This is a genomic window from Klebsiella sp. JN_Kp127, from assembly GCF_040062505.1.
In the GTDB taxonomy this organism is placed as follows: Bacteria; Pseudomonadota; Gammaproteobacteria; order Enterobacterales; family Enterobacteriaceae; genus Klebsiella; species Klebsiella quasipneumoniae.
Genome location: NZ_JBEAHS010000004.1, coordinates 113521 through 157506, shown reverse-complemented (window position 1 = coordinate 157506; position 43986 = coordinate 113521). Strand labels below are relative to the sequence as shown.

The following is a 43986-nucleotide window of genomic DNA, read 5'->3' as shown; positions in this document are numbered from 1 at the left end:
CCTGGCGGTCGGCCAGCGCTTTATCAACGGCTTTGGCGACAATGGCGTCGATCTGCTCCTGAGTAAATTCTTGCGCCATTACGGAAATTGGGCACAGCGCGGCGACAACCGCCATGGCTAAAGGCAGTTTTTTCACAGTATTCATGGTTATCTCGCTTTAATAATTAATATATTTCAGATAATAACCATCCCATTCTGGCTAAAATAAATAACCAAAATAAGCTGATTTGTTTTTTTAGGGTACAGCGACGCCGGAGAGTAATATTCTCGCTGACGTTATTCCATATTAATTAACGCTGGTACAGATGGATTAATTCTTCTGAGAACTCGCGGGCCAGCAGCGAATTCATCAGATGATCCTGGGCATGTACCATAATAAGCGTCATAGGCTGACGCGCTTCACCGGCATCCTGCTCGATGAGCTGGGTCTGCATCTGATGCGCCCGGCGGGCGTAACCGTCGGCCTCATTTAAGAGTAAACGCGCTTCGTCGATATTTCCGGTTCGGGCCGCATGCAGCGCTTCAAAACATAATGAGCGTGACTGTCCCGCATTGACGATAATTTCCATTACCGCATCTTCTAATTCAATCATGTGTATTCCTGAGGTCTTTATTATTTAATAATGCAGTGAAAGTCCTTTTTCTGCATTATGACGCTGTCATCATATTATCTCTCCGGGGCGGAGAGGAATTAGCTAACGGTTTCTGCCACCGGAACGCTATTTTTGGTTTTCTCAACTTCGGTTTTCATTAAGGAACGTTCATAGGCGCGCAGGAACGGCAGGTAAATCACCGCCGACATCACCATGCAGATAAGGCACATCACTACCGGGCTCAGCGTCCAGTTGGCCGCCCACGAGGCGCCAATCGGTGCCGGCGTGGTCCACGGAGTGAGAGACACCACCTGGCTCAGCCAGCCAAGACGCGTCGCGCCGTAAGCCAGCACCGCGTTGACCATCGGTACGCAGACGAAGGGGATAAACATCATCGGGTTCATGATGATCGGCGCCCCGAACAGGATCGGCTCGTTGATATTAAAGAAGCTCGGCACGATGCCCATCTTGCCGATGGTGCGCAGATGAGTGGCCCGGCTACGCAGCAGCAGGAAGGCCAGCGGCAGGGTCGAACCGACGCCGCCAATCAGCAGATAGTGATCCCAGAAACCCTGCAGATAGACGTGCGGCAGCACCGTGCCGGCCGCCAGCGCCGCCTGGTTTGCCGACAGGTTGGCCATCCAGAACGGGTTCATAATGCCGGTGACAATCAGCGAGCCGTGGATCCCGGCGAACCAGAAAATCTGGCACATCAGAACGGAGAGCAAAATCGCCGGCAGCGAGTCGGAGGCGGAAACCAGCGGCTCCAGCAGATGCATGATCGCCTGCGGCAGGATCATCCCGGTCTGCGCTTCGATAAACAGGTTCAGCGGATGCAAAGTACCAATCACCACCAGCACCGGGATCAGGATTTCAAATGAACGGGCGACGCCGGTCGGCACCTCTTTCGGCAGACGGATGGTGATGTTGTTTTGCTTCAGCCACGCGTAAACGCGGGTGGAGTAGATGGCGGTGATCAGGGCGGTAAAAATGCCCTGGCCGGACAGATACTGAGTGGAAATTTTACCATCGGCATAGGGCGCGGCGACCAGCAGGAAGGCCATAAACGCCAGCAGACCGGACATCACCGGATCGAGCTGAAACTGACGACCGAGGCTGGCGCCAATGCCGACCGAGATAAAGAAGGTCATTACGCCCATGCTGAGGTTAAACGGCAGCATCAGCTGTTCGCGGTAGTGCTGGGAGAAATCGAGCCAGCCGCGGGCAAAGCCGTTGGTGGTATCGGGTGAAAACGGCGGAAAGATAAATACCAGCATGAAAGAGCCGATGATCATAAACGGCAATGCGGCAGTGAAGCCATCGCGGATAGCGATAACATATTTCTGCTGCCCAAGGCGTCCTGCCAGCGGAGTAATAGATTGCTCGATCACGGCAATCATGGACTGATACAGAGAACTCATTTCAACACCTCTCAGTGCGCCGCTGGGATCAGCGACAGAGCATAATTCAGGACGTTGTCTCCCCGCTGCATGCCGTAGTCCATCGTATCGATGGGCTGAACCGGAATGTTCAGGGAAGCCGCTTTGTCAGACAGGGTTTTCAACATGTATTTCACCTGGGGGCCAAGCAACACCACCTGATACTGCGGAAACTGGATGTCAAATTCGGAAACGCCATAGGCGTCAATCTGCACCGGCAGATCACGTTCATTCGCCGCCTCCACCATCTTTCTGACCAGCAGACTGGTGGACATTCCGGCAGAACAGCACAGCATAATCTTGTACATCGACGACCATCCTCAAAATGTAAAAAGTTATTGCGTGGATGATTTGATATCAGACGGAAACCGGTTTCCATTTATAAAAAGCAGAACTGTGATAGTGGTCAAGATCTCCTGCTTATGGGGCGGATTTATTGGATTTGGCTCACATTATTCTGTCGATTTGGCGATGTTTTGCGCTGAAATGGAAAATCGGTTTCCAAACAAATGGCGAAATGGATATACTGCGCTGGTCATAATTGAAGCGATTCAGGTTTACGGGATTTTAGCGGGGCGCGGCGCCCGCGCAGGGGAAAATGATGTCGACAATCAATGATGTTTCACGACTTGCCGGGGTTTCCAAAGCCACGGTGTCGCGAGTGTTGAGCGGCTCACGTGGCGTGAAGGAGGCCAGTCGTCAGGCGGTGTTGCAGGCGGCGGAAACGCTCAATTACCGGCCAAACATGATAGCCCAGTCGTTGCTTAGCCAGTCCACCGGCTGCATCGGCGTCATCTGCGCCCAGGACAATATCAATCAAACCACCAGCTATCTCTACGCCCTGGAAAAACAGCTCAGTCAGCACCAGAAGCACCTGCTGCTGCGCTTCGCCAACACCAGCAGCGGCGTGATGAACTCGCTGGAGGAGTTGACCTGCGGGCTGTGCGATAACGTGCTGATCATCGGCGCGCGTTTTCCTCTGAATATTAACCGCCCGGACGTGGTGCTGGTGGACTGCCTCGACAGCGAGGGCGAAAACAGCATTCAGTTCGATCACGCCTTCGCCGCCGAAACCGCCTGTCACTATCTGATAAGCCAGGGCAGAAGGCAGATTGCGCTGATCCATCCCCAGAGCAGCGGCTTCGCCGATCAGGTGCTGCTGGGCTACAAGCACGCGCTGGAAAAAAACTTTTTGCCGTTTAATCGCAATCTGGTGTTTCTGGATAACACCTCGCCGTCGGTGGCGGTGCAGGAGCTGGTCAATAACGCCACGACGCTGAACTTTAATGCGCTGCTGGTGAGCGATGAACAGCAGGCGCAGCGCGTGGTGCCGCAGCTGCAGGCGTTTAACCGCGCCGTTCCGCAAAATGTGATGGTGTTTAGCCTCGCCGGATCGTTACAGCTGCCCGGTATCCCGACTATCCCGGCGATTGAATATTCCATGGACGCGATGGCGTCGCGGATCGTCAACTGGTTGACCGAGAAAACGGACAACCCGGGCGGCAGCCCGCTGCGCGGCGATTTAATTATTCCGAAGCACTAAACGCAGCACTCACCGAGATCCCCCGCCGCCTGTCCACGACAGGACGGCGGTCATGCCGAGATGGCTATTTGGCCGGACAGACGATTTTGTCGATCGCGGCCTGGTAGCTTTTCTGGTTATTGCGCTCTTTCGCCAGCGTTGCTTCGCGGACCGCGTTCTTGTTGCCGTCGGTCGCCAGCACGTTATTGGCAAAATCGTTGTCGCTGAGGTGGCTTGCTGGCGCGCATTTTTCCTTCACCGCTTTAAGCACCTGCTGCTTTTGCTGTTCGAACTGCAGGCTTTGCAGCGGTGATTCAGCCCACGCCGACGTGGCGCTCAGGGCGGTGACCAGGCATACCATCCAACATGCTTTCATCAGGCTTCTCCTTCCGTAATCGCTTCCGTCAACTATATGCGCAGGCGGGCAAACACGCAAATAGCGGTTAATTTAACTTGTTGAAAAGGCGTTTGTTATCATCGCCTCAGGCGGCTCTCACCCGCCGCCGCGAGTCGATGGCGATCAGCACCACCGAGGCCAGGATCAGCAGCGTGCCCAGCCAGTCCGGCAGCGTGAAGGTGATCCCCAGCAGCAGAAGCGACAGCAGGGCGCTGCTCAGTGGTTCGGCGCAGCTGAGGATCCCGGCTTTGGCGCCGCCAATCTTCTGCGCGCCGTTAAGATAAAGGCTGAAGGTCAGTGAAGTACCGATCACCACCAGGTAGAAAAAGGCTAACAGCAGGCTGCCGTTAACCACAAAATCGGTGCCCTGGCCGCCATAAAACGGCAGCAGCATCGCGCCGCCGAACAGCATGCTCCATCCCACGATCGGCAGCGTCCCGTAGCGGGCAATCAGCGTCGAGGGATAGGTGGTATAAAACGCGGCGGCAAACGCCGAGGCGATCCCCCAGAACAGCGCCGCCGGCGAAATCGACAGCGTCGTCGGGTTGCCGTGGGTCACCAGCAGAAAGGTGCCTGCCAGCGAGGTGCAGATAGCCCCCAGCACCAGCGGAGTGGGGCGCGCTTTACGGGCGAGGGCGAACCAGGCGACGATGATCGTCGGGGACAGGAACTGCAGCACCGTGGCCGTGGCGGCATTCGATTTTTCAATGGTCATCAGAAAGGTGAACTGCACGGTTAACGCGCCAAACAGCGAGAAAAACAGCAGGCTGACGGCGTCGCGGCGGTTTTGCAGCACGCGGAAAATGCGGTCGCCGTGAACAAAGCCGAGCATCAACAGGATCAGCCCGGCGAACAGCAGACGCGTCATGGTCAGAAACGGCGACGACATCTGGCTTTCCTGCATAATAAACTGCGCGCACACCCCGGAACTGCCCCACAGCACGGCGGCAATCAGTACGTTCAGCATCCCTTTTTTGCTGGAGCCCATCTTTTCCTCTGGCGAAATATGACAAAGGGGAATCATAGCATGCGCCCGCCCGGGGCGGCGGGGCAGGAAATGGTAGTCGGGCGCGGCGGTACAACTATTTTGCAGGCCCGGTAAGGCGAAGCCGCCGCCGGGCATTCACCGACAATCGCGTTCTAACTTAAATCGACATTTTTACTGCCGAACAGCCAGGTGAGCGCAAAGCCGCACAGGTAGGAGACCGCCAGTCCGCCGGCGTAGACCGCCATCCCGGCGTAAATCCCGCTGCCGGAGGTCATCAGCGGCAGCGCCACCAGGCCGGACGGACCAAACACCGTGTTCAGGCCGACCGGCAGCCCCAGCCAGGCGATCAGCCCGACGAAGAAGCCGCCGCAGGCGCCGCCGAGGCAGGCGGTGACAAACGGCTTCATCCGCGGCAGGGTGACGCCGTAGATTAGCGGCTCGCCAATCCCGAGGAAGCCCGGAATAATCGCCCCCTTAATCTGGGTTCGCAGCAGCGAATCGCGCTTCGCCCGCCAGAACAGCGCCAGCGCCGCCCCCACCTGCCCGGCCCCGGCCATCGCCAGGATTGGGAACAGCGAGTTAAAGCCCTGGGCATCCACCAGCGCAAAATAGACCGGGACAAACCCCTGATGGACGCCGAACATCACCGCCAGCAGGAACAGACCGGCCAGCACCGCCGAGCCAAACGGATTGCCGTTAAGATGCAGGAACAGCCACGACATGCCGGTAAACAACCAGCCGCCAATCGGCATGATCACCGTAAAGGTCACCGCGCCCATGATCAGCAGCGTCACCGCCGAGGTGAGGATCATATCGAGGTTGGCCGGCATGACCCGCCGCACCTGGCGTTCAACCCACGCCCCAAGGATGGCGGCGATCAATACGCCGATGATATTGCCGCGCGGATCGATACCGTGGCCGAAGAAGGTGGAGATCCCGGCGTAGACGCCGCTGGTCGCCTCCGGGTTGTAGCCCAGCACGAACAGCGAGGCGATAATCGCGCCGTTCACGCCGGAGCCGCCGAACGCCTTCTGGGCGTTATAGCCAATCAGGATACTCAGGAAGGTGAACATCCCTTTGCTGAATACCTTCATATAGCCAATCAGCGCCACCAGGCTGGCGTTCGGATGGGCGTTCTCCAGCACGAAAACCTGTTCCGCCAGGGTGGCGAAGCCCAGCAGCAGCCCGACGGCGATAAAGCCGGGGATCAGCGGCGTAAAAATGGTGGCGAATTTGGCGAGAAACTTCTGCACCGCGCTGGTCTGCTTGCCCTTCAGCGCCTGTTTTTTCTCCGCCGCGACGTCGGCCAGCGTCGGCGCGGCGGGCGCCTCCTCCAGCAGGCCGTTCATCATCTCGGCGGCGGTTTGCGCCTTGCCGGGGCCGAGCACCACCTGGAACTGCTCGTCGCTGACGATCACCCCCATCACGCCGTCAATCTGGCGTATGGCGGCGGTGTCGGCCAGGCCTTCATCGCGCAGGGTCAAGCGCAGGCGCGTCATGCAGTTGCCTGCCTGCGCGACGTTAGCGGCGCCGCCTGCGTGGGCGAGGATCCGCGCTATCATCTCTTTCGTTATTTTTGCCATTGCCCGTTACCTGTCTGTCGGCGCTCAGGTGTTGCTGAGCGCCTTGCGGATATAGCCGTTGTTCTTCGCCAGCAGCGACTGCGCCGCTTCGGCGCTTAAGTCCGCCAGCACCATCACGATCGCCGTTTTACAGTGGCGGCCGCAGGCCTCCAGCGCCTTCTGGGCAGTGGGACGATCGCAGTCGGTCGCCTCCATCACGATGGAAACCTGGCGCTCAATCAGCTTGGCGTTGGTCGCTTCGACGTCGACCATCAGGTTGCTGTAGACCTTGCCGACGCGGATCATCGCCCCGGTGGAGATCATGTTCAGCACCAGCTTCTGCGCGGTACCGGCTTTCAGGCGGGTCGAGCCGGTCACTACCTCCGGGCCGACCACCGGGGTGATGGCGACGTCCGCCAGCTGAGCCATTTCGCCATGCGGGTTACAGCTGACGATGGCGACAAAGGCATTCTGACGATGGGCATACTCCATGGCGCCAATGACGTACGGCGTGCGTCCGCTGGCCGCCAGCCCCACCAGTACATCGCGGTTGCTGAAGTTCAGGTTCTGCAGATCCATCGCCCCCTGCGCTTTGTTGTCTTCCACGTTTTCCACGGCGCTGAGAATCGCTTTATGTCCGCCGGCGATGATCCCCACCACCTGCTCCGGGCGGGTGCCAAAGGTCGGCGGGCATTCGCTGGCATCGAGGATCCCCAGACGCCCTGAGGTGCCAGCGCCGATATAAATCAAGCGGCCACCGGCCTGCAGCGCCGTCGCGACCTTATCCACCACCTCGGCAATCTGCGGCAGATAGGGCGTAATCGCCTGGGCCACCTGCTGGTCTTCCTGGTTTATCACCGTCAGCATCTCGAGGGTGGAAAGGGTGTCAATGTTGGCGCTGTTGGCGTTGCGTCGCTCGGTCAGCAGTTTGCTCAGGTCAATACTCATAGAAACCTCGTTATTCTCAGTCGTGCGCAGTATAAGGAATTATTTATTCCTTGCCTGTGAAGAGTATCACGATTAGTTCGAGGAGAATAATATGAGAATGGTAGAGATGGCGGGAAATAGTGCGGTAATAAATGTGGAATATTTTATTACCGCACCTGCGTTTAGCGCGCGCCGCGCGGCTGGCTGAGGCCCATCAGCAGCGCCAGCAGGTAGCAGATCGCCATCGCGAGGCTCATCTTCAGCATCGTTTCGCCGCCGAGGCCCGCCAACGGCGCGGCGATGCCGCCGAAAACAAACATCAGGGTGCCCATCAGCGCGGACGCGGTCCCGGACTGGGCGGCGTCGACGGCGCTCATCGCTTCCGCGCCGGCGACGGTACTGATGCCGCTCATCAGCGACACGGTAAAAAACAGGCCGACCAGCGCCAGAACCGGCAGCTGCAGCCAGGCAAACAGCAGCATGATCGCCGCGCAGCCCACCGCCAGCGTCAGGCCGCCGCGCAGCAGGCCTTCGGCGCTGAAGCGGCGCGCCAGACGGGAAAAGATCATCGCCGCGATAATCAGCCCGATACCGTTCAGACCAAACAGCAGGCTGAACTGCATGGCGCTCATGCCGTATTCGCTCTGCATTACGAAGGAAGAGGAGCCGATGTAGGAGAACAGCCCGGCCATCATAAACGCCTGAATCAGGCAGAAGCGCAGAAAACGACGATTCTTCAGCACCGGCTGGCCGGGCCGCTGGCGGGCGGCATGGGTCGCCGCGGCCGGGCGCGTTTCCCGCAGGATAGTCAGGCTCATGACCAGCAGCGCGCCGCCAATGGCGGCCATCGTCCAGAAGAGAATTCGCCAGTCGAAGGCGGTGATCACGTAGCCGCCCAGCACCGGGGACAGGACCGGCGCAATGCCGTTCACCGTCATCAGCAGGGCGAAAAACTGGGTCAGCAGGGTGCCCTGGTATTTATCGCGGGCGATGGAGCGCGACAGCACCGAGCCGCCGGCGCCGGCGAAGCCCTGTAAAAAGCGCCAGACAATCAGCATGTTGATATCCCGGGTCAGGGCGCACATCGCCGAAGAGAAGATAAACAACAGCAGGGACAGCACCAGCGGTTTCAGGCGGCCAATCCGGTCGCTCAGCGGGCCGAAAAACAGCTGACCCAGGCCGAGGCCAATCAGCGCGGCGGTCAGCGACAGCTGGGTCTGGGTGCTGGTGGCCTGCAGCTGCTGAGTGATCTCCGGCAGCGCCGGCAGATAAAAATCCGTGCACAGCGGCCCAATGCCCGACAGCAGGCCGAGGATCAGCGCCCAGGAGAGGGAAACACGTGGCATAACGATTCCTTACAGAAGCCGGGCGCGGTCGCCCGGCGGGTGAAATTAACTGGCGCCGCCGCCCAGCGACTGCCAGAGGGTGATCCGGTTATTGAGGTCGGTCTGCTGCAGGGACAGCAGCGTCGTCTTCGCCGACCACAGCGTGCGCTGGGCGGTGAGCACCGACAGATAATCGCCGACCCCAGCCTGATAGCTCTTCATGGCGATATCCAGCGAGGTCTGCTCGGCGGCGACATACTGTTGCTGGGCATCGAGCTCTTCATTTAGCGTTTCCCGGCGCGCCAGCGCATCGGCAACGTCCTTAAAGGCGCTCTGAATCGATTTCTCGTAGGTGGCGATCAGCCCCTTCTTCTCCGCTTCCGCATAGCGCAACTGCGCCAGGTTGCTGCCGCCGGTGAACAGCGGCAGGCTGATGGAGGGGGCGAACGACCACACCTGCATCCCGTGGCTGAACAGCGACGACAGCGAGTCGCTGCCGACGCCGGCGCTGGCGGTCAGGGAAATCGACGGGAAGAAGTTCGCCCGCGCCGCGCCGATATCGGCATTGGCGCTCTTCAGATTATGCTCCGCTTCCTGAATATCCGGCCGGCGCAGCAGCACCGACGATGACACCCCCGCCGGCGCCAGGGCGATGCAGTTATCCCCGAGACTGTCGAGGGTGCCGGGCAGCAGGCTCTCCGGCACGGTTTCCCCCGCCAGCAGGTTAATAGCGTTTTTATCCTGCGCCACCAGCGTGCGGTAGCTGGCGACGCTGGCGCGCGCCTGCTGATAGACGCTTTCCGCCGAGCTTAAATCGCCGGCGGAGGCGGTGCCCACCGCCATCTGACGGGCGACGATGTTGCGCGAGTTTGCTGCGCTGTCCATGGTCTGCTGCGCCAGCGCCAGATTGCTGTTATCCGTCGCCAGCGTCACCCAGGCGGTGGTCAAATCGGCAATCATCGTCAGCCGGGTATTCTGCGCGGTGAATTCGCTGGCAAGCCAGGTTTCGCGCGCTGCGCGCGACAGGCTCTGGTTCTTGCCAAACAGATCCAGCTCGAAGCTGGAGACCGCCCCGTCGGCCTGCGAAGCGGAGCTCAGGCCGCTGGCCACCGTTTTGCTGCGGGTATGGCTCAGCTCGGCATCGACGGTGGGGAACAGCGACGCCCGCGTCTCGCCGTACTGGGCGCGCGCGGCCTCGATATCGGCCAGCGCCTTTTGCACATCGCGGTTGCTGTTCAGCGCGATACTGACCACTTTTTTCAGCCGCGCGTCATTGACCACTTTCTGCCAGTCGCCGACCACCGCCGTCGATTCGCCGTGCGCCCCGGGGAGGGTAGCCGGCACCGGCGCGGCCGGGCGATCATAATGCGGGTCAAGCGAGACGCAGCCCGCGGTCAGGAGCGCGATAAACATAAAACTCAAACGAAACATACCTTACTCCTGAGAAGAACGTTGGCGGGTGAAGAAGCGTTTCACCAGCACGAAGAACAGCGGTACGAAGAACACCGCCAGCAGGGTGGCCGTCAGGGTGCCGCCGATGATGCCGGTGCCGATCGCCACGCGGCTGTTGGCCCCGGCGCCGGTGGCGATGGCCAGCGGCAGCACCCCGGCGATAAACGCCAGCGAGGTCATGACAATTGGGCGCAGACGGGTCTGCGCGGCGCGGATAGCCGCCCGGGAGAGCGAATAACCCTCATCCACTGCGGATTCAGCGAACTCCACGATCAGGATGGCGTTCTTCGACGACAGGCCGATGGTGGTCAGCAGCGCCACCTGGAAGTAGACGTCGTTGCTTAAGCCTCGCAGCGTCGCCGCCAGCGCCGCGCCGAGCAGGCCGAGCGGGATGACCATGATCACCGAGAACGGCACCGACCAGCTCTCATACAGCGCCGCCAGGCACAGGAACACCACCAGAATCGAGATGGCGTACAGGCTCATCGCCTGGCCGCTGGCCAGCTTTTCCTGCAGCGAAATGCCGCTCCACGCCCAGGTGGAGCCCGCCGGCAGGCTGTCGGCCAGCTTTTCCATCTTGTCCATCGCCGCGCCGGAGCTGAAGCCGGCGGCGTTTTCGCCTTGGATCTCAAAGGCGGCGGAGCCGTTGTAGCGCACCAGGCTTTCCGGACCGTATTGCCAGTGGGTGGTGGCGAAGGCGGAGAAGGGCGTCATGCTGTTATCGCTGCCGCGAACGAACCATTTGCCGAGGTCGGAGGGCACGGCGCGCGCGTCGCTCTCGCCCTGGATGTACACCTTCTTCACCCGGCCGCGGTCGATAAAGTCATTCACGTAGGTACCGCCCCAGGCGCTGGAGAGGGTATCGGTCACGTCGCTCAGCGACAGCCCCAGCGAGACCGCTTTGTTGTTATCGATATCCACCTGCAGCTGCGGCATCTGCGGCAGGTCGTTGGCGCGCACCGACTGCAGCTCGCCGCTCTGGTTGGCCGCCGCCAGCAGCTGACTGCGCAGCTTCATCAGGCTGTCGCGGTCGGTACCGCCGCTGGCCATCAGCTCGAAGGTGAAGCCGTTGCTCTGTCCGAGACCGTCCACCGACGGCGGGGTCATGGCGAACAGGGTGGCGTCGCGGATCGTCCCCAGCTCTTTATTGGCGCGCAGGGCGATGGCCTGGGCGGTATTGTCGTCGCCTTTGCGCTGCGACCAGTTGTTCAGCGACACGAAGGCCATCCCGGCGTTCTGACCGCTGCCGCTAAAGCTGAAGCCGTCGACGGTGAAAATGACGTTGGTATTGGCTTTCTCTTTGGTCAGGAACCAGTCGGTGACCTGGCGACGCACCTCGGCGGTACGCACCGCGGTGGCCCCGGCGGGCAGGGTGTACTGGACCATGATCTCGCCCTGGTCCTCCACCGGCAGAAAGCTGCCCGGCAGTTTCCACATCGCCAGCGCCATCGCCCCGCAAATCAGGACGTAAGCGCCCATCATCACCGCGCCACGGCGCAGGCCGCCGAGCACGCGGCTCTGGTAGCCCGCTTCCGTGCGCCCCCACAGGCGGTTAAACGCGCCGAAGAACCCTTTGGTATGAGGCCTGGAGTGGCTGAGCAGCGCGCCGCACAGCGCCGGGGTGAGGGTCAGGGCCACCACCACCGACAGCATCATCGCCGAGATAATGGTCACCGAGAACTGGCGATAAATGACCCCGGTCGAGCCGCCGAAGAAGGCCATCGGCAGAAAGACCGCCGACAGCACCAGGGCGATCGCCACCAGCGCGCCGGAGATTTCGCCCATCGATTTTTCGGTGGCTTCCCGGGCGGGCAGCCCTTCGTCGCGCATAATGCGCTCGACGTTCTCCACCACCACAATGGCGTCGTCCACCAGCAGGCCGATCGCCAGCACCATGGCGAACAGCGTCAGGGTGTTAATCGAGTAGCCGAACAGCGCCAGCACGCCGAAGGTGCCGAGCAGCACCACCGGGACCGCTACCGCCGGGATCAGCGTGGCGCGGAAGTTCTGCAGGAACAGATACATCACGCAGACCACGAGGATAATCGCTTCGAAAAGGGTCTGAATCACGTCTTCGACCGAGATTTTGATGAACTCGGTGCTGTCCTTTGGATAGGCGATATCGTAGCCCTGCGGCATCTGACGCTGGAATTCGGCGATTTTGCTTTTCACCAGGGTCGCGGTGTCCAGCGCGTTGGCGCCGGGGGCCATCATCACCGCGATCCCGGCGGCCGGGTGGCCGTTGAGATTGGCGGTAGCGGTGTAATCCTCGCTGCCCATCTCCACCCGCGCGACATCGCTCAGGCGCACCACCGAGCCGTCGGCCTGGCTTTTCACGATGATCGCTTTGAACTGGTCAGGGGTTTGCAGCCGCGACTGCGCGCGCACGGTGGCGGTCAGCTGCTGGGCGCTGGACGATGGCAGGGCGCCGATTTTACCGGCGGAGACCTGCACGTTCTGCGCCTCAATCGCCGACTGGACGTCGGAAGGCATCAGCGAGTAGGAGGCGAGTTTAGTCGGGTCCATCCAGACGCGCATCGCGTATTCGGCGCCGAACACCTGCAGGCTGCCGACGCCCTCTACGCGCGCCAGCGGGTCCTGCAGGTTGCTGACCAGCCAGTCGGAGATATCGGAGCTGGTGGCGCGGTCGGTTTTGTCATACACCGCGAGGATCAGCAGGAAGCTGCTCTGCGATTTTTCCACCGTCACGCCGGACTGCTGGACTTCGCTCGGCAGCCGCGATTCCGCCTGCTGGACTTTGTTCTGCACCTGCACCTGGGCGGTGTCCGGGTCGGTCCCCTGCTCAAAGGTGACGGTGATGCTGACCGAGCCGTCGGAGCTGCTGGTGGAGCTGAAGTAGAGCAGATGGTCGAGGCCGGTAAGCTGCTGCTCGATCACCTGGGTGACGCTGTTCTCCAGGGTTTCGGCAGAGGCGCCGGTGTAGGTGGCGGAGATTTTCACCGCCGGCGGGGCGACGTCCGGGTACTGGCCTACCGGCAGAGTGCGGATCGCCAGCACGCCGGCGAGCATAATCAGAATGGCGATCACCCAGGCAAAGACCGGGCGACGCACGAAGAAACGGGAGAACATCAGGCGTTGCCTCCGTTATTGTTGACGGCAACGGCCTTCACCGTCTGGCCAGGGGCCACTTTACCCGTGCCTTCGACGATCAGCTTGTCGCCCGCTTTCAGGCCGCTCAGCACCAGCCATTTATCGCCGTAGGTGTCGCCGGTTTCCACGGCGCGCTGCGCAACTTTGTTGTCGGCATCGACCACCAGCGCCGTGGCGTCGCCTTTGGCATCGCGGGTAATCCCCTGCTGCGGGGCGAGGATCGCGTCGTTCATGATGCCTTCATCGATGCGCGCGCGGACAAACATCCCCGGCAGCAGGACGTGCTGCGGGTTGGGGAAGATGGCGCGCAGGGTTACCGAGCCGGTGGATTCATCGACGGCGACTTCGGTGAGCGCCAGACGCCCTTTTTCGCTGTAGGTGCTGCCATCTTCAAGGATTAACGTCACGCTGAGGGTATCGCTGTTGCTGGCCAGGCTTTGTTTGCGTAAACGCAGGAGATCGACGCTGGATCGCGTCAGATCGACATACATGGTGTCGAGCCCGCGGATCGTCGCCAGCGCGGTATCCTGATCGGCGGAGACCAGCGCCCCCGGCGTGACCGACGAGATGCCGATGCGTCCGGCAATCGGCGCGGTGACGGTGGTCCAGTTCAGGTTGATGCGCGCGCTCTCCAGCGCCGCTTTCTTCGATGCCACGCTGGCCTTGTCCTGGGCGCAGGTGGAGGCGGCGTCGTCGGCATCCTGGCGGGAGACGCCGTTATCCCGGACCAGCGACGCGTAGCGCTGAGCCTTCTGGCAATCGGAGACCACCAGCGCCTGGGCCTGTTTCAGCGCCGCCGCCGCTTCATTCCAGGTCGCGCGATAGCTGGAGGGATCGATCTGGTAAAGGGCCTGCCCGGCCTTCACCATATCGCCTTCGGTAAACAGGCGCTTCTGGATGATGCCGCCCACCTGCGGGCGTACTTCGGCGCTGAGCGAGGCGGTGGTGCGGCCGGTGAGCTGGCTGACTACCGGAACCGGCTGGCTTTGCAGACTGACCACGCCCACTTCCGGCGTGGGTTGCTGCGGGGCAGATGTCTGCGCATTATCGCATCCGCTGAGGAGAAATAATGCTGTCGCGATGGGAGCTATGATGTATTTCATTATATTTTCTCAAGATATAAGACGTCCGCCCCGTTTATTTAAAAACGAGGGAATAGGTTGGGCGCTGAGGCATTTTCGGCTAAGCGAAAATGACAAAAAAGGAACACAGATGTTCCTGAACGTGATTGTTATTGTGTCTCCGCTGAAGCCAACCTCTTCGGCCTTCAGGAGGTGAAAAGCGCATCTCCTCTGGTTTTGTAGTGAGAATGATCATTCTCATTTTTTCCCATTATACGATCCGCCGCGATAATGGAAAGGTTTTTTTGCTTACTTTTAGAACGCAAAAAATTAAGGCAAATAATCATGGAGAAAATAAGAATTTTTTGTGAAAGTGGAGAGGAAAAATAACCTTTCGGCACTGCGATACTGGAGATAGTTAATGGCGTTAATCATTACAAAAAGCATTAATCCCGACGACCAACAAGAATTGTTTGCCGGTTTGCGGCACTATAATCAGCAGTATCTTGATGCGGCGCAGTTTGGCGATCTGGGCGTTTACTCCCGCGATGCGCAAGGGGTGATGCAGGGCGGGCTGATTGCCAAACGTAAGGGTAACTGGCTGTGCATTGAGTATCTGTGGGTCAGCGAAGCGACGCGCGGTCGCGGACTGGGGAGCGAGCTGATGCAGGAGGCGGAGCGGCAGGCGCAGGCGCTGGGCTGCAGCCATCTTCTGGTGGATACCTTTAGCTTCCAGGCGCTGCCGTTTTATCAGAAATTAGGCTATCAGCTGCAGATGTCGCTGCCCGACTTCCCGCATGCGGGGATGCAGCGTCACTATTTGTCGAAGGCGCTGTAACGGTCCTGATATCGCCGGGCGGTCAGGTACCGTACCTGTGATTGTGCCGGATGGCGGCATAAATGCCTTACCCGGCCTACACAGTTCTCCCGTCGTTTCGCCCCACCCAGGACCGGCAAGCGCAGCGCCGCCGGGCAGGATATCAGGCACGGCACCTGTATTCTTGCCGGGTGGCGGCTGCGCCTTACCCGGCCTACGGTTCGTGCTGTGCCCGCCATGATGCCGAGCGGCCTGTTGTTGATATACCCACTTGCGCGACTGAAACTGCCGGTGCTGGCGGCGACTGGCCGCCCCCTGTGCGCTCCCTGCGCCATGCCAGGCATAACGCTGAAGAAATATCGGGAGCGCAATCTGCCCGGACATAACACGGGAGTGCTGGCCCTGCTAAGCGCAGTGCGAGCAGGGAAATTTACGGTTGTGCCGTTATTTCTGTAGCCCTGCTAAGCGTAGCGCGAGCAGGGAAAATCCCGGATGGCGGCGCGTGGCGCCTTATCCGGGCTACAAAAGCGTCAAAACCACGCCTTAACCCCCGACGCCATGGCCCATTAACGCCAGCGCGTGGCTGACGATGGTCTGGCGGTCGACCGCCTGTAAACGCGGATCGCTGTGGATGCGCGAAAACGGCACCAGCACCAGGCTAATCACCGTGGTAAACAGCAGCTCCGGCGACAGCGCCGGGTTAATCTTGCCCTCCCGCTGCCAGCGGCGCACCGCCTCCAGCATCACCTGAAAACGCTCCTCGCCGAAGCGGGCGTCCATATGCTGACGCAGGATCGGCATCTCGCCGATGATCTCCTGCATCCACAGCGGCGCGAACCAGGCGTTTTTCTCCGCCATGTGCGCCAGCGTCTCGACCATCATCGTCAGCGCCAGCACCGGGTCCTGCGGATGGTCGACAAAGATGCGGCTGATGTGGTTGCGCAGCGGCATAAAGCGCTCTTCGATCAGCTGCGTCACCAGCGCATCCCGCGAACTGAAATAGTAATGCAGCATCGCTGGCGTCACCCCGGCCTCTTTGGCGATGGCGTTCAACGACACGCGGGCCGCGCCGTCGCGGGCAAACAGCGTCAGGGCGATGTCCATCAGCTGTTCGCGGTTGGCGGTACCCGGTTTTTTGCCGCGCGGCCGCCCCGGGCGGCGGGGGGCATCCTGATCCTTTTGTGCTGTCATGATATGGCGATCTCTTGACCCGACTCATTCTTTCACTAAATATTAATTATGCATTTAATTAATTTCAAGCGAGTGTTGTGATGACTTCTCAAGTCGCGAACCCACCGGTGCAGTCGATACGCCTGCTGTTTAGCGCCTTGCTGCTGGTGATGCTCCTCTCCGCGCTGGATCAGACCATTGTCTCCACCGCGCTGCCGACGATTGTCGGCGAACTGGGCGGGCTGGACAAGCTTTCCTGGGTGGTTACCGCCTATATCCTCAGCTCCACCATCGCGGTGCCGCTGTACGGTAAATTCGGCGATCTGTTCGGCCGCAAAATCGTGCTGCAGGTGGCGATTGGGCTGTTTCTTGTCGGCTCCGCCCTCTGCGGGCTGGCGCAGAACATGACCCAGCTGGTGCTAATGCGCGGCCTGCAGGGGCTCGGCGGCGGCGGCCTGATGGTTATCAGCATGGCGGCGGTGGCCGACGTCATCCCGCCCGCCAGCCGTGGCCGCTATCAGGGGCTGTTCGGCGGCGTTTTTGGCCTGGCGACGGTGATCGGCCCGCTGATCGGCGGCTTTTTGGTGCAGCACGCCTCCTGGCGCTGGATCTTCTACATCAACCTGCCGCTGGGTCTCTTCGCGCTGCTGGTGATCGGCGCGGTATTCCACAGCAGCAATAAACGCAGCCAGCATGAGATTGACTGGCTGGGGGCGATTTACCTCAGCATGGCGCTGCTGTGCATCATCCTGTTTACCTCGGAAGGGGGCAGCGTTCATGCGTGGAATGACCCGCAGCTGTGGTGCATTCTGGCCTTCGGTATCGTGGGGGTCATCGGCTTTATCTACGAAGAGCGAATGGCCGCCGAGCCGATTATTCCGCTGTCGCTGTTCCGCAACCGCAGCTTCCTGCTGTGCAGTCTGATCGGCTTCGTCATCGGCATGTCGCTGTTTGGATCAGTCACCTTCCTGCCGCTCTATCTGCAGGTGGTGAAGGAGGCGACCCCCACCGAGGCCGGGCTGCAGCTGATCCCCCTGATGGGCGGCCTGCTGCTGACCTCGATTATCAGCGGGCGGATTATCAGCCGTACCGGTAAATATCGCCTGTTTCCGATCCTCGGTACCCTGCTTGGCGTGACCGGCATGGTGCTGCTGACCCGGATCACCATTCACTCACCGCTGTGGCAGCTGTACCTGTTTACCGGCGTGCTGGGGGCCGGTCTGGGGCTGGTGATGCAGGTGCTGGTGCTGGCGGTACAGAACGCGATGCCGGCGAAGCTTTACGGCGTCGCCACCTCCGGCGTGACCCTGTTCCGTTCGATCGGCGGCTCCATCGGCGTGGCGCTGTTTGGCGCGGTTTTCACGCACGTGCTGCAGAGCAACCTGCAAAAGCTGTTGCCGGAAGGCGCGGTACTGCCGCCGGGAATGAATCCGGTGGCGGTGCAGCACCTGCCCGCGGATATCCGCCTCGACTATCTCGACGCCTTCGGCGCGGCGATCCATGCGGCGTTCCTCATGGCGGCCTGCATTATGGCGGTGGCGTTTGTCCTCTCCTGGCTGTTAAAGGAGGCGCCGCTGAAGACCGCGACGCACTAAGCGGCCCCGGCGATGCGCAGCAGCGCCTGACGCAGCGCCGGCGCGGCAAAATCGATAAATTTTCGCAGCTTAAGCGGCGCCAGGTCCCGGGCGGTATACAGCAAATGGACCGGCGCCGGCTCCGGCTCGACGCGCTCCAGCAGCAGACGGAGCTCACCCTGTCGCAGGCCGTCCAGCGCCTGATAGTGCAGTAAGCGAGCTACGCCCACCCCCAGCCGCGCGGCATCGGCAGCGCTCTCCGGCGTGGTGACCGATAACGCCGGCGGCAGGTTAATCAACTGGTCCTCGCGCTCAGCGGCGCGAAAGCGCCAGCCGCGATAGGGCATCGGCGATTCAATGCGGATGATCGGCAGCGCCGCCAGATCGCGCGGCCGCTGCGGCTCGCCGTATTTCGCCAGCAGCGCCGGATGGGCGCAGGCCACAATGCGCATCCTGCCGAGGCGGGTGGCCACCATGCTGCTGTCCGCCAGGTCGCCTATCCTCACCGCCAGATCGATATGGTCGCCCACCAGGTCGGCGTTACGATCGCTGAGCAGCAAACGGACGTGAATCTGCGGGTAACGGGCGATAAATTCAGCGATCACCGGGAGAACGTGCTGGCGTCCAAACATTGTCGGCGCAGAGATCACCAGCTCGCCTTTCGGTTCCTGATACTCGCCCGTCGCCTGGCGTTCGGCGTTTTCCACCTCCTCAAGGATCCGCCGCGCGGCAGCGACATAATCGACCCCGGCGTCGGTGAGCGTCAGTTTGCGGGTGGTCCGCGCCAGCAGGCGCACCCCCAGCGCGTTCTCCAGCTCGCCGATATGGCGGCTGACGGTGGTCAACGGCATATTCAGCGCCCGCGCAGCCGCCGACATACTCCCCAGCTCGGTCACTTTCACCAGCAGCGCCATCGCGCTTAATCGATCCATTATTCTCCCGATTTTTGGAAAGATGATTGCCACTAAACCAGTATTATCATTTTTCGCAGTACAGTCCATGATGGCGCCAGACAACAGGAGGCGCTATGGCAGCAACCTTTCTCGATATCGCCATCACCCCGGACGTGATGGATGTGCAGCATGAAATGGGCAGCGACCAGCTGTGGCAAACGCCGCACAGCCGCCGCCAGGCCGACCGCTTCGGCGACAGCGAAGCGGGGATGATCGCCACCCGCGACAGCTTTTATCTGGCGACGGTGTCGCAGAGCGGCTGGCCCTACATTCAGCATCGCGGCGGCCCGCCGGGGTTTCTACATCTGCTGGATGATACCACCCTGGCGATGGCGGATTTCGGCGGCAATCGTCAGTACATTACCACCGGCAACCTGCGCGGCAGCGACCGGGCCTGCCTGTTTTTGATGGATTATCCGCGCCGTGCCAGGCTGAAAATCTACGCCACCGTCGAGGTCGTGGCGGCAGAGAACCACCCGCAGCTGCTGGCGCAGGTGGCGCCGGCCAACTATCGCGCCCGCATCGAGCGCCTGTTTCTTTTTCATCTGCAGGCGTTTGACTGGAACTGCCCGCAGCACATTACGCCGCGCTACAGCGCGCAGCAGGTGACGGAGTACAGCCAGAACCTGCAGCAACGTATTCATGACCTGGAGCAGGAGAATCAGCGCCTGCAGCAGCAATTAGCCCGCAGAGGAGAGTCAGCATGACCGAACAACGTCCCCCGTTACCGCCGTTTACCCGCGACAGCGCTATTCAGAAGGTCCGCGCCGCGGAAGATGGCTGGAACAGCCGCGATGCCGAAAAGGTCGCTCTGGCCTACACCATGGACAGCGAATGGCGCAACCGCAGCGAGTTTGTCCACGGCAGGGGGCAAATTGTCGAATTCCTGCAGCGAAAATGGCGTAAGGAGCAGCAATATCGGCTGATTAAGGAGCTGTGGGCATGGCAGGAAAATCGCATCGCCGTGCGCTTCGCCTATGAGTGGTGCGACGACAGCGGCAACTGGTTTCGCTCGTACGGCAATGAAAACTGGGAGTTTGATCAGAACGGGCTGATGCAGATGCGCTACGCCTGCATCAACGACCTGCCGATCGCCGAAAGCGAGCGCCTGTTCCACTGGCCCCAGGGGCGTCGCCCGGACGATCATCCGGGGCTCAGCGACCTGGGGCTGTAAAACCGGCGCTGCGCGACGGATTAATCGGCTTTCGGGAAGTCGACCACCGTGTCGTTAACCCGGTTCACCATATTGGTGAACAGGATCGCGCTGATGGCGCTGATAATCTCAATCACCTGCTGGTCGCTAAAACCGGCGTTGCGCAGCGCGGCGACGTCGGCTTCCGGCAGCGTGCCGGTGGTGGTCACCAGCGTCTGCGCAAATTTCACCAGCGCATCAAGCTGTGCCTCTTCCGCATACTCCCCGCGGCGCAGGGCGTGGATCTGTTCGCTGCTGAAGCCGGCTTTTTTCGCCATCAGCGTATGTGCGGCCAGGCAGTAGTCACAGCCGGTGGCTTCGCTGACCGACAGGTTAATGGCTTCCAGCTGTTGGGCGCTGAGGCTGCCTTTATGTAGCATCGCATTGTGCGCCAGCGCCTGCTGCAGCGCGGCCGGCGAGTGGCCGCCGATGGTCAGGTAGGCATTCGGCACTTTGCCCATCGCTTTTTTGATCCCGGCGAAAATATCGGCGGCTTTGCCGGTGGCGTCTTGTTCACGGATATCAGCTAAACGGCTCATGGTTAACTCCTGTTGTTTTCGAGGGTGTGTGTTGGCATTGGGGTCATCTTAGGCGGTTGCCGCATGCTAGACTGGCGGTCTTCGTCTCACCTTTTTGTCTTATCGTCTCAGGAGAAGCATGGACAGTCTCAGTCATCTGCTGGCGCTGCTGGCGCCGCGCTGCGAAGTGAACCTGCACTGTCGCTTCGGCGGCCGCTGGCAGGCCGGGCACCAGCAAATGCGCACCGGCGTGGTGCCATGGCACGTGGTGCTGCGCGGCGAGGGGCGGCTCAACGTCGGCGGCCAGACCCATCACCTGCGCGCGGGAGATGTGGTCCTCCTGCCGCACGGTTCGCCGCACCTGATGGAGAGCCTGGTGGAGTGGGGCCAGGTGCTGCCGGTGGCGCATCGCTTTAACGGCACGGTGACGGAAATGCGCGCCGGCCCGGCGGAGGGGGCGCTGGAGATGCTGTGCGGCGAATTCTATTTTGGTCCGCACGTCAGCTGGCTGTTCACTGAGGCATCGACGCTGATCCATCTCCATACCGATGCGCGCGAAGACTGCCCGGAGCTGCAGCCGTTGCTTAACATACTGGTCCGCGAAAGTCTGGCGCAGCGTCCCGGCGGCAGCGCTATCGTGCGCAGCCTCGGCGATACGCTGCTGGTGCTGCTGCTGCGCATGCTGCTTGGCGAGCAGCAGCCGCCAGGCGGGCTGCTGCGTCTGATGAGCGATGAGCGCCTGATGCCGGCGGTGCTGGCGGTGATGGCGACCCCGGAGCAGCCGTGGACGCTGGAAACCATGGCCGCCCGCGCCTTTCTGTCGCGGGCCACCTTTGCCCGCCATTTTGCCCGCGTTTATCACCTGACGCCGCAGGCGTGGCTGTCGCAGCTGCGAATGGCGCTGGCCGCCCGGCTGCTGCGCCTGGAGCGTCAGACCAACCTCGAGGTCATTGCCGAACGCTGCGGCTTTCAGTCGCTGGCGTCCTTCTCGAAGCGCTTCAAAATGCGCTATGGCGTGACGCCGGGCGAGTGGCGACGGGGCTAGCGCTTCGCGCCTGGCGAAGATGATTTTATTTCCGGTTGCGTGGTTTGCTGTTTATTACCCCACCCGAAAGTCGCTATAGTTTTGCACGAAAAAAACAATGACAGTCAGGACGGACAGGGTGAAGAGGATGAGATTACGTTTACGTGCCGCCGCCGCGGTAATGCTGGCGGGTCTGGCGCTGGTCGGCTGCGACCAAAAGGGTAATGAAGCGAAGCACATTAAGGTCGGCGTGATTAACGGCGCTGAACAGGATGTGGCGGAAGTGGCGAAGAAAGTGGCCAAAGAGAAGTATGGTCTGGAGGTTGAGCTGGTGGGGTTCAGCGGCTCGCTGTTGCCTAACGAATCGACCAACGCCGGGGATCTGGACGCCAACGTCTTCCAGCATCGGCCTTTCCTTGAGCAGGACAACAAAGCGCATAACTACCATCTGGTGGCGGTAGGCAATACCTTCGTCTTCCCGATGGCCGGCTATTCGCGCAAGATAAAGTCAGTCGCCGAACTGAAAGACGGCGCGACGATCGCTATCCCCAACGATCCGACCAACCTCGGGCGGGCGCTGCTGCTGCTGCAAAAAGAGAAGCTGATAACCCTCAAAGCCGGTACCGGCCTGCTGCCGACGGCGGTGGATATCACCGACAACCCGCATCATCTGAAAATTATGGAGCTGGAAGGGGCGCAACTGCCGCGCGTACTCGACGATCCTAAAGTCGACGTGGCCATCATCAGCACCACCTACCTGCAGCAAACCGGGCTGTCGCCGGTTCGCGATGGCATCTTTATCGAAGATAAAAACTCGCCCTACGTGAACATCATCGTGACCCGTGAAGACAATAAAGACGCGGAAAACGTGAAAGAGTTTATGCAGTCGTACCAGTCGCCGGAGGTGGCGAAGGCGGCAGAGACTATTTTCAACGGCGGCGCGGTGCCGGGCTGGTAAGCCAACTTACAGGGAGAGGCGCGTATGGTACGCCAACGGCAGGCCGATCTGCTGCTGATTGCCGCGACGGTGATTGCCGCCTGCGGCTGGATTTTTTCCCGCGAGGCGATCGCCGGCATGCCGGTATTCGCGTTCCTTGGGCTGCGCTTTTTCTTCGCCGCGCTGCTGTTGCTGCCGTTTTGCCGCGGGTTTCGCCCGCAAAAGCAGCACTGGCCAAAGCTCATCATCAGCGGGCTATGGTTTGCGCTCAACCTCTGCCTGTGGATCTACTCGGTCTCCACGACGGCGTCGCTCGGCGAAGGGGCGTTTATCATGAGCCTGTCGATGATGTTCGTCCCGCTGACCGCGTGGGTGATGATGAAGGTGCGTCCGCCGCGGGCCTGGTGGGAGTGCCTGCCGATCGCGGTGGTGGGCCTGGGCCTGCTCAGCCTGCACATGCCGATAGTCTTCCATCCCAGCCAGGGCTGGTTTTTGCTGACGGCGCTGGTGCAGTCCATCTGGTTCTGTTACACCAGCCGCTGCGCGCGCGAAGTACCGCTGATCCCCCTGACCACCGTCCAGCTGGCGATCACTGGTATCGTCGGGTTGACCCTCTCCGCTGCCGTTGAACGCTGGGACCAGCCGATGACCCTGCCGACCTTCGGCTGGCTGGTGGCCAGCATTGTCATCGCCACCAGCCTGCGCTTCGGTCTGCAGATGAAGGGGCAGAAGTACGCGGCGGTGGCCAGCGCGGCGATCATTATGGTGCTCGAACCGCTGCTGACGGTCATTGCCGCCGCGCTGTGGTATGGCGAACAGCTGCCGCTGCAGAAGATTATCGGCGGCGTGCTGATCCTGGTTGCCCAGCTGTGGTTCCGCTGGCGGATGCTTAAGCCGTAGCCTGCCCGGTGCGCGGCTGCGCCATCAATTGCAGCAGCGGCACCAGCGACAGCCCGTCCGGCATTTCGCCGCGGGCGATCAGCTGGTTTATCTCCTCAAAGGTAAACCAGCCGGTTTCCATCACTTCATCCTGATCCGCATCCATCCCCACCCAGCGTAAACCGGTGGCCAGCCAGGTGATAAACAGCTGGTCGCTGCTGCCGTAGGAGGGGTTGAAGCGAATGATCTCCTCGACGCGTTGCGCCTGCCAGCCGGTCTCTTCCCGCAGCTCGCGCAGCGCGGCCGCCGCCGGATCTTCCCCTTCGTCAACGCCGCCTGACGGAATGGCCCACACCACCTTGTCGATCAGGTAGCGGTAGTGGCGAATCAGCAGCACTTTGTCATCCTGGATAGCCACAATCCCCACCGCCGGGCGCGGATAGTGAATGGCGTAAAAGTCGCGGCGCTCGCCGGGGGCGATATCAATACCCACCTTGCGCATGCTGAACCACGGCGTCTCGGCGATGACCTGCGGGTCGTGCATATCGGCGGCGGTCAGTTTTTTCTTCATCCTGCCACTCCTGTCAAAAATGGAGCCTTCAGAACAACATAGCCGGAGGCGGATAGCAATCGCCGCAGGTTGGCCCGATTTCATCGATCCTTGCCCAAATGCCCCTATTGCGCCAGGCTGGTACTCAGTACGATGTTCGTCAAATCACCCCCCCTGAGGAACGCCAACATGAACATCACCCATATCCGTAACGCGACCCAGATTATTGAATACGCCGGGAAAAAGTTTCTGATCGATCCGATGCTGGCGGACAAGGGCGCCTGGCCGGGTTTTCCTGGCACCGCGCGCAGCGAGCTGCGCAACCCGCTGGTGGCGCTGCCTTTTTCCCGCGATAAAATCATCGACGTTGACGCGGTGATCGTCACCCATACCCATGACGATCACTGGGACGAGGCGGCGATCGCCGCGATCCCGAAAACCCTGCCGGTGTTCGTCCAGCATGAAGCCGACGGCGCGTTGCTGCGCAGCCAGGGTTTCCAGGATATCCGCCTGCTGACGGCAGACAGCGAATTTGCCGGCGTGCGCCTGCTGAAAACCACCTCCGGCCAGCACGGCAGCGATCGCACCTACGCGGTGCCGGCGATGGCCGAACGCCTGGGCGAGGCCTGCGGCGTGCTGTTTCGCCATCCGCAGGAGAAGACGCTGTGGCTGGTGGGGGATACCATCTGGCGTGATGAAATTGCAGCCGACCTGCTGAAGCTGCGCCCAGACGTGGTGGTCCTCAACGCCGGCTACGCCCACGTCATCGGCTTTGGCCCGATTATCATGGGCAAAGAGGATCTCCTGAACGTACACTTCACCCTGCCGGAAGCGAAAATCATGGCGATTCACCTGGAAGCGGTCAACCACTGCCTGGTGAGCCGGGAAGAGATGCGCCAGTATGCGCTGGATAATCAGATATCCGAGGTAGTGTGTATCCCGCAGGATGGGGAAACCGTGGTTTATTAACGTGCGCAAGGGGAAGGAACGATGAAACTCACCGACGTGGCGATTGTTGCCGTAGAGGGCTTTAGCCCGTTTCATTACGCCGTTCCCTGCATGCTGTTTGGCGATTCGGTCTCTGAAAGCAAACGCTTTAACCTGCACATTTGCGCCGAGCGGCCGGGGCTGCTGCGCGCCCGCGACGGCTTTGTGCTGTACGCCAGCGGCGATTACGCCGTGCTGGAACAGGCGGATATCGTGGTGGTGCCTTACTGGGGCGAGGTTGACCGCCGCCCGCCGCAGGCGCTGCTTGATAGCCTGGTGCGGGCCCGGAATAACGGCGCGGAAATCGTCGGTCTGTGCCTCGGCGCGTTCGTCCTGGGCTACGCCGAGCTGCTGGACGGGAAACGCGCGGCGACCCACTGGGAGTTTGAGCAGGATTTTCAGCGCCGGTTTCCGCAGGTGCGGCTGGATATCAACGCCCTGTATGTCGACGACCAGCGGATCATTACTTCGGCGGGCACCGCGGCGGCGCTGGACTGTTGCCTCTACATCATCCGCCAGCGTTTCGGCAGCCTCGCGGCCAACCAGATCGCCCGGCGGCTGATTGTTTCACCGCACCGCGAGGGCGGCCAGGCGCAGTTCATCGCCCAGCCGGTGCCGAAAAACACCCGCGATGCGCGAATCAACTGCCTGCTGGATTATCTGCAGCAGCATATTGCCGAGCCGCATAATCTCGATTCGCTGGCCCGGGTGGTGGCGATGAGCCGCCGCAGCCTGACCCGCCACTTCGCCCGGGCGACCGGGATGAGCATTACCGACTGGCTGACCGCCGAACGCCTGCGCCGCAGCCAGAGCCTGCTTGAGGCGGGCGATCTGCCGGTGGAGCAGGTGGCGGAGGCGGTGGGTTATCTCTCTGCCGTCACCTGGCGTCAGCAGTTTAAGGCGCGCTTTGGCGTCAGTCCGACCGAATGGCGGCGCACCTTTCGCCGCGGCGCTTAGCCGGCGAGGGTCGCGCTGTCGATCACGAAGCGGTATTTCACGTCGCCCTTGACCATTCTTTCCCAGGCTTCGTTGATCTCATCGCCGCGGATCAGTTCGATATCGGCGACGATGCCGTGTTCAGCGCAGAAGTCGAGCATCTCCTGAGTTTCCGCGATCCCGCCAATCATCGACCCGGCAATCGACCGGCGGCGGATGATCAGATTGAACACTTCCGGCGACGGATGCGGCGTGGCCGGAGCGCCCACCAGCGTCATGGTGCCATCGCGCTTCAGCAGCGTGGTGAAGGCATCGAGATTATGCGGCGCCGCCACGGTGTTGAGGATGAAATCGAAGCTTTTGACGTGGGCCGCCATTTCGTCTTCGTTACGCGACACCACCACCTCATCGGCGCCCAGCGCTCTGGCCGCATTACGCTTGGATTCGGAGGTGGTAAAGGCCACCACGTGAGCCCCCATGGCGTGGGCCAACTTGATTCCCATATGCCCAAGGCCGCCGATGCCGACCACGCCGACTTTTTTACCCGGCCCGGCGTGCCAGTGGCGCAGCGGCGAGTAGGTCGTGATCCCGGCGCACAGCAGCGGCGCGACGGCGGCCAGCTGCGCTTCGGGATGGGTTATCCGCAGCACGTAGTGTTCTTTAACCACGATCTGCTGTGAATAGCCGCCCAGGGTGTGGCCCGGCGCGTCCTGGGTCGGTCCGTTGTAGGTCAGCACCATATGGTCGCAGTAGTTCTCCAGCCCCTCAGCGCACTCCTCGCACTGTTGACAGCTATCGACCATGCAGCCGACGCCCACCAGATCGCCGACGGCGTAGCGCGAGACAGCGTCGCCGACCGCGGTGACCCGGCCCACAATTTCATGCCCCGGCACGCAGGGATAGAGCGTTCCCGCCCATTCCGATCGCGCCTGGTGGAGATCGGAGTGGCAGACGCCGCAGTAGGCGATGGCGATCTGCACGTCCTGCGGCCCCGGTTCGCGGCGGGTGATGGCCATTGATTCCAGCGGCTGGCTGGCGGAGTAGGTACCTATAGCGTTGATCAGCATAGCGAAACCTCTTGATCGAATAGAGCGGGAGATGGATGCGGGTGGTCAGTGGCATCGATAAGGGTAGCCTGGACTGGGAGAGATGCGAGGGGGAAAGCGGCATCAGGCACGGCGTAAGCGAGCGAGTCACCGGAGCCGCAATTTATAAGACAGGTTTATCATTTAAGCGACTAAGCCGTATAAATATTTACGAAAATTATTGTTTTTTAGTGATGTAAAATCGAGGTAAACCGCTTATGCCGATAATAATGCTTACACTCTTTTTATTATGGAAACGACTTGGTTTTTATTCATGATTGCGCGTGTTGATACTATTACCGCTGAAAATCATGCCCTTCAACCTGACTTAATGACACAACACGATGTCGAAACCTGACGCCAACGGCCAGAATTCCCGGTCATTACCCTCTTTTTTTTATGGACGACGAACAAAACCGTTACCTGCGGTGGAATCCTTATTATCCGCGTTCCGGCCTGTCAGCACCCCTTTTGAACTGGCGCAGTCAAACTATTACCATTTTCCCTTGGCCCAAAGCGAATCCGGCTTCATTCTCCTCGAAGAAGGCGTGGCTTCAGTTTGCTTTGCGGAAAATCAACTGGTGATATCGACGATCCTCGCCCCGGCAATATTGGGATTAATTGATAATTATGGCGTGTTTAACGGGCTCCCGGATAAACGCCACTGTTCTCTGTTTGCTGAGACGGATTTAAGCGGGCGCTGGATAGCGCATCAGGCCGCGGTCAATATCCTGAATGAGAAAAACCTGTGGCAGGAGATGGCCCATATCCTGACGCAGCGGTTGATGGTGTTGAGCATGCGCGAGCAGGAGCTGCTGGGGGTGGACTCTTACCAGATGGTGCGCATCCTGTTAATGGAGCTGGCGGTCTATTCGGAGACGTATCGTAGACAGATCAATGTATTAAGGTTTATCCAGCGGCGTACCAACCTGTCGCGTAGCCGCATTATGTCGATTCTGTCGGAGCTGCGCAAAGGCGGTTATATTATTATCCACCGCGGGGTGTTGATGACTATCGCCCAACCGCTTCCCGCCAATTTTTGAGCCTGGCAGGCGAAGGGCGTGATTTGTCGCCCCCCACCTGCTGGTCCGCTTAGGGCTCAATCGGCGTCAGGTAGTCCAGCCGCAGCGGCTCAGCCAGCAGACGCTCCATCTGCATAACAAACGCCTGAAAATAGGGCATCTCTACATGCGCATCAAGGGCGTCCTGCCCACGCCACGCTTCGCGCATGTAGAAAGTGTCCGGCGCGTCGCGCAGCTGGAACAGCGCGTAGTCGAGATTGCCCGGCTCCTGTCTCGTCGGCAGGAGCAGCTTCTGCAGGGCCTGGCGCAGCGCGTCCGTTTGGCCTGGTTTCGCCTTGAGCACGGCGAGCAGGGTTATCATCTTAAAATCCCTCCAGCACAATCTTGCCCACCGCGCGTCCGGTTTCCAGCTGGCGATGCGCTTTCTGCAGATTGTCGGCAGTGATGGCGCCGTAGTGTTCGCCGAGGGTGGTTTTGATCGTGTGGTTGTCGATCAGGGCCGCCACGCGGGTCAGCAGCTGATGCTGGGCGATCATGTCATCCGTCTCAAACATTGAGCGGGTGAACATAAATTCCCAGAGCAGGGAGAGGCTTTTGGCTTTCAGCGGCACCACGTCCAGGGTCTCCGGATCATCAATCAGCGCCAGCTTGCCCTGCGGGGCGAGGGCGTCAATCAGCGCGTTGAAGTGCTGGTCGGTGTTGGTCAGGCTGGCGACATGGGTCACCGCGTTGATGCCGATACGCGCCAGCTCGTCGGCGAGCGGCTTGCTGTGATCGATAACATGGTGCGCGCCCGCCTCGCGGACCCACCGTTGACTCTCCGGACGCGAGGCGGTGCCGATCACCGTCATGGCGGTCAGTTTGCTGGCCAGCTGGGTCAGGATCGAGCCCACGCCGCCCGCCGCGCCGACGATCAGCAGCGTGTCGCCCGCGTTACCGCCTTCCGTGACGCCGAGACGGTGAAACAGCAGCTCCCAGGCGGTGATCGCCGTCAGCGGCAGCGCGGCGGCGGAGGCGTTATCGAGGGTGCGCGGTTTGTGCGCCACCAGGCGCTCATCCACCAGCTGATATTCACTGTTGCTGCCGGCCCGGCCCAGGGCGCCGGCGTACCAGACCTCATCGCCTGGCGCGAACAGCGTCACTTCCTCGCCGACGGACTGCACCACGCCAACGGCGTCCCAGCCCAGCACCCGCGGCGTGTCGCCCTGGAAGCCGGCGCGCACTTTGGTGTCTACCGGATTGACCGAGACCGCCTTCACGGCAACCAGCAGGTCACGCCCGTGGGCGGAGGGGACCGGCAGGTCGATCTCGGTTAAAAAAGGGATATTGTCGCCGTCAGCGGCGGCTTGAGTAATGGCGATAGCTTTCATAACTGCTCCGTTCTGTGAATCGGGTGAATAAAGCGATGACGCGATAGTAGACCGGTGCCGGGAGGGGAAAAACGGGTTAACGGCAATAACAGTTATATGCAGAAAGTGAAAATCAGCCCACCTGATAGAAATCGAGCATCACCCCATCCTGAGTACGCCCGCCAGCACAGATAAACAGCGAGGTGGTTAGCCAGCTGAGCGCGGGGGTATCAACCTCGAAGGTGGGGACGGTGCGAAAATAGATATCTTCCGGCGGAATAGTGCTAAAAAAGCGCATATCGTCGGCGAACAGTTGGTCATGATAGTGGGCCGGCACCCGGCGGATACCGTTGTTTTCCACGTACACCGTCCCTTCCTCCACCTGCAGGGCATAGCGGGCGGATAGCCTGCATGTGCCGTCGGGCCCGATAATCTGGCTATCGACGCCGCCGGGCAGCACGTGGCCGCGTAGTTGACCCGAGACGCTGCCGCCGAGAATCGGGATCAGCTGGCGCTTGCCGGTCTGCGGACTGCGGGAGACTATCACCGGTTTATCAACCTGGATGGTAATGGAAAAACAGTGTCTCAGTTCGGGGGTCATCATGGCTCTCCTGTTTCGGTTGGCAACGGCACGCGGCCTTTGCGCCAGTGTAACGGGTTTGCAGGAGACAAAATAACGCAGGGTTTGGATGAAAATGATTGGCTGAGATGATGGGTTTTGCGACTCAGTTTGGTTGGGCGTGGCTGAGGGCGAGCAGAGGCAAACTGGCGGAAGATCACAGGAGTTGAACCTGCCCGGGACCGCTGGCGGCCCCAACTGGATTTGAAGTCCAGCCACCTCACCGGAGATGACGATCTTCCGCGCCTCGATTGCTACATGGAGGCGGGGCGCATTATAGCTACTTTCAGCCGTTTACCACATACCTGAACGCACTTTTTTACTGTTAAAACTGGACTTTGCAGAACAGTCTGAGACAAATCCGTTCAAAATCCATGAGTTACACTTTTCATACTCTTTTCAGGCTAACGCGATCGCAAAATACATGAAACATATTCTGATAATGACCTAATTCATCTTCCTGCGGCAAAGGCTGACAAATAATGTAACCGGTACCCATCCGTGGTGCCGCCAAGGGAATTGTGCCCATATGAAAGATCCTATTTTGTCCGCCAAAGAGAAAATTGGCTACGGCATCATGGTCGACGGCGCCACCCTCCCCATTATTCTCGCCTTGTTCACCCTCGTTCCGGCGGAGAGGGTTTTTTTATTCCATTTTTGTACAAAAAGTAACATTCATTTCAGTCTGGTGACTCAGGCCGCAGACGCTATTCCTGAACGGTGATAGCGTATGCTGCCGCTGAGAGGAGCCCGCCATGGACTTAGAAAATATCTTTCGTGACGTGAAGCTAAGCAAAACGGAAATGACCGTGCTGCGCTTTATCCAGAACGACCCGGAGCTGTGTATCCGCCAGGGGATCCGCGCCGTGGCGGAGCAGTGCTACAGTAACCCCTCCTCGCTGGTGCGGTTGGCGAAAAAGCTTAAGTTCAGCGGCTGGCTGGAGCTGGTCTATTTCATCAAGTTCAATATCACCATGCCGAAGCTCGATGTCACCAACGATATCGACTATATGAGCATTCAGCCGGCGGAGGCGCTGACGCCGCTGCTGGCAAGCCTCGCGCAGCAGCGCGTCCTGATCCACGGCAGCGGTTTTTCGCAGTTGATTGCCCAGTATATTTATAACAAGTTCCTCGTCACTGGGGTGAATGCCAGCCTGGCGCTGTGGCCGGATTACGAAATCCTTGAGCAGAAAAACGCCGCTCGCTTCGACTCCATCTGGATCATTTCTAAATCCGGGCGCAGCAGCTCGGCGCTCAACTGGGTGAAGGCCCTGGAGGGGAAGGAGATCAACCTGGTCTGCTTTACCGGTGATTATCAGAGCCCGCTGGCGCAGGCTGCGGATACGGCGTTTATCATTCACGATCCGCAGAAGTTCGACGATGATATTTACTGGAGCAACCCGTTTTTCGGCTACTGCATCCTAGGCTTTGAGCGGCTACTGAAGATGTGGTTTACCCGCGCACGTAGCAATAGCTAGCCCCGCTAAGCGCAGTGCCGCCGGGCAATATATCAGGCGCCGCGCCGCCATGTTGCCGGGTGGCGGCTGCGCCTTACCCGGCCTACGCCTCCAGGTCCGGTCAGTGATTTACCGCCAGGCGGCGAACTGCTTATCGTCGAGATAAGCTTCGACCAGGGTTTTCGCCAGCGACCAGGAACCGATCAGCGGGTGCGCCATCAGCGCCCGCACCGCCAGCGACTTATCCTGCTGCAGGATCGCCGCTACCGCCAGCCGCTCATACTCTTTCACGCAGGAAATCATATTCTTCTGCGCCGTCGGCACCTTCGTCGGCGTGACCGGCCTGAGGCCCTCCCGGCTCAGGTCGCAGCTGATCTCAATCACGTCGTCAGGGCGCAAAAAGTCGAGCGTGCCATTATTCTGGATCGACACCACGATCCGCTTGGTGGTGGTGCTGTTCACCGCTTCCAGAATATCCAGCGCCACCCCGGCATAGCCGCCGGTGTCCGGTTCTTCGATAAACTGCCGCAGCGTCAGCGGCTCGCGGGTATGAAATTTCTCCTGCCGGGATTCGTTCTGCATATAGCTGTTTTCCCGGCGCAGGTAGTGCTGCATCCAGATATTGAAGGCGGCTTCCGGCTGCGTACTGGCATCCACGGTGCGCAGCGCCTGGCGCATCTCCTGATTGATACGGGCGATCTGCTCCCCGCGCGTTTCGCCTGCCCCCTGAATCGCCTTCAGCGCCTCGTCGCGATAGTAGTAATAATAGAGATATTCGTTGAGTAACTGGTTATCGCACAGCCGCACCAGCTCGGGTGAGAAGTACTGCATCGCGGTCTTCTGGTACAGCGCCGGGCTGGCGATCAGCCGCTCGGTCACCGCTTCCCCGCGCACGGTGAAGTGGGTAAACCAGGAGAAATGGTTCAGCCCATAGCATTCCACGCTCAGGTCGCGCTCCTCACAGCCGAGGATCGCCGGCAGTTCACGAATCAGCTCGGAAGGCGCATCGCAGATCCCATAGACCCGACGCTTAAAGCCGGACTTGACGATCGCTTCCGTCACCAGGCCTGACGGGTTGGTAAAGTTAAACAGAATGGCGTCTTCGGCGGCATGGGCTTCGATCAGCCGGCAATAGTCGAGGATCGCCGGGATCGAGCGCATGGCCATCGCGAAGCCGCCGGCGCCGGTGGTCTCCTGGCCGAGGGTGTTATGTTGCAGCGCAATGCGCTCGTCGCGAATGCGGCTTTCATCGCCGCCGACCCGCAGGGTGGTAATAATATAATTGGCGTTTTGCAGCGCTGCGACCGGGTCGGTGGTGGTCGTGAAATGAATATCCGGGCGAATGGTCGTAAATACATAGCGGGCAATTTCGCCGAATATCGCCAGATTATCCGCAGAGTTATCGAGAAAAACCACCTCCGTTAAACCAATGCGGTGAGCATTATAGGCCAGAGATTTCGCTAAAAATGCAGAGCGAACGCCGCCCCCGCCTAATACGGTTAATTTCATACAAACTCCTCATTAATTTTCTGCTAACCAGTTATCAACCCGGGAACGTACCTGTCCCACTTTTACGCCATAAATAACCTGAACTTCATTACGATTGCGCACCACGCCGTTGGCGCCAGTATTTTTTAATTGCGCGTCATCAACTTGCGCCATATCGCGCACGGTTACGCGCAGACGTGTAAAACAATTATCGACGGAGAGAATATTCTCCTTGCCCCCGAGGCCGCGGATAATGTCATCGGTAATCGACTGCGGCTGCGCGACTTTCTGGCGGTACTCCGCTTTGCTGTAGAGCTTCACGTTCTCGTCATCTTCCCGGCCCGGCGTTTTCAGATTCAGCTTCACCACCAGGGTGCGGAAAATCACGTAGTAGACGGCGAACTGGCCGATCCCGATAAGGACATATCCCGGCCAGCGCGTTAAGGAGACCGGCAGCGGCAGGTTATAGATCAGAAATTCGATCAGGCCCGATGCGCCCCAGGGGCGTACGGTGAAGAGGTCGCAAATGGCCTGCGAGGCGGCGGTTAACGTCGCATGGATCACCCACAGCAGCGGCGAGACAAACAAAAAGGTGAACTCAATCGGCTCGGTGATGCCGGTCAGCATGGAGGTGATAATCGCCGGCAGCAGAATCGCCTTAGCCATTACTTTTTTCTCCGGCTTCGCGGTGTGGTAGAACGCCAGCGAGGCGCCGGCGAGGCCGAAGATAGTGGTCATCCCTTGCTGTGAGAAGCGTAGGGCCTCATTCATCACCGGGGTCAGATCCGGGTGGCGCATATAGGCGAGGAAAATGGCCTGGGTACCGGAGACCACCTGGCCGTCCACGTTCAGGGTGCCGCCAATCTGGGTGAGCTGGAAGGGGGACCAGACAAAATGGTGCAGGCCGGTCGGGATAAGAAATTTTTCAAAGAAACCATAGACGAAGACCCCGGCGACCCCGGCATTTTTCATAAAGCCGGTGAGGGCGGAGATGCCGTGGGTCATAAACGGCCAAATCCAGGTAAAGGCGATGGCGTAGAAGATAACCACCGGCGTCATCGCCACCAGCGTCAGCTTGGCGCCGCCGTACATCGACAGCGCGCCGGGCAGGTCAATGGTAGAGACTTTATTGTGCACCCACGCGATGGTGCAGCCGAGAATAATGCCAAGGAAAACGCCCATATCCACCACCACAAAGCCCAGCAGCTGGGTTTGCCCGGTGCCATAATATTCACCGTTAATTTTTTCGGCGAGTCCGTGGGTGTGTTCCAGCCAGGAGTGGTTGGCGCCAAGAAACATAATGAAGCACATCACCGCAACCAGCGCGACTTCGGTTTTTTTATCTTTTGCCAGGCCATAGCTAATACCGACGCAAAATAATAAACCGAGGTTGCCAAATAAAGGCCAAAAGGTATCGCCGAGCATCTGCCCAAGCTGGTGCAGGAAACTGGTTTCAGCAATTAATGTCGGATTAGTTAATACTGAACTGAGGGCCAGAATTAAGCCAATGACCGGCAAGAACAATACGGCGCCGATCATGGCCCGGGAGAATTTTTGCATATTCTCCAGAATACGCTGACGTATTTCAGGCATGATTGATCCTTTTATATTTTTGTAGGGACAGGGAGCGGTTTTTTATCGACTTCCAGTATTTTGGTTATAGCAACTCTGATATTTGAAGGGAACCAGTAGCGGTAAATAGGCACAGATAGCCGCTTATTGCACACAGGTTTCAGAATGCCTGCAGACCCTCTCCCTGACAGGGAGAGGGCGTAGCCAGAGCGGCGTTTGCTGAGAAACTTTCCCTCTCCCGTGGGGGAGAGGGTGATGGGATATCGCTATGGCGTGACGGGAGCGGGCGCTGGCGCGGCGGGGGCGGTATTGACCTCGCCGTTGCGCATCGTTTGCGCCACCTGCTGTTTCTCCATGTTCACGGCGCTAAGCTGTGCGTTGACCGTCGGCTTGAGCGGGGCATCGGCCTGTACGCTGCCGCTGGCGGTCAGCTGGAGATTGCCATCCCCGCTGATGGGGAGCGAAGGCCAGCCCCAGGCCTGCAGAATATTCAGCGGCACGCCGCGGCCGTTCAAGCTCAGATTGACCTGGCGCTGCGGCAGCTGGGATACCGCGGCGGTGGCCTGCAGAATACCGCGCTCGGTGAACGCGCTGAGCTCAGTGATATTGAGCGTCGACGCCGTGGCGCTCAGCTTGAGTGAAGGGCGGCGCACGTCAATTCGGTTAAAAGTCGCCGCCGCGGCGTTCAGCGTCGCGCTACCGTTCCACACCCCCCAGCTGCCGTTTTTCACCAGCTGAAGCTCGCCGCCATAGCCATCGAGAGCGGTAATTTGCCATGGGAAGGCAGGGTCCACATCGATGATCAGGTTGCGGCTGGCGCTGAATTTTTTCAGCGTCAGGCTTTGCAGCCAGGCCGGCAGCGGCGTCATCCACAGCGGCTTCCAGTTCGCCGGCAGCGTGTACTCCAGCCCGGCGAAGGCGGTGTCGTCGAGCACCAGCGCGTTACCGGCGCGCAGCCAGTTGCCGGAGGTTCGCACCATGCCTCCCTCCCAGCGCGAGGAGAACTGGCGCAGGGCAATACCCTGGGGTGAAAATTCGGCATTCACGATCGGGTCGAAAAAGTGCAGCGAGCCGTAGATAAATTCGCTGGCATTCATCGACAGCGTGCCGTCCTGGCTCTGCCAGCCGCCGTGACTGAGCGTCAGGTTGCGCAGGTTCAGGTCGAGGTCGGTTACCGCCCAGTCCGGCCCCTGCAGACGGGCGTCGGTGATATCCAGGCGGCCAATCTGCAGAGAGGGGACCGTGGTTAACGGCGCGAAAAAGTCGGCCAGCGAGGCGGCGCTCTGCAGTCGGATCTCATTTAGCTGAAGGTTATCCACCAGCCAGCTGCCGTCGGCGCTGCGTTTCGCATTGCCGGTTAAGGTGCCGCGGGCGACATCGGCGCCGAGGGTGGAGAGGGTGACTTCGCCCTGATCAATCTTGCCCTGAATCAGGACGTTGCTGGCTTCGACGCCGTTGAGCGTCATTGAACCCGCGCTCATCTGGATCTGCGCCGTTTCCCCCAGCACATTGCCTGCCTCCGGCGCCCATGGACTGACGCCGCCGGTGACGCGCTGCGCGCTGAGCGCCCAGCCGGTTTCCGGACTATTGAAAGCCATATTGCGCAACATCAGCCGGTCGGCAGCGAACGGCAGGTCGGCAGAGTGGGGGGACAGATTCAGGGTACCGTCGTTAAGGACAATCTCATCCGCATGCAGCGGGTCGCTAAACTGGCGGGTGCTGAAGCCAATATCGACCGTTTTCGCCACCAGGGTTGCCGGCTTGCCTTCCCGGCCAAAGGTGACGTTTTGCAACTGCACATGCAGAGGGGAGGAGAAATCATGATCCATCGCATCGAAGGAGACCTGCCAGCCGGTGCCATTGCTGAGCCAGGCGCTGGCCTGGCGGGCGCCCCAGTGGGTTTGCAGCAGGAACCACGCGCCAACCATGACGAGCAGCAGAGCGACTAGCAGCCAGAGAATCAGCTTTCCAAGAAATTTCATGGTCTTCCATTCTGTGAGATGCACATAACCGTGTTATGCCCGATTTAGGCGCACTTCTCAAGGCAGGCGTGGTTTATTTCCGTGACGGAGCAGGCGGTGGAGAACAACAGGGGGGCGTCCCGGCCGATGGCACGACCGGGGGCGCGTTAAATCAGGCTTTTTCCGGCGGGAAAATTAAATTCAGAACAATCGCCGTGATACCGCCGGCGGCGATGCCGGAGGAGAGCAGATTCTTCAGCCAGTCCGGCGCGAACTGCAGGATCAACGGCTGTTGCGACACGCCGAGGCCCACCGCCAGCGACAGGGCGATAATCAGGATCGCCCGGCGATTCAGCGGCTCGCGGGAGACGATGCGCACGCCGGACGCGGCGATGGTGCCGAACATCACCAGCGTGGCGCCGCCGAGCACCGGCTCAGGGATATGCTGTACGAAACCGCTCACCGCCGGGAACAGCCCGAGGACGATCAGCATCAGCGCTACCACAAAGCCGACGTAGCGGCTGGCGACGCCGGTCAGCTGGATCACGCCGTTGTTCTGGCCGAAGCAGGAGTTCGGGAAGGTGTTGAAGACCGCGGAAACAAAGGAGTTGAGGCCGTTAGCCAGCACGCCGCCTTTCAGGCGTTTCATATACAGCGGACCGGAGACCGGCTGCTCGGAGACATCGGAGGTGGCGGTGATATCGCCGATGGTTTCCAGGGAGGTGATCATAAACACCAGCATCAGCGGCAGCAGGAGGCTCCAGTCGATGCCGAGGCCATAGTACAGCGGCGTCGGAACGGTGATGAGGCTGCTGTTGGTCGGGGCGGTGTTGGCCGGCAGCATATCGAGGAACCACGCCGCCAGATAGCCCGCCGCCATGGCAATCACCAGCGAAGCGATGCGCAAATAGGGATTACGCTGGCGGTTGAGAATGATGATCAGCGCCAGCACGATGCCCGCCAGCAGCAGGTTCTTCGGCGCGCCGAAGGTGTGGTCGGCCATCGCCGCGTAGCCGCCGCCGATGGAGGTCAATCCGACCTGAATCAGCGACAGGCCGATAATCATCACCACCACGCCGGAGACCAGCGGGGTAATGATGCGGCGCGCCAGATGCAGGACGCGGGAGAGGACCATTTCCGTGCAGCTGGCCAGCATCAGGGTGCCGAACAGGGCGGCCATCATTGTCGGGACGTCGGCGCCGCCGGTTTTCAGCGCGGTGCCGCCCATGATGAGCGGGGCGACAAAGTTGAAGCTGGTGCCCTGGATGGAGAGCAGTCCGGAACCGACCGGGCCCCAGGCTTTGATCTGAATAATGGAGGCCACGCCCGAGGCGAACAGCGACATGCTGATGATATGTTGGGTATCTTGCGCCGGGAGACCGAGAGCCTGGCAGATTAACAGCGCCGGGGTGATCACCGCGACAAACATCGCCAGCAGGTGCTGGAAGGCGGCGAACAGGGTTTGCGGTAGCGGTGGGCGATCTTCGAGGCGGTAGATTAATTCGCTGGCTGGTTTATGCGCAACCGGTTGCGCATTTTCTGACTCTGCGGTGTTAACGGACATCACAAGCAATCCCAAGGTGGCAAAGCGGGAATTTTATCGGACTGTAGACCAAAAGCAAACGTTTGCCAGCGTTTGCCCATAAAAATTTATGCCGTGAATATGCGCAACGAGATAATTAACATTTTGTATGCTAAATCGCATCATTCAGGATACAAAATATGTTTTTCTGTCATTTTTTCCGCCGTTCTGCGTAAAATCCCCCTCTGACTCCTCATGATGAGAAGCTAAAGACACCAGGAATATCGTCGCGTGTGAATGGATCATGCGCCATAAGGAGCTTTTTATGTTTCATCTCGATACCTTATCGACGCTCGTTGCCGCAACGCTTGTGCTGTTACTCGGCAGAAAACTCGTCCAAACCGTTCCCCTCCTCAAGCAATACACCATTCCTGAACCTGTTGCCGGCGGTCTGCTGGTGGCGCTGGCGCTGCTGGTGCTGAAAAAAAGTATGGATATCGAAATTGATTTCGATATGAGCCTCAAAGATCCGCTGATGCTGGCGTTCTTCGCCACCATCGGGCTTAACGCCAACCTCGCCAGCCTGCGGGCGGGCGGCAAGGTGCTGGGTACCTTTCTGATTGTGGTGGTTGGTCTGCTGCTGCTGCAGAACGCTCTCGGTATCGGCATGGCGAAGCTGCTGGGGCTGGATCCGCTGATGGGGCTGCTGGCCGGCACTATCACCCTTTCCGGCGGCCACGGCACCGGCGCGGCGTGGAGCAAGCTGTTCATTGAGCGCTATGGTTTTGCCAATGCCACGGAGGTGGCGATGGCCTGCGCGACCTTCGGCCTGGTGCTCGGCGGTCTGATCGGCGGCCCGGTGGCGCGTTACCTGGTGAAGCACTCTTCCTCTCCTGACGGGACGCCGGACGATCAGGTGGCGCCGACCGCCTTTGAAAAGCCGGACGTGGGGCGGGTGATCACGTCGCTGGTGCTGATCGAGAGTATCGCCCTGATCGCCATCTGTCTGACGCTGGGCAAGGTGGTTGCGCAACTGCTGGCGGGCAGCGTCTTTGAGCTGCCGACCTTCGTCTGCGTGCTGTTTATCGGCGTGATCCTTAGCAACAGCCTGGCGCTGGCGGGGTTGTATCGGGTGTTCGATCGCGCGGTGTCGGTGCTGGGCAACGTCAGCCTGTCGCTGTTCCTCGCCATGGCGCTGATGAGCCTCAAACTGTGGGAGTTGGCCTCCCTGGCGCTGCCAATGATTATTATCCTGGCGGTCCAGGCGTTGGCGATGGCGCTGTATGCGGTATTCGTCACCTACAGGATGATGGGCAAAAACTACGATGCCGCGGTGCTGGCGGCGGGCCACTGTGGGTTTGGTCTGGGGGCAACGCCGACGGCGATTGCCAATATGCAGGCGATTACCGACCGTTTTGGCCCGTCGCACATGGCCTTCCTGGTGGTGCCGATGGTGGGGGCGTTCTTTATCGATATCGTCAACGCGCTGGTGATTAAGCTGTTTCTGCTGCTGCCGGTGTTTGGCTGATAAAAACCCGGAGGCGGTGCGCTACCTGATTATGCGGTCTGCGGGCTGTGTAGCCCGGGTAAGGCGTTTACGCCGCAACCCGGGGATACCCCGGGATTTATGCGTTGGCGCGGCTTCTCCCCGGCTCGCGCTGCGCTTAGCCGGGCTACGGGGTGTGCGGCCTGCTGGTTGTATCCCGGCCAAGGCGTTTACGCCGCCAGCCGGGAATACCTCAACAATCTTACGCTTCGTCGTGCTCTTCCCACGCCAGGGCGCGTTTCACCGCTTTCTTCCAGCCGCTGTAGCGATAGTTGCGCTCGGTGGTTTCAATGCCCGGGCGGAATTCGCGCTCAATCACCGCTTTCTCCTGCAGCTCATCAAGGTTCTGCCAGAAGCCGACCGCCAGCCCGGCCAGATAGGCGGCGCCCAGGGCTGTGACTTCGCGCACTTCCGGACGCTCCACACGGGTGCCGAGGATATCGGACTGGAACTGCATCAGGAAGTTGTTGGCCACCGCGCCGCCGTCCACGCGCAGGGCATGCAGACGGATACCGGAGTCAGCCTGCATTGCTTCCAGCACGTCGCGGGTCTGATAGGCGATGGACTCCAGCGTCGCACGGATAATGTGGTTCGAGTTCACGCCGCGGGTGAGGCCGAAAATCGCGCCGCGGGCATACGGGTCCCAGTAGGGCGCGCCAAGACCGGTGAACGCGGGCACGACATACACGCCGTTGGTGTCCTTCACTTTGGTGGCGAAGTACTCGGAGTCGAACGCGTCGCTGATGAGCTTCATCTCGTCGCGCAGCCACTGAATGGAGGCGCCAGCCATAAACACCGCCCCTTCCAGAGCGTAGTTCACCTCGCCGCGCGGACCGCAGGCGATGGTGGTCAGCAAACCGTGAGTGGAGGTCACCGCTTTTTCGCCGGTGTTCATCAGCATAAAGCAGCCGGTGCCATAGGTATTTTTCGCCATCCCTTCCTTGACGCACAGCTGGCCGAACAGGGCCGCCTGCTGGTCACCGGCGATCCCGGCGATAGGAATACGGGTCCCGCCTTTACCACCGATGTTGGTCTGGCCGTACACTTCGGACGACTTGCGCACTTCCGGCAGCATGGCGCGCGGAATATCCAGCGCGTCGAGCATCTTGTCGTCCCAGTCCAGGTCGTGGATGTTGAACAGCATGGTGCGCGAGGCGTTGGTGTAGTCGGTGACGTGTACGCGACCCTGGGTCATCTTCCAGATAAGCCAGGTGTCCACGGTGCCAAACAGCAGCTCACCGCGCTTCGCACGCTCACGGGAACCTTCGACATGGTCGAGGATCCATTTCACCTTGGTGCCGGAGAAGTAGGGGTCCACCACCAGGCCAGTGGCCTTGCGGATATACTCCTCCATCCCGTCACGCTTGAGCTGCTCGCAGATCTCTGCGGTGCGGCGGCACTGCCAGACGATGGCGTTATAGATCGGTTTGCCGGTCTCACGCTCCCACACCACCACGGTCTCACGCTGGTTGGTGATACCGATGGCCGCGATCTGATCGGAGTTGATATCCGCTTTGGCCAGCGCTTCGACCAGCGTCGAGCTTTGGGACGCCCAGATTTCCATCGGGTCGTGTTCGACCCAGCCTGGCTTAGGATAAATTTGTTCGAATTCTCGCTGGGAGACGCTGACGATATTGGCATCATGATCCATCACAACGGCCCGGGAGCTGGTAGTGCCCTGGTCAAGCGCAACGATATATTTTTTGTCGGTCATAGTCGGTGTCCCGTAGTCAGATTACAGCGAAGCTTTATGTTGAGTGGTGGAAGAGGAGGGGCTCTGTTGCTCTTCGTCCACGCAGGTGTCGCAAGGCAGGTGGCGGCCAATCAGCTTACGATAGCTGAACGCGCCCAGCGCCGCGCCGACCACCGGTGCGCACAGCGGCACCAGGAAATAAGGTATATCTTTGCCGCCGGTGAAGGCGACATCACCCCAGCCGGCCAGCCAGGCGAAGGCTTTCGGGCCGATATCACGCGCCGGGTTCATGGCGAAGCCGGTCAGCGGGCCCATGGAGGCGCCAATCACCGCGATGAGCAGGCCGATCAGCAGCGGCGCCAGCGGACCGCGCGGCACGCCGTTGCCATCGTCGGTCAGCGCCAGGATGACGCCCATCAGGATAGCGGTAATCACCATCTCTACCGCGAAGGCCTGCACAAAATTGATATGCGGGTTCGGGTAAGTGGAGAAGATGCCAGCCAGATCAAGGCTCTCCACGCTGCCGCGTACCATATGGTGGGTGGTTTCATAATCGAGGAAAAGATTGTAATAAAGCCCGTAAACTAATGCCGCAGCGCAAAAGGCGCCAGCGAATTGCGAAATAATAAAAGGAACCACTTTGCGGCCATCGAAGCAGGCGAACAGCCAGAGCGCGATGGTCACCGCAGGGTTAAGGTGCGCACCGGATACCCCGGCGGTCAGGTAGATCGCCATGGCGACGCCCAGACCCCAGATGATGCTGATTTCCCATTGTCCGAAGCTGGCTCCCGCGACCTTGAGCGCAGCCACGCACCCAACGCCGAAAAAGATCAACAACCCGGTACCGAGGAACTCTGCGATGCACTGGCCTTTTAAGGTTGATGTTTGGCTCATAATCGAATCCTGAAGCGTGGTGATGATTATTGTATGTAGGGTGGTCACAGACGACCATATTGCCATGTAGGCATAGTGTTAATTTATCGTTAACGAGCAAAAACGAGAAATATCGAACTTCAAATGTGTGTACCACGTCAAGAAAATGAGCGTTTTCGCGCCATTCGCGCGCATTGAGCGCGCTGCCGGAGCGTTTCACCTCGCATTTTGTTAACCATAAAATTAACAATGGCTCATGAAGTACGAGCGAACTGCGCTGAAAGTACCAGGTAAAGACTGAAAAGTGTTGCAAACCGCAATCTGCGCGGCTTGCCGCTGGACAGGGGAGGCGGGGATTCATACAATCGACGATAACACCGCTATGTGCGCTAATTTTCGTTAAGGCGGGACCGCGTATACGAAACACCAGTTTCTATCAACGCCTTGCAAGTTCAGGAGAGGTATGACGATGTCATTAGAAGTGTTTGAGAAATTAGAATCTAAGGTTCAGCAGGCGATTGATACCATCACTCTGTTGCAGATGGAAATCGAAGAGCTGAAAGAAAAGAACAACACCCTGGCGCAGGAAGTTCAGAGCGCGCAGCATGGTCGTGAAGAGCTGGAGCGCGAAAACAGCCAGCTGAAAGAGCAGCAGCAGGGCTGGCAGGAGCGTCTGCAGGCGCTGCTGGGCCGCATGGAAGAAGTCTAATCGCTTCGCGCCCTCTCCCGCCAGGGAGGGGGTGATCCTTATCCCTCCCTTTATTCTCGCAAGTTATAGCCAATCTTTTTTTATTCTTTAATCATTGAATCGCTTTCTGGCACGCTTAGCCCATCACAACACGACATAAAGAGAGCGGTGCGATGAATAAGTGGGGCGTAGGGTTAACTCTGTTGCTGGCATCCGCCAGCGTTCTGGCAAAAGACATTCAGCTATTAAACGTATCTTATGATCCAACGCGCGAGCTGTACGAACAGTACAACAAAGCGTTCAGCGCGCACTGGAAGCAGGAGACCGGCGACAACGTGGTGATCCGCCAGTCGCACGGCGGCTCCGGCAAGCAGGCGACCTCGGTGATTAACGGTATTGAAGCGGATGTGGTTACGCTGGCGCTGGCCTACGACGTCGACGCGATCGCCGAGCGCGGCCGTATCGATAAAAACTGGCTGAAGCGCCTGCCGGATAACTCCGCGCCCTATACTTCCACCATCGTGTTCCTCGTCCGTAAGGGCAACCCGAAACAGATCCATGACTGGAACGACCTGATCAAACCGGGCGTGTCGGTCATTACCCCGAACCCGAAAAGCTCCGGCGGCGCTCGCTGGAACTACCTGGCGGCCTGGGGCTATGCCCTGCATCAGAACCATGGCGACCAGGCGAAAGCCCAGGAGTTCGTCAAGGCGCTGTATAAAAACGTGGAAGTGCTGGACTCCGGCGCGCGCGGTTCGACCAATACCTTCGTAGAACGCGGGATCGGCGATGTGCTGATCGCCTGGGAAAACGAAGCGCTGCTGGCGACCAACGAACTGGGCAAAGACAAGTTTGAAATCGTGACTCCGAGTGAGTCGATTCTGGCTGAGCCGACCGTTTCGGTGGTCGATAAAGTCGTGGATAAGAAAGGCACCCGCCAGGTGGCGGAAGCGTACCTGAAGTATCTCTACTCGCCGGAAGGCCAGGAGATTGCGGCGAAGAACTTCTACCGTCCGCGCGATCCGAACGTGGCGAAGAAATATGCTAATGAATTCCCGAAACTGAAGCTGTTCACCATCGATCAGGAGTTCGGCGGCTGGACGAAAGCGCAGAAAGCGCACTTCTCCAACGGCGGCACCTTCGACCAGATTAGCCAGCGTTAAACCTCTCCAGCCCCGCTCCGGCGGGGCTTGCTGC

The 43986-nt window shown here is 59.9% G+C and carries 44 protein-coding genes, 1 tRNA gene and 1 pseudogene; 18 read left to right on the top strand and 28 right to left on the bottom strand.

The window, feature by feature from the left end; genetic code table 11:
- From ABLV04_RS03400 to ABLV04_RS03385, 4 genes and pseudogenes are all read right to left on the bottom strand, one after another.
- Positions 1–145: pseudogene (locus tag ABLV04_RS03400) on the bottom strand (hypothetical protein); the annotation flags it as partial.
- A gap of 145 nt (positions 146–290) precedes the next feature.
- Entirely contained in the window at positions 291–593 is a 303-nt protein-coding gene (locus tag ABLV04_RS03395; RefSeq protein ID WP_004205145.1) for a PTS lactose/cellobiose transporter subunit IIA, read from the bottom strand.
- 98 nt (positions 594–691) lie between these two features.
- A complete protein-coding gene (locus tag ABLV04_RS03390) occupies positions 692–2014 on the bottom strand; it encodes a PTS sugar transporter subunit IIC (RefSeq protein WP_023291424.1) in 1323 nt (440 codons plus the stop codon).
- A gap of 11 nt (positions 2015–2025) precedes the next feature.
- Positions 2026–2340, bottom strand: a complete 315-nt coding sequence (locus tag ABLV04_RS03385; RefSeq protein ID WP_023291423.1) for a PTS sugar transporter subunit IIB — start codon at positions 2338–2340, stop codon at positions 2026–2028.
- Between ABLV04_RS03385 and ABLV04_RS03380 the strand changes: the two genes are divergently transcribed.
- Both ABLV04_RS03380 and ABLV04_RS03375 read left to right on the top strand, forming a co-directional pair.
- Positions 2333–2650, top strand: coding sequence for a hypothetical protein (locus tag ABLV04_RS03380; RefSeq protein WP_124070018.1), 318 nt, complete (start codon positions 2333–2335; stop codon positions 2648–2650). The two genes, ABLV04_RS03385 and ABLV04_RS03380, sit on opposite strands and share 8 nt — an antisense overlap.
- Positions 2634–3575, top strand: a complete 942-nt coding sequence (locus ABLV04_RS03375) for a LacI family DNA-binding transcriptional regulator (RefSeq protein WP_032429020.1) — start codon at positions 2634–2636, stop codon at positions 3573–3575. Before ABLV04_RS03380 ends, ABLV04_RS03375 begins: the two co-directional genes overlap by 17 nt.
- 64 nt (positions 3576–3639) lie before the next feature.
- Here ABLV04_RS03375 and ABLV04_RS03370 read toward each other — a convergent pair whose 3' ends face one another.
- From ABLV04_RS03370 to eefA, 8 genes are all read right to left on the bottom strand, one after another.
- A complete protein-coding gene (locus ABLV04_RS03370; RefSeq protein WP_023291415.1) occupies positions 3640–3930 on the bottom strand; it encodes a YicS family protein in 291 nt (96 codons plus the stop codon).
- Positions 3931–4036: 106 nt separating this feature from the next.
- On the bottom strand, positions 4037–4939 hold the full coding sequence (locus ABLV04_RS03365) for a DMT family transporter (RefSeq protein ID WP_004205129.1): 903 nt from the start codon (positions 4937–4939) through the stop codon (positions 4037–4039).
- Between the two features lie 152 nt (positions 4940–5091).
- Positions 5092–6522: a PTS N-acetylmuramic acid transporter subunit IIBC gene (murP, locus tag ABLV04_RS03360; RefSeq protein WP_023291414.1), complete on the bottom strand. Its 1431-nt coding sequence runs from the start codon at positions 6520–6522 to the stop codon at positions 5092–5094.
- A 24-nt stretch (positions 6523–6546) separates the two neighbouring features.
- Positions 6547–7449: an N-acetylmuramic acid 6-phosphate etherase gene (gene murQ / locus ABLV04_RS03355; RefSeq protein ID WP_023291413.1), complete on the bottom strand. Its 903-nt coding sequence runs from the start codon at positions 7447–7449 to the stop codon at positions 6547–6549.
- Between the two features lie 161 nt (positions 7450–7610).
- Positions 7611–8774 carry a multidrug effflux MFS transporter gene (locus ABLV04_RS03350; protein WP_348815338.1) on the bottom strand — a complete coding sequence of 388 codons (1164 nt, stop codon included), beginning with the start codon at positions 8772–8774 and terminating at the stop codon, positions 7611–7613.
- A 45-nt stretch (positions 8775–8819) separates the two neighbouring features.
- The gene (eefC, locus tag ABLV04_RS03345; RefSeq protein WP_348815337.1) at positions 8820–10184 is read right to left on the bottom strand and encodes a multidrug efflux RND transporter outer membrane subunit EefC; all 1365 of its coding nucleotides are present in this window, start codon (positions 10182–10184) and stop codon (positions 8820–8822) included.
- A gap of 3 nt (positions 10185–10187) precedes the next feature.
- The gene (gene eefB / locus ABLV04_RS03340; RefSeq protein ID WP_218798930.1) at positions 10188–13295 is read right to left on the bottom strand and encodes an efflux RND transporter permease subunit; all 3108 of its coding nucleotides are present in this window, start codon (positions 13293–13295) and stop codon (positions 10188–10190) included.
- Positions 13295–14419 (bottom strand): multidrug efflux RND transporter periplasmic adaptor subunit EefA, encoded by a 1125-nt coding sequence (gene eefA / locus ABLV04_RS03335; protein WP_180266184.1) that lies wholly within the window; start codon positions 14417–14419, stop codon positions 13295–13297. Before eefA ends, eefB begins: the two co-directional genes overlap by 1 nt.
- A 206-nt stretch (positions 14420–14625) precedes the next feature.
- On the opposite strand from eefA, the gene ABLV04_RS03330 reads away from it, so the two are divergent.
- Positions 14626–14748 carry a hypothetical protein gene (locus ABLV04_RS03330; RefSeq protein WP_032454401.1) on the top strand — a complete coding sequence of 41 codons (123 nt, stop codon included), beginning with the start codon at positions 14626–14628 and terminating at the stop codon, positions 14746–14748.
- Here ABLV04_RS03330 and ABLV04_RS03325 read toward each other — a convergent pair.
- Positions 14708–14824 carry a hypothetical protein gene (locus tag ABLV04_RS03325; RefSeq protein ID WP_032454400.1) on the bottom strand — a complete coding sequence of 39 codons (117 nt, stop codon included), beginning with the start codon at positions 14822–14824 and terminating at the stop codon, positions 14708–14710. The two genes, ABLV04_RS03330 and ABLV04_RS03325, sit on opposite strands and share 41 nt — an antisense overlap.
- Between ABLV04_RS03325 and ABLV04_RS03320 the strand changes: the two genes are divergently transcribed.
- Entirely contained in the window at positions 14799–15215 is a 417-nt protein-coding gene (locus ABLV04_RS03320) for a GNAT family N-acetyltransferase (RefSeq protein WP_004205120.1), read from the top strand. The genes ABLV04_RS03325 and ABLV04_RS03320 overlap by 26 nt on opposite strands.
- A gap of 522 nt (positions 15216–15737) precedes the next feature.
- Here ABLV04_RS03320 and ABLV04_RS03315 read toward each other — a convergent pair.
- Positions 15738–16385: a TetR/AcrR family transcriptional regulator gene (locus ABLV04_RS03315; protein ID WP_032454396.1), complete on the bottom strand. Its 648-nt coding sequence runs from the start codon at positions 16383–16385 to the stop codon at positions 15738–15740.
- Positions 16386–16465: 80 nt separating this feature from the next.
- Between ABLV04_RS03315 and ABLV04_RS03310 the strand changes: the two genes are divergently transcribed.
- Positions 16466–17959: an MDR family MFS transporter gene (locus ABLV04_RS03310; protein ID WP_032454395.1), complete on the top strand. Its 1494-nt coding sequence runs from the start codon at positions 16466–16468 to the stop codon at positions 17957–17959.
- Here the strand turns inward: ABLV04_RS03310 and ABLV04_RS03305 are convergent.
- Complete coding sequence (locus tag ABLV04_RS03305; protein ID WP_023291405.1) at positions 17956–18870, bottom strand: LysR substrate-binding domain-containing protein; 915 nt, start codon at positions 18868–18870, stop codon at positions 17956–17958. The genes ABLV04_RS03310 and ABLV04_RS03305 overlap by 4 nt on opposite strands.
- Positions 18871–18965: 95 nt before the next feature.
- Between ABLV04_RS03305 and ABLV04_RS03300 the strand changes: the two genes are divergently transcribed.
- On the top strand, positions 18966–19598 hold the full coding sequence (locus ABLV04_RS03300) for a pyridoxamine 5'-phosphate oxidase family protein (RefSeq protein WP_180266185.1): 633 nt from the start codon (positions 18966–18968) through the stop codon (positions 19596–19598).
- Positions 19595–20065, top strand: a complete 471-nt coding sequence (locus tag ABLV04_RS03295) for a nuclear transport factor 2 family protein (protein WP_180266186.1) — start codon at positions 19595–19597, stop codon at positions 20063–20065. Before ABLV04_RS03300 ends, ABLV04_RS03295 begins: the two co-directional genes overlap by 4 nt.
- Positions 20066–20085: 20 nt before the next feature.
- On the opposite strand, the gene ABLV04_RS03290 is transcribed toward ABLV04_RS03295, so the two are convergent.
- A complete protein-coding gene (locus ABLV04_RS03290; RefSeq protein ID WP_004145017.1) occupies positions 20086–20622 on the bottom strand; it encodes a peroxidase-related enzyme in 537 nt (178 codons plus the stop codon).
- A 118-nt stretch (positions 20623–20740) separates the two neighbouring features.
- On the opposite strand from ABLV04_RS03290, the gene ABLV04_RS03285 reads away from it, so the two are divergent.
- From ABLV04_RS03285 to ABLV04_RS03275, 3 genes are all read left to right on the top strand, one after another.
- Entirely contained in the window at positions 20741–21646 is a 906-nt protein-coding gene (locus tag ABLV04_RS03285; protein ID WP_048335604.1) for an AraC family transcriptional regulator, read from the top strand.
- 127 nt (positions 21647–21773) lie between these two features.
- Positions 21774–22583, top strand: a complete 810-nt coding sequence (nlpA, locus tag ABLV04_RS03280) for a lipoprotein NlpA (protein ID WP_023291400.1) — start codon at positions 21774–21776, stop codon at positions 22581–22583.
- A gap of 24 nt (positions 22584–22607) precedes the next feature.
- Positions 22608–23462 (top strand): DMT family transporter, encoded by an 855-nt coding sequence (locus ABLV04_RS03275; protein WP_023291399.1) that lies wholly within the window; start codon positions 22608–22610, stop codon positions 23460–23462.
- On the opposite strand, the gene ABLV04_RS03270 is transcribed toward ABLV04_RS03275, so the two are convergent.
- A complete protein-coding gene (locus ABLV04_RS03270; RefSeq protein ID WP_072421076.1) occupies positions 23452–24012 on the bottom strand; it encodes an NUDIX hydrolase in 561 nt (186 codons plus the stop codon). The genes ABLV04_RS03275 and ABLV04_RS03270 overlap by 11 nt on opposite strands.
- 168 nt (positions 24013–24180) lie before the next feature.
- Between ABLV04_RS03270 and ABLV04_RS03265 the strand changes: the two genes are divergently transcribed.
- A complete protein-coding gene (locus tag ABLV04_RS03265) occupies positions 24181–24960 on the top strand; it encodes an MBL fold metallo-hydrolase (RefSeq protein WP_117136621.1) in 780 nt (259 codons plus the stop codon).
- A gap of 21 nt (positions 24961–24981) precedes the next feature.
- The gene (locus ABLV04_RS03260; RefSeq protein ID WP_348815331.1) at positions 24982–25935 is read left to right on the top strand and encodes a helix-turn-helix domain-containing protein; all 954 of its coding nucleotides are present in this window, start codon (positions 24982–24984) and stop codon (positions 25933–25935) included.
- On the opposite strand, the gene ABLV04_RS03255 is transcribed toward ABLV04_RS03260, so the two are convergent.
- Positions 25932–26981, bottom strand: a complete 1050-nt coding sequence (locus tag ABLV04_RS03255) for an NAD(P)-dependent alcohol dehydrogenase (protein WP_044525064.1) — start codon at positions 26979–26981, stop codon at positions 25932–25934. The two genes, ABLV04_RS03260 and ABLV04_RS03255, sit on opposite strands and share 4 nt — an antisense overlap.
- A 362-nt stretch (positions 26982–27343) precedes the next feature.
- Between ABLV04_RS03255 and ABLV04_RS03250 the strand changes: the two genes are divergently transcribed.
- Positions 27344–28042 (top strand): winged helix-turn-helix transcriptional regulator, encoded by a 699-nt coding sequence (locus ABLV04_RS03250; RefSeq protein WP_102005801.1) that lies wholly within the window; start codon positions 27344–27346, stop codon positions 28040–28042.
- A gap of 49 nt (positions 28043–28091) precedes the next feature.
- Here ABLV04_RS03250 and ABLV04_RS03245 read toward each other — a convergent pair whose 3' ends face one another.
- The 4 genes from ABLV04_RS03245 to ABLV04_RS03230 form a co-directional block, all read right to left on the bottom strand.
- Complete coding sequence (locus tag ABLV04_RS03245) at positions 28092–28382, bottom strand: putative quinol monooxygenase (RefSeq protein WP_087824942.1); 291 nt, start codon at positions 28380–28382, stop codon at positions 28092–28094.
- 1 nt (position 28383) lies between these two features.
- Complete coding sequence (locus ABLV04_RS03240) at positions 28384–29391, bottom strand: zinc-binding alcohol dehydrogenase family protein (protein WP_180266188.1); 1008 nt, start codon at positions 29389–29391, stop codon at positions 28384–28386.
- A gap of 112 nt (positions 29392–29503) precedes the next feature.
- Positions 29504–29971 carry a DUF3237 domain-containing protein gene (locus ABLV04_RS03235; protein WP_032454383.1) on the bottom strand — a complete coding sequence of 156 codons (468 nt, stop codon included), beginning with the start codon at positions 29969–29971 and terminating at the stop codon, positions 29504–29506.
- A 165-nt stretch (positions 29972–30136) separates the two neighbouring features.
- A tRNA-Sec gene (locus tag ABLV04_RS03230) sits at positions 30137–30231 on the bottom strand.
- 287 nt (positions 30232–30518) lie between these two features.
- Between ABLV04_RS03230 and ABLV04_RS03225 the strand changes: the two genes are divergently transcribed.
- Together ABLV04_RS03225 and ABLV04_RS03220 are read left to right on the top strand one after the other, a co-directional pair.
- Positions 30519–30713, top strand: coding sequence for a hypothetical protein (locus ABLV04_RS03225; protein ID WP_180266189.1), 195 nt, complete (start codon positions 30519–30521; stop codon positions 30711–30713).
- Positions 30714–30744: 31 nt separating this feature from the next.
- On the top strand, positions 30745–31467 hold the full coding sequence (locus tag ABLV04_RS03220) for an SIS domain-containing protein (protein ID WP_087827816.1): 723 nt from the start codon (positions 30745–30747) through the stop codon (positions 31465–31467).
- Positions 31468–31575: 108 nt separating this feature from the next.
- On the opposite strand, the gene ABLV04_RS03215 is transcribed toward ABLV04_RS03220, so the two are convergent.
- The 4 genes from ABLV04_RS03215 to ABLV04_RS03200 all read right to left on the bottom strand — a co-directional run bounded on the left by ABLV04_RS03215 (position 31576) and on the right by ABLV04_RS03200 (position 38031).
- Complete coding sequence (locus ABLV04_RS03215; RefSeq protein ID WP_101865997.1) at positions 31576–32955, bottom strand: glycoside hydrolase; 1380 nt, start codon at positions 32953–32955, stop codon at positions 31576–31578.
- 12 nt (positions 32956–32967) lie between these two features.
- Complete coding sequence (locus ABLV04_RS03210) at positions 32968–34527, bottom strand: PTS transporter subunit EIIC (protein ID WP_180266190.1); 1560 nt, start codon at positions 34525–34527, stop codon at positions 32968–32970.
- 245 nt (positions 34528–34772) lie between these two features.
- The gene (locus ABLV04_RS03205; protein WP_180266191.1) at positions 34773–36488 is read right to left on the bottom strand and encodes an AsmA family protein; all 1716 of its coding nucleotides are present in this window, start codon (positions 36486–36488) and stop codon (positions 34773–34775) included.
- A 151-nt stretch (positions 36489–36639) separates the two neighbouring features.
- Positions 36640–38031 carry a uracil-xanthine permease family protein gene (locus ABLV04_RS03200; protein ID WP_004150226.1) on the bottom strand — a complete coding sequence of 464 codons (1392 nt, stop codon included), beginning with the start codon at positions 38029–38031 and terminating at the stop codon, positions 36640–36642.
- A gap of 283 nt (positions 38032–38314) precedes the next feature.
- On the opposite strand from ABLV04_RS03200, the gene gltS reads away from it, so the two are divergent.
- The gene (gene gltS / locus ABLV04_RS03195) at positions 38315–39517 is read left to right on the top strand and encodes a sodium/glutamate symporter (protein ID WP_032454381.1); all 1203 of its coding nucleotides are present in this window, start codon (positions 38315–38317) and stop codon (positions 39515–39517) included.
- Between the two features lie 220 nt (positions 39518–39737).
- On the opposite strand, the gene glpK is transcribed toward gltS, so the two are convergent.
- Both glpK and ABLV04_RS03185 read right to left on the bottom strand, forming a co-directional pair.
- Complete coding sequence (glpK, locus tag ABLV04_RS03190; protein WP_004873089.1) at positions 39738–41249, bottom strand: glycerol kinase GlpK; 1512 nt, start codon at positions 41247–41249, stop codon at positions 39738–39740.
- 21 nt (positions 41250–41270) lie between these two features.
- Positions 41271–42122: an MIP/aquaporin family protein gene (locus ABLV04_RS03185; protein WP_012967047.1), complete on the bottom strand. Its 852-nt coding sequence runs from the start codon at positions 42120–42122 to the stop codon at positions 41271–41273.
- 442 nt (positions 42123–42564) lie between these two features.
- Between ABLV04_RS03185 and zapB the strand changes: the two genes are divergently transcribed.
- Complete coding sequence (zapB, locus tag ABLV04_RS03180; RefSeq protein ID WP_086075620.1) at positions 42565–42810, top strand: septal ring assembly protein ZapB; 246 nt, start codon at positions 42565–42567, stop codon at positions 42808–42810.
- 152 nt (positions 42811–42962) lie between these two features.
- Positions 42963–43952 carry a sulfate ABC transporter substrate-binding protein gene (locus ABLV04_RS03175; protein WP_023291381.1) on the top strand — a complete coding sequence of 330 codons (990 nt, stop codon included), beginning with the start codon at positions 42963–42965 and terminating at the stop codon, positions 43950–43952.
- Positions 43953–43986 lie beyond the last annotated feature (34 nt).

Coding starts and splice junctions, on each gene's coding strand:
- ABLV04_RS03395 (WP_004205145.1), bottom strand. CDS start 593: ATGATTGAATTAGAAGATGCGGTAATGGAAATTATCGTCAATGCGGGA.
- ABLV04_RS03390 (WP_023291424.1), bottom strand. CDS start 2,014: ATGAGTTCTCTGTATCAGTCCATGATTGCCGTGATCGAGCAATCTATT.
- ABLV04_RS03385 (WP_023291423.1), bottom strand. CDS start 2,340: ATGTACAAGATTATGCTGTGCTGTTCTGCCGGAATGTCCACCAGTCTG.
- ABLV04_RS03375 (WP_032429020.1), top strand. CDS start 2,634: ATGTCGACAATCAATGATGTTTCACGACTTGCCGGGGTTTCCAAAGCC.
- ABLV04_RS03370 (WP_023291415.1), bottom strand. CDS start 3,930: ATGAAAGCATGTTGGATGGTATGCCTGGTCACCGCCCTGAGCGCCACG.
- ABLV04_RS03365 (WP_004205129.1), bottom strand. CDS start 4,939: ATGGGCTCCAGCAAAAAAGGGATGCTGAACGTACTGATTGCCGCCGTG.
- murP (WP_023291414.1), bottom strand. CDS start 6,522: ATGGCAAAAATAACGAAAGAGATGATAGCGCGGATCCTCGCCCACGCA.
- murQ (WP_023291413.1), bottom strand. CDS start 7,449: ATGAGTATTGACCTGAGCAAACTGCTGACCGAGCGACGCAACGCCAAC.
- ABLV04_RS03350 (WP_348815338.1), bottom strand. CDS start 8,774: ATGCCACGTGTTTCCCTCTCCTGGGCGCTGATCCTCGGCCTGCTGTCG.
- eefC (WP_348815337.1), bottom strand. CDS start 10,184: ATGTTTCGTTTGAGTTTTATGTTTATCGCGCTCCTGACCGCGGGCTGC.
- eefB (WP_218798930.1), bottom strand. CDS start 13,295: ATGTTCTCCCGTTTCTTCGTGCGTCGCCCGGTCTTTGCCTGGGTGATC.
- eefA (WP_180266184.1), bottom strand. CDS start 14,419: ATGAAATACATCATAGCTCCCATCGCGACAGCATTATTTCTCCTCAGC.
- ABLV04_RS03330 (WP_032454401.1), top strand. CDS start 14,626: ATGATCATTCTCATTTTTTCCCATTATACGATCCGCCGCGATAATGGA.
- ABLV04_RS03320 (WP_004205120.1), top strand. CDS start 14,799: ATGGCGTTAATCATTACAAAAAGCATTAATCCCGACGACCAACAAGAA.
- ABLV04_RS03325 (WP_032454400.1), bottom strand. CDS start 14,824: ATGCTTTTTGTAATGATTAACGCCATTAACTATCTCCAGTATCGCAGT.
- ABLV04_RS03315 (WP_032454396.1), bottom strand. CDS start 16,385: ATGACAGCACAAAAGGATCAGGATGCCCCCCGCCGCCCGGGGCGGCCG.
- ABLV04_RS03310 (WP_032454395.1), top strand. CDS start 16,466: ATGACTTCTCAAGTCGCGAACCCACCGGTGCAGTCGATACGCCTGCTG.
- ABLV04_RS03305 (WP_023291405.1), bottom strand. CDS start 18,870: ATGGATCGATTAAGCGCGATGGCGCTGCTGGTGAAAGTGACCGAGCTG.
- ABLV04_RS03300 (WP_180266185.1), top strand. CDS start 18,966: ATGGCAGCAACCTTTCTCGATATCGCCATCACCCCGGACGTGATGGAT.
- ABLV04_RS03295 (WP_180266186.1), top strand. CDS start 19,595: ATGACCGAACAACGTCCCCCGTTACCGCCGTTTACCCGCGACAGCGCT.
- ABLV04_RS03290 (WP_004145017.1), bottom strand. CDS start 20,622: ATGAGCCGTTTAGCTGATATCCGTGAACAAGACGCCACCGGCAAAGCC.
- ABLV04_RS03285 (WP_048335604.1), top strand. CDS start 20,741: ATGGACAGTCTCAGTCATCTGCTGGCGCTGCTGGCGCCGCGCTGCGAA.
- nlpA (WP_023291400.1), top strand. CDS start 21,774: ATGAGATTACGTTTACGTGCCGCCGCCGCGGTAATGCTGGCGGGTCTG.
- ABLV04_RS03275 (WP_023291399.1), top strand. CDS start 22,608: ATGGTACGCCAACGGCAGGCCGATCTGCTGCTGATTGCCGCGACGGTG.
- ABLV04_RS03270 (WP_072421076.1), bottom strand. CDS start 24,012: ATGAAGAAAAAACTGACCGCCGCCGATATGCACGACCCGCAGGTCATC.
- ABLV04_RS03265 (WP_117136621.1), top strand. CDS start 24,181: ATGAACATCACCCATATCCGTAACGCGACCCAGATTATTGAATACGCC.
- ABLV04_RS03260 (WP_348815331.1), top strand. CDS start 24,982: ATGAAACTCACCGACGTGGCGATTGTTGCCGTAGAGGGCTTTAGCCCG.
- ABLV04_RS03255 (WP_044525064.1), bottom strand. CDS start 26,981: ATGCTGATCAACGCTATAGGTACCTACTCCGCCAGCCAGCCGCTGGAA.
- ABLV04_RS03250 (WP_102005801.1), top strand. CDS start 27,344: ATGTCGAAACCTGACGCCAACGGCCAGAATTCCCGGTCATTACCCTCT.
- ABLV04_RS03245 (WP_087824942.1), bottom strand. CDS start 28,382: ATGATAACCCTGCTCGCCGTGCTCAAGGCGAAACCAGGCCAAACGGAC.
- ABLV04_RS03240 (WP_180266188.1), bottom strand. CDS start 29,391: ATGAAAGCTATCGCCATTACTCAAGCCGCCGCTGACGGCGACAATATC.
- ABLV04_RS03235 (WP_032454383.1), bottom strand. CDS start 29,971: ATGACCCCCGAACTGAGACACTGTTTTTCCATTACCATCCAGGTTGAT.
- ABLV04_RS03225 (WP_180266189.1), top strand. CDS start 30,519: ATGAAAGATCCTATTTTGTCCGCCAAAGAGAAAATTGGCTACGGCATC.
- ABLV04_RS03220 (WP_087827816.1), top strand. CDS start 30,745: ATGGACTTAGAAAATATCTTTCGTGACGTGAAGCTAAGCAAAACGGAA.
- ABLV04_RS03215 (WP_101865997.1), bottom strand. CDS start 32,955: ATGAAATTAACCGTATTAGGCGGGGGCGGCGTTCGCTCTGCATTTTTA.
- ABLV04_RS03210 (WP_180266190.1), bottom strand. CDS start 34,527: ATGCCTGAAATACGTCAGCGTATTCTGGAGAATATGCAAAAATTCTCC.
- ABLV04_RS03205 (WP_180266191.1), bottom strand. CDS start 36,488: ATGAAATTTCTTGGAAAGCTGATTCTCTGGCTGCTAGTCGCTCTGCTG.
- ABLV04_RS03200 (WP_004150226.1), bottom strand. CDS start 38,031: ATGTCCGTTAACACCGCAGAGTCAGAAAATGCGCAACCGGTTGCGCAT.
- gltS (WP_032454381.1), top strand. CDS start 38,315: ATGTTTCATCTCGATACCTTATCGACGCTCGTTGCCGCAACGCTTGTG.
- glpK (WP_004873089.1), bottom strand. CDS start 41,249: ATGACCGACAAAAAATATATCGTTGCGCTTGACCAGGGCACTACCAGC.
- ABLV04_RS03185 (WP_012967047.1), bottom strand. CDS start 42,122: ATGAGCCAAACATCAACCTTAAAAGGCCAGTGCATCGCAGAGTTCCTC.
- zapB (WP_086075620.1), top strand. CDS start 42,565: ATGACGATGTCATTAGAAGTGTTTGAGAAATTAGAATCTAAGGTTCAG.
- ABLV04_RS03175 (WP_023291381.1), top strand. CDS start 42,963: ATGAATAAGTGGGGCGTAGGGTTAACTCTGTTGCTGGCATCCGCCAGC.